The organism is Acidithiobacillus sulfurivorans (assembly GCF_018853815.1).
GTDB lineage: Bacteria > Pseudomonadota > Gammaproteobacteria > Acidithiobacillales > Acidithiobacillaceae > Acidithiobacillus > Acidithiobacillus sulfurivorans.
This window is the reverse complement of the sequence record NZ_JAAOMP010000028.1, coordinates 1-57,671: the sequence shown is the minus strand read 5'-3', so window position 1 is coordinate 57,671 and position 57,671 is coordinate 1. Positions and strand designations below refer to the sequence as shown.

General features: G+C 52.2%; 49 protein-coding genes and 1 pseudogene (1 of these 50 running past the window's edge). 25 read left to right on the top strand and 25 right to left on the bottom strand.

Annotated elements, in window-relative coordinates; genetic code table 11:
- From fabD to rluC, 9 genes are all read right to left on the bottom strand, one after another.
- Positions 1–53, bottom strand: partial view of an ACP S-malonyltransferase gene (fabD, locus tag HAP95_RS01930; RefSeq protein ID WP_215882732.1) — the start only. Its footprint begins 883 nt before the window's first position; 53 of the gene's 936 nt are visible here — the first part of the coding sequence; its start codon is at positions 51–53; its stop codon lies beyond the left edge, outside the window.
- A gap of 54 nt (positions 54–107) precedes the next feature.
- Positions 108–1,052: a beta-ketoacyl-ACP synthase III gene (locus HAP95_RS01925; RefSeq protein WP_368356536.1), complete on the bottom strand. Its 945-nt coding sequence runs from the start codon at positions 1,050–1,052 to the stop codon at positions 108–110.
- Positions 1,049–2,074, bottom strand: coding sequence for a phosphate acyltransferase PlsX (gene plsX / locus HAP95_RS01920; RefSeq protein WP_215882731.1), 1,026 nt, complete (start codon positions 2,072–2,074; stop codon positions 1,049–1,051). Before plsX ends, HAP95_RS01925 begins: the two co-directional genes overlap by 4 nt.
- Positions 2,075–2,111: 37 nt before the next feature.
- A complete protein-coding gene (gene rpmF, locus HAP95_RS01915) occupies positions 2,112–2,297 on the bottom strand; it encodes a 50S ribosomal protein L32 (RefSeq protein ID WP_010639780.1) in 186 nt (61 codons plus the stop codon).
- 14 nt (positions 2,298–2,311) lie between these two features.
- Positions 2,312–2,773, bottom strand: a complete 462-nt coding sequence (locus HAP95_RS01910; protein WP_215882730.1) for a YceD family protein — start codon at positions 2,771–2,773, stop codon at positions 2,312–2,314.
- A gap of 534 nt (positions 2,774–3,307) precedes the next feature.
- Positions 3,308–3,493 (bottom strand): hypothetical protein, encoded by a 186-nt coding sequence (locus HAP95_RS01905; RefSeq protein WP_215882729.1) that lies wholly within the window; start codon positions 3,491–3,493, stop codon positions 3,308–3,310.
- A 154-nt stretch (positions 3,494–3,647) separates the two neighbouring features.
- Entirely contained in the window at positions 3,648–3,833 is a 186-nt protein-coding gene (locus tag HAP95_RS01900; RefSeq protein WP_226832428.1) for a DUF5397 family protein, read from the bottom strand.
- Between the two features lie 86 nt (positions 3,834–3,919).
- Positions 3,920–4,582 carry an HAD family hydrolase gene (locus tag HAP95_RS01895; RefSeq protein ID WP_215882728.1) on the bottom strand — a complete coding sequence of 221 codons (663 nt, stop codon included), beginning with the start codon at positions 4,580–4,582 and terminating at the stop codon, positions 3,920–3,922.
- Entirely contained in the window at positions 4,579–5,532 is a 954-nt protein-coding gene (gene rluC, locus HAP95_RS01890) for a 23S rRNA pseudouridine(955/2504/2580) synthase RluC (RefSeq protein ID WP_215882727.1), read from the bottom strand. Before rluC ends, HAP95_RS01895 begins: the two co-directional genes overlap by 4 nt.
- Positions 5,533–5,730: 198 nt before the next feature.
- Here rluC and HAP95_RS01885 point away from each other — a divergent pair, with 198 nt between their 5' ends.
- Positions 5,731–8,172, top strand: a complete 2,442-nt coding sequence (locus tag HAP95_RS01885) for an Rne/Rng family ribonuclease (protein WP_226832426.1) — start codon at positions 5,731–5,733, stop codon at positions 8,170–8,172.
- Between the two features lie 27 nt (positions 8,173–8,199).
- Here HAP95_RS01885 and cysS read toward each other — a convergent pair whose 3' ends face one another.
- Both cysS and gltX read right to left on the bottom strand, forming a co-directional pair.
- On the bottom strand, positions 8,200–9,600 hold the full coding sequence (cysS, locus tag HAP95_RS01880; RefSeq protein ID WP_215882726.1) for a cysteine--tRNA ligase: 1,401 nt from the start codon (positions 9,598–9,600) through the stop codon (positions 8,200–8,202).
- Positions 9,600–11,102 carry a glutamate--tRNA ligase gene (gltX, locus tag HAP95_RS01875; protein WP_215882725.1) on the bottom strand — a complete coding sequence of 501 codons (1,503 nt, stop codon included), beginning with the start codon at positions 11,100–11,102 and terminating at the stop codon, positions 9,600–9,602. The genes cysS and gltX overlap by 1 nt, the downstream gene beginning before the upstream one ends.
- 95 nt (positions 11,103–11,197) lie before the next feature.
- On the opposite strand from gltX, the gene HAP95_RS01870 reads away from it, so the two are divergent.
- From HAP95_RS01870 to HAP95_RS01835, 8 genes are all read left to right on the top strand, one after another.
- Positions 11,198–13,693: a penicillin-binding protein 1A gene (locus tag HAP95_RS01870; protein ID WP_215882724.1), complete on the top strand. Its 2,496-nt coding sequence runs from the start codon at positions 11,198–11,200 to the stop codon at positions 13,691–13,693.
- Positions 13,694–13,769: 76 nt separating this feature from the next.
- On the top strand, positions 13,770–15,224 hold the full coding sequence (locus HAP95_RS01865; RefSeq protein WP_215882723.1) for a cryptochrome/photolyase family protein: 1,455 nt from the start codon (positions 13,770–13,772) through the stop codon (positions 15,222–15,224).
- A 165-nt stretch (positions 15,225–15,389) separates the two neighbouring features.
- On the top strand, positions 15,390–16,676 hold the full coding sequence (locus HAP95_RS01860) for an NAD(P)/FAD-dependent oxidoreductase (RefSeq protein WP_010638587.1): 1,287 nt from the start codon (positions 15,390–15,392) through the stop codon (positions 16,674–16,676).
- A gap of 62 nt (positions 16,677–16,738) precedes the next feature.
- On the top strand, positions 16,739–17,590 hold the full coding sequence (locus tag HAP95_RS01855; protein ID WP_215882722.1) for a DUF1641 domain-containing protein: 852 nt from the start codon (positions 16,739–16,741) through the stop codon (positions 17,588–17,590).
- 107 nt (positions 17,591–17,697) lie between these two features.
- Complete coding sequence (locus HAP95_RS01850; protein ID WP_215882721.1) at positions 17,698–20,061, top strand: glycoside hydrolase family 15 protein; 2,364 nt, start codon at positions 17,698–17,700, stop codon at positions 20,059–20,061.
- Complete coding sequence (locus tag HAP95_RS01845; RefSeq protein WP_215882720.1) at positions 20,058–20,843, top strand: glucose 1-dehydrogenase; 786 nt, start codon at positions 20,058–20,060, stop codon at positions 20,841–20,843. The genes HAP95_RS01850 and HAP95_RS01845 overlap by 4 nt, the downstream gene beginning before the upstream one ends.
- Before the next feature lie 4 nt (positions 20,844–20,847).
- On the top strand, positions 20,848–22,362 hold the full coding sequence (locus tag HAP95_RS01840) for a GMC oxidoreductase (RefSeq protein ID WP_215882719.1): 1,515 nt from the start codon (positions 20,848–20,850) through the stop codon (positions 22,360–22,362).
- Complete coding sequence (locus HAP95_RS01835; protein ID WP_215882718.1) at positions 22,359–23,492, top strand: MFS transporter; 1,134 nt, start codon at positions 22,359–22,361, stop codon at positions 23,490–23,492. Before HAP95_RS01840 ends, HAP95_RS01835 begins: the two co-directional genes overlap by 4 nt.
- A gap of 12 nt (positions 23,493–23,504) precedes the next feature.
- Here the strand turns inward: HAP95_RS01835 and HAP95_RS01830 are convergent, their stop codons facing one another.
- A complete protein-coding gene (locus tag HAP95_RS01830) occupies positions 23,505–25,127 on the bottom strand; it encodes a cation:proton antiporter (RefSeq protein ID WP_215882717.1) in 1,623 nt (540 codons plus the stop codon).
- A 242-nt stretch (positions 25,128–25,369) separates the two neighbouring features.
- Here HAP95_RS01830 and HAP95_RS01825 point away from each other — a divergent pair, with 242 nt between their 5' ends.
- From HAP95_RS01825 to HAP95_RS01815, 3 genes are read left to right on the top strand one after another with little or no spacing between them, the layout of a single operon-like run.
- Positions 25,370–25,879, top strand: a complete 510-nt coding sequence (locus tag HAP95_RS01825; protein WP_215882716.1) for a hypothetical protein — start codon at positions 25,370–25,372, stop codon at positions 25,877–25,879.
- Positions 25,880–25,910: 31 nt separating this feature from the next.
- Positions 25,911–26,909, top strand: a complete 999-nt coding sequence (locus tag HAP95_RS01820; RefSeq protein ID WP_215882715.1) for an aminoglycoside phosphotransferase family protein — start codon at positions 25,911–25,913, stop codon at positions 26,907–26,909.
- 4 nt (positions 26,910–26,913) lie between these two features.
- The gene (locus HAP95_RS01815; protein ID WP_215882714.1) at positions 26,914–27,654 is read left to right on the top strand and encodes an HAD family hydrolase; all 741 of its coding nucleotides are present in this window, start codon (positions 26,914–26,916) and stop codon (positions 27,652–27,654) included.
- Between the two features lie 5 nt (positions 27,655–27,659).
- On the opposite strand, the gene HAP95_RS01810 is transcribed toward HAP95_RS01815, so the two are convergent.
- Genes HAP95_RS01810 through HAP95_RS01800 form a run of 3 tightly spaced genes read right to left on the bottom strand, consistent with a single transcriptional unit; the run spans position 27,660 to position 29,852 of the window.
- On the bottom strand, positions 27,660–28,403 hold the full coding sequence (locus tag HAP95_RS01810) for a TIGR02186 family protein (RefSeq protein ID WP_215882713.1): 744 nt from the start codon (positions 28,401–28,403) through the stop codon (positions 27,660–27,662).
- On the bottom strand, positions 28,404–29,318 hold the full coding sequence (locus HAP95_RS01805; protein ID WP_215882712.1) for a sulfite exporter TauE/SafE family protein: 915 nt from the start codon (positions 29,316–29,318) through the stop codon (positions 28,404–28,406).
- The gene (locus tag HAP95_RS01800; RefSeq protein ID WP_215882711.1) at positions 29,319–29,852 is read right to left on the bottom strand and encodes a universal stress protein; all 534 of its coding nucleotides are present in this window, start codon (positions 29,850–29,852) and stop codon (positions 29,319–29,321) included. It lies immediately after the preceding gene.
- Between the two features lie 204 nt (positions 29,853–30,056).
- Here HAP95_RS01800 and htpG point away from each other — a divergent pair, with 204 nt between their 5' ends.
- From htpG to HAP95_RS01765, 7 genes are all read left to right on the top strand, one after another.
- Positions 30,057–31,949, top strand: coding sequence for a molecular chaperone HtpG (gene htpG, locus HAP95_RS01795; protein ID WP_215882710.1), 1,893 nt, complete (start codon positions 30,057–30,059; stop codon positions 31,947–31,949).
- 351 nt (positions 31,950–32,300) lie between these two features.
- Positions 32,301–33,812, top strand: a complete 1,512-nt coding sequence (locus tag HAP95_RS01790) for an outer membrane protein assembly factor BamB family protein (RefSeq protein ID WP_215882709.1) — start codon at positions 32,301–32,303, stop codon at positions 33,810–33,812.
- A 12-nt stretch (positions 33,813–33,824) separates the two neighbouring features.
- A complete protein-coding gene (locus tag HAP95_RS01785; protein ID WP_215882708.1) occupies positions 33,825–34,913 on the top strand; it encodes a TQO small subunit DoxD in 1,089 nt (362 codons plus the stop codon).
- A 66-nt stretch (positions 34,914–34,979) separates the two neighbouring features.
- Positions 34,980–35,534 (top strand): DNA-3-methyladenine glycosylase I, encoded by a 555-nt coding sequence (locus tag HAP95_RS01780; protein WP_215882707.1) that lies wholly within the window; start codon positions 34,980–34,982, stop codon positions 35,532–35,534.
- A 149-nt stretch (positions 35,535–35,683) separates the two neighbouring features.
- Complete coding sequence (locus HAP95_RS01775) at positions 35,684–35,899, top strand: hypothetical protein (protein WP_215882706.1); 216 nt, start codon at positions 35,684–35,686, stop codon at positions 35,897–35,899.
- 52 nt (positions 35,900–35,951) lie between these two features.
- On the top strand, positions 35,952–36,221 hold the full coding sequence (locus HAP95_RS01770) for a hypothetical protein (protein WP_215882705.1): 270 nt from the start codon (positions 35,952–35,954) through the stop codon (positions 36,219–36,221).
- A 69-nt stretch (positions 36,222–36,290) separates the two neighbouring features.
- The gene (locus tag HAP95_RS01765; protein WP_215882704.1) at positions 36,291–37,106 is read left to right on the top strand and encodes an outer membrane protein assembly factor BamD; all 816 of its coding nucleotides are present in this window, start codon (positions 36,291–36,293) and stop codon (positions 37,104–37,106) included.
- An 18-nt stretch (positions 37,107–37,124) separates the two neighbouring features.
- On the opposite strand, the gene HAP95_RS01760 is transcribed toward HAP95_RS01765, so the two are convergent.
- Together HAP95_RS01760 and HAP95_RS01755 are read right to left on the bottom strand one after the other, a co-directional pair.
- Positions 37,125–38,600, bottom strand: coding sequence for an MDR family MFS transporter (locus tag HAP95_RS01760; protein ID WP_215882703.1), 1,476 nt, complete (start codon positions 38,598–38,600; stop codon positions 37,125–37,127).
- A 1-nt stretch (position 38,601) separates the two neighbouring features.
- Complete coding sequence (locus HAP95_RS01755; RefSeq protein WP_215882702.1) at positions 38,602–39,696, bottom strand: AI-2E family transporter; 1,095 nt, start codon at positions 39,694–39,696, stop codon at positions 38,602–38,604.
- A gap of 383 nt (positions 39,697–40,079) precedes the next feature.
- On the opposite strand from HAP95_RS01755, the pseudogene HAP95_RS01750 reads away from it, so the two are divergent.
- Positions 40,080–40,545, top strand: a pseudogene (locus HAP95_RS01750) (DDE-type integrase/transposase/recombinase); the annotation flags it as partial.
- Positions 40,546–40,795: 250 nt separating this feature from the next.
- Here the strand turns inward: HAP95_RS01750 and HAP95_RS01745 are convergent.
- The 3 genes from HAP95_RS01745 to HAP95_RS01735 form a co-directional block, all read right to left on the bottom strand.
- Positions 40,796–41,245 carry a DUF2442 domain-containing protein gene (locus HAP95_RS01745; protein WP_215882701.1) on the bottom strand — a complete coding sequence of 150 codons (450 nt, stop codon included), beginning with the start codon at positions 41,243–41,245 and terminating at the stop codon, positions 40,796–40,798.
- Complete coding sequence (locus tag HAP95_RS01740) at positions 41,242–41,568, bottom strand: DUF4160 domain-containing protein (protein WP_226832424.1); 327 nt, start codon at positions 41,566–41,568, stop codon at positions 41,242–41,244. The genes HAP95_RS01745 and HAP95_RS01740 overlap by 4 nt, the downstream gene beginning before the upstream one ends.
- Before the next feature lie 167 nt (positions 41,569–41,735).
- A complete protein-coding gene (locus tag HAP95_RS01735) occupies positions 41,736–42,605 on the bottom strand; it encodes a slipin family protein (RefSeq protein WP_215882700.1) in 870 nt (289 codons plus the stop codon).
- A gap of 378 nt (positions 42,606–42,983) precedes the next feature.
- On the opposite strand from HAP95_RS01735, the gene HAP95_RS01730 reads away from it, so the two are divergent.
- The 4 genes from HAP95_RS01730 (at position 42,984) to HAP95_RS01720 (ending at position 52,652) form a co-directional block, all read left to right on the top strand.
- Positions 42,984–43,313 (top strand): hypothetical protein, encoded by a 330-nt coding sequence (locus tag HAP95_RS01730; RefSeq protein WP_215882699.1) that lies wholly within the window; start codon positions 42,984–42,986, stop codon positions 43,311–43,313.
- Between the two features lie 64 nt (positions 43,314–43,377).
- Positions 43,378–43,506 carry a hypothetical protein gene (locus HAP95_RS17230; protein WP_264318801.1) on the top strand — a complete coding sequence of 43 codons (129 nt, stop codon included), beginning with the start codon at positions 43,378–43,380 and terminating at the stop codon, positions 43,504–43,506.
- A gap of 190 nt (positions 43,507–43,696) precedes the next feature.
- The gene (locus tag HAP95_RS01725) at positions 43,697–52,273 is read left to right on the top strand and encodes a GH36-type glycosyl hydrolase domain-containing protein (protein ID WP_226832422.1); all 8,577 of its coding nucleotides are present in this window, start codon (positions 43,697–43,699) and stop codon (positions 52,271–52,273) included.
- A 43-nt stretch (positions 52,274–52,316) separates the two neighbouring features.
- Positions 52,317–52,652: a hypothetical protein gene (locus tag HAP95_RS01720; protein ID WP_226832421.1), complete on the top strand. Its 336-nt coding sequence runs from the start codon at positions 52,317–52,319 to the stop codon at positions 52,650–52,652.
- 391 nt (positions 52,653–53,043) lie between these two features.
- On the opposite strand, the gene HAP95_RS01715 is transcribed toward HAP95_RS01720, so the two are convergent.
- A complete protein-coding gene (locus tag HAP95_RS01715; RefSeq protein WP_215882795.1) occupies positions 53,044–54,096 on the bottom strand; it encodes a CoB--CoM heterodisulfide reductase iron-sulfur subunit A family protein in 1,053 nt (350 codons plus the stop codon).
- Between the two features lie 316 nt (positions 54,097–54,412).
- On the bottom strand, positions 54,413–54,598 hold the full coding sequence (locus tag HAP95_RS01710; protein WP_215882698.1) for a hypothetical protein: 186 nt from the start codon (positions 54,596–54,598) through the stop codon (positions 54,413–54,415).
- A 227-nt stretch (positions 54,599–54,825) separates the two neighbouring features.
- Here HAP95_RS01710 and HAP95_RS01705 point away from each other — a divergent pair, with 227 nt between their 5' ends.
- On the top strand, positions 54,826–55,383 hold the full coding sequence (locus tag HAP95_RS01705; RefSeq protein ID WP_215882697.1) for an FUSC family protein: 558 nt from the start codon (positions 54,826–54,828) through the stop codon (positions 55,381–55,383).
- Between the two features lie 124 nt (positions 55,384–55,507).
- Here the strand turns inward: HAP95_RS01705 and HAP95_RS01700 are convergent, their stop codons facing one another.
- The 3 genes from HAP95_RS01700 to HAP95_RS01690 form a co-directional block, all read right to left on the bottom strand.
- Positions 55,508–56,230 carry a S1 family peptidase gene (locus HAP95_RS01700; RefSeq protein WP_193649310.1) on the bottom strand — a complete coding sequence of 241 codons (723 nt, stop codon included), beginning with the start codon at positions 56,228–56,230 and terminating at the stop codon, positions 55,508–55,510.
- Positions 56,231–56,238: 8 nt separating this feature from the next.
- Positions 56,239–57,108: a transglutaminase-like domain-containing protein gene (locus HAP95_RS01695; RefSeq protein WP_215882696.1), complete on the bottom strand. Its 870-nt coding sequence runs from the start codon at positions 57,106–57,108 to the stop codon at positions 56,239–56,241.
- A gap of 146 nt (positions 57,109–57,254) precedes the next feature.
- The coding region (locus tag HAP95_RS01690; protein WP_215882695.1) for a DEAD/DEAH box helicase family protein at positions 57,255–57,671 on the bottom strand (417 nt) is incomplete at its 5' end.

Genomic DNA, 57,671 nt, shown 5'->3' with positions numbered 1-57,671 from the left:
TGAATAGACTGGGAACCCTGGCCGGGAAACACAAAGGCGATAGAGCCGTGCAATCGAACCTCCTCCTAAAGCAAACTGTCAGTTGATGCCCGTGGGCAACATAAACTTCAAGCCCAACGCAACAATGCCGAACCCCAGGTAAAACCACCACCAAAGGCTTCCAGCAGAAGATTTTGCCCGGCTTTGAAGCATCCCCGCCTCGCTGCATCATCCAGTGCCAAAGGCACCGATGCTGCAGAAGTATTACCATGATGTTCCACCGTCGTCACTACCCGATCCATGGGCAGCTTCAATTTATCGGCCGTAGCCTGGATGATACGGATATTGGCTTGATGAGGGACCAACCAGTCAATATCCTCTGGACGCATTTGGTTTTCTGCCAGAGTTTCCTGAACAATATCTCCCAGCGCGCGCACGGCCATACGAAAAACGGCATTACCCTGCATGGTTAATTGATTGCGACCTTCCGGAACCTGCAGTAATTCGGCATAGGCCCCATCGGCATGGATATGCGTAGAAATGATGCCGGGTGTAGAATCTGCACGTAAGACCACCGCTCCTGCCCCGTCTCCAAACAAAATGCAGGTCGAACGATCAGTCCAGTCGACAATACGGGACATGCTTTCCACCCCGACTACCAGGGCCGTTTTTACCGTACCGCTGCGAATAAATTGATCAGCCGTAGCCAGAGCATAAATGAAACCGGTACAAACTGCCTGAACGTCAAAGGCCGGCGCGCCGCGATTACCCAGTCGGGCTTGCAACAGACAGGCCGTACTGGGAAAAACCTGATCGGGTGTGGTAGTAGCTACCAGAATGAGATCCAGGTCTTCTGCCTGAATATCCGCATCCCGTAAGGCTTGCCGGGCGGCGTGCTCGGCCATGTCAACGGTTTTTTCGTTTTCTGCGGCAATATGCCGCGAACGAATACCGGTACGCTCAAAAATCCAGGCATCACTGGTATCTACCATCTGTTCGAGATCGGCATTATGCATGACGCGCTCGGGCAGATATCCGCCGGTAGCGATAATACGGCTATAAATGGGGTTCACGCGCTGTTTCGCACCACGGGATTGAGGTTTTCCTGAATGACTTCGGCAATATGCAAGGTCAGACGGTGCTTGGCCTCAGCAATTCCGACTTCCACCGCCCGCGCAAATGCGTAGCGATCGGCATTACCATGACTTTTAATGACAATCCCATTCAGGCCAAGCAAGGTAGCCCCATTATACTGCCGGGAATCCAGACGTTTTCTTAATCGCTGCAAGATGGGCCGATTGACCAGATAAGCCAGCTTTCCATAAATCCCTTGCGTATAGCTGGCGCGCAACTCGTGGCTAATCATGCTGGCCAGTCCTTCTGAGGTTTTCAGTGCGACATTCCCCACAAAACCATCACAAACGACCACATCAGCAACGCCGCGATAAATGTCCGAACCTTCAACATTACCGATGAAGTTGAGTCGTGCTGCACGCAGCAGCAAAGAAGCTTCCTTGACCTGCTCATTGCCCTTGATTTCTTCGGACCCGATATTGAGCAGGCCGACACGAGGCTTGGCCACGCCCATCACCCGTTCGGCAAGAATCGAGCCCATGACCGCGAACTGGAGCAGATGTTCAGGATGGCAATCCACATTGGCACCTAAATCCAGGGCCAAAAAACGCCCTGTGGTAGTAGGCATGAAGGCAGCAATCGCCGGACGATCAATACCCGGAATAGTCCGCAAAAATACTTTGCCCATGGCCATCAAGGCACCGGTGTTGCCCGCACTGACCACCGCATCTGCATGCCCATCGCGAACCAGGGCAATGGCTACGTGCATGGATGAATCGCGCTTGCCCCGCAATGCCTGGGAAGGTGCCTCATCCATACCTATCACCTGACTGGCATGGTGGATTTTCACCTGCTCCGAATCCTGAAGGTGCATGCGTTGCAATTCACTTTTCAGGATATGGCTGTCCCCGACCAGATGAAAAGTGACATCGGGGTAATTCTGCACCAGATCCTTGATGGCAGAAATGACCGTCGACGGGCCATTGTCTCCGCTCATGGCGTCTACCGCTATATGCGGCATGAGAACAACCTCGCGTTGTGCCGGTTCAGCAAGTCACTCAGGCTTCCACAGACTTCTTGACCATTTCACGGCCCTTGTAGAATCCGCACTCGGGGCAAACGTGATGAGGCAACTTGGCTGCGCCACAATTCGCACAGACCGAGCGATTGACGGTTACCAGAAAATCATGGGCACGACGCATATTACGACGTGAATGGGAGGTTTTACTTTGTGGTACGGCCATGTCTCAAATCTCCATTAATCAACAATAATAAATGCTTCCAGTCCGGATACCGGACAAGTGCCAGATTGCCACTCCGCACAACGCGGAATCATGGGCAAAGCCAGCAGAACCTCGTCTTCCAACCACGCCTGCAATGCCACAACACCCTTATCGGCCAACACGATGTCCAGATCCGGATCCAACGTACTGACCATCTCTTCGGTTTCAGCCAAACCGCTATGCACGGGCACATTTAAGGATAAAGGCATGTTTCCCAGGCAACGTTCACAGCGAATTTGTCCAGAAACCTCTATAAATCCATCTGCCAATACGACTGAACCAGTTCGCTGCAAATCCAGATCTGCCTGCACCGATTCCAACTCTGCTATCGCCGCCGCTAGACGGCTCCATGCAGCAAGATCAACCGGACCTTCCAGGCGATCGCCAGGGCCAGTCACTTTGGCAAGATGCAGACTATTGGTTTTAGCGGAAAACATAAGCGCGGCATGTTAGCGATGACTGCGGATTAAGTAAAGTATTTCATGACATGAAGGTCAACCACTCCGTCTTAAATCTGCGTATCGTCCGACACGAATTGATGACGATTTCAAGATATGGGAGCTCAGCGTGCCATTGAGGGGCAGCCCAATGCGAGCGCCATCGAAAACCACGGGCAACCTGTCCTGAGTACCCGCCAAGGATAACCGCAATCCGTCTTTACCAGCCAACAGGGGTTGCGGATCAAGCACCCAGCAAGCGGCGAGCAAGCACGCTTTGCATGTCGCGGCTTCCGTTCGCAATCAGACAAAAGACGTTTTGGCTGTTAATCAGCGCCATTTTTTGCCATACGTCAGCATGACGCTTTTACCACACAACTGCGCTGAAAATTAATTTTTAACCGCTTGATAGATTGAAATAATTTGCGGAATATGAGTCAGGCTAAGCGTAAACCATATTGACGCTTTTTTCTGCTAAAAAATGATAAATTTCAGGCGCTGTTTCACACGTTGGATACGATCTTCCAAATTGTCTTAGCGCACATGCTGCTCGGCGATTGAGCCTGACATTTGCGCCAAGTATTGCATGATCGTTGACGCCGTTGCCTCCAGGGTCGTGACCCGGCTTTTTCCCTCTTTCAGCTCACGCTCGATGCGATCTTGCCCGACCTGAAAGCGTTTCAGGTGTTCCAGTATGATGTTTTCAATTTCTTCTACCATGGTTACTTAAGACTTCCTGACCTGAATGCTGAGCATAGAGCGTCTTAACCGTTGAGTATAGAAGGATACTTCCTGCATCAAGTAGAGGATGCTTTGTGACTTCCTTAACAGTCAGGTTAAAGGCGATGGCGAACACTAGCGTGCCTCTGGATCGTCAAGAGCGTCCTTCAGCGGATATTCCAGCGTTCCCCTGTTTGTGTGGCACCTCAATCTCGACAGACCAGCCCTTCGCGGTATCGTGGCCTTCCCTGAGTATCTGGTAGGGAATACCAAACGGTCCGAACTCGCGGAAGGTTCCGATGCGTTCAGGATGCGGAAATTCTGCGATGTTTGGATGCATGGGTTGCTCTCCTCTTTGATACTCAATATTGTCAAAAAAGCATCAGTTAAGGCAAAGCCAACCGGATGAATAGCATGAACAACGCTTCAAACACCCTCAACAATCAAAAATCTTGGATCAGGCAAGCACAGCGCCGCACCCGCCTGAGTTAATCGTTGGGTATCATGAACGCCGCAAAGCACCCCTAAAGGCAGCACTCCTGCCGCTACCGCCATTTCCATATCATGGACGGTATCCCCGACCATGACGGCGGCTTCAGGTGTCAACGCATAATGATCCAGGAGCTGTTCGAGCATGAGGGGATCGGGCTTGGAGCGGGTTTCGTCCGCGCAACGACTGGCACTGATGCAGCCAGCCAGGTGCGGGTTTTCGCTCAGCACCTTGTCCAGACCACGGCGCGCCTTGCCCGTTGCCACAGCAATTTGAAAACCGGCATCAGCCAGGGCAATGACAGCCTGCTCCACTCCAGGGAAAAGTGGCATATCGACTGCGGGAGTGGCAAAAAAGCAATTCCGATACCCCTCCAGAATGCGGGAACGTAAGTTTTCGTCCGCATCGGGGGCGAGAACCGCCAACGCATCACCAAGGCCCAGGCCAATAATTTCCTTATATTGCTCTTCGCCGCGATCGGCCAGTCCGGCATAGGCGAATGCATGGGTAAGGCATCGGCAAATAGTGGGAATGCTGTCCATCAAAGTGCCATCCCAGTCGAATATGATCAGACGGCGATCCTGGAGTATGGGATTCATGATTTGGGCTCCTGTCGTAATTGCTGAAGTAATCCTTCCAGCTCTGTGGGCAACGGGGCCTGGATATGCATGGGTTGCTGATCGCGAGGATGCGTAAAACGAATGCTGACCGCGTGCAGAAACAGGCGGCGCAAACCCAGACTGCGCATACGCTGATTGAAAGCTGCGTCGCCATATTTTTCGTCACCCGCCACCGGGTGTTCTATGGCCTGTAGATGAACCCGGATCTGGTGAGTACGTCCGGTATCCAGATCGGCCTGCAATAAAGCCGCACCGGGAAAATGCTCTAGCAACAAAAAACGCGTATGCGCGGGTTTACCGTCAACTGGATCCACCCGCACCATGCGTTCTCCGGATTGCAGGGTGTTTTTGCGCAAGGCCAAGCGCACGGAGCGCGTTTTGTCTTTCCAGTCACCCAGGGTTAGGGCCAGATATTGTTTTTCCATCTGCCCCTGGCGCAAGGCCTCGTGCAGCGCGCGCAGTGCCGAGCGTTTTTTGCTGAGCAACAGACAACCGGAAGTGTCGCGATCCAGGCGATGCACCAGTTCCAGCTCGCGGGCTTCGGGCCGCAGTTGGCGCAGGGCTTCAATAATGCCCCAGCTCAAACCGGAGCCCCCATGGACTGCGAGACCACTGGGTTTGTTCAGCACCAGCACATGGCTGTCTTCAAAAAGTACGGCAGATTCCAGTTGTCCGCGCAGGTGGGCAGGCAGAACCGCCGGATCACTGGGCTCAGCAACCCGCACCGGCGGCAGGCGCAACACATCGCCAACGGCAATGTGGTAATGGGGACGCGCCCGGCCTTTATTGACCCGCACTTCGCCACTACGCAGGATTTTGTAGATGTGAGAACGGGGCACGCCTTTCATGACCCGCAGGAGGAAATTGTCGAGACGCTGGCCCGCTTCCGCATCGGTCACCAGCCACTGTCGCACTCCGTTTTCCGCCATATTTTCACCGCCCCTGCATTTTTTCGTTTGCGATTCTATTCTTTTATGGCATATATTGCGACTGAGGACGCTGCGCTAACAGAGTGCGGCCCCCATTTTAGCATCGAAGGGCAAGCCTTTCGGTCCCAATTACAAACGCTGCGCTCCCCGGCCTGCTTTATTGAGCATGCGGGTTGAGCGCCGGAGAAAGAAGAACTTATGAAAAGGATGTTGATTAACGCTACCCATGCAGAGGAGTTGCGGGTGGCTTTGGTAGATGGTCAAAAACTCCTCGACCTGGATATTGAACGCGCCTACAAGGAACAAAAAAAGAGCAACATCTACAAGGGCAAAATCACCCGTGTAGAGCCCAGCCTGGAGGCGGCTTTTGTTGATTATGGCGCCGAACGTCACGGCTTTCTGCCCCTCAAGGAAATTGCCCGTGAATACTTTCAGCAACAGGAATCCGGCCAGGGCCGCAAGCGTATTCAAGAGCTGATTCGCGAAGGTCAGGAAGTCATTGTTCAAGTGGACAAGGAAGAGCGCTCCAGCAAGGGTGCTGCTCTCACCACCTTTGTCAGCCTGGCCGGTCGCTATCTGGTCCTGATGCCCAATAATCCCAGGGCGGGCGGCGTTTCCCGACGCATTGAGGGTGATGATCGCACCCAGATTCGTCAGCATCTTCAACTTCTCGATATTCCGGAAAATATGGGCGTCATTGCCCGTACTGCCGGTATTGGTCAAGAACTCGAGGCGCTGCATCGTGATCTCGAATATCTGAAACAAATCTGGCAAGCCATTGTCGATACGGCCGCACCCCGTGCCGCCCCTTTTCTGATTTACCAGGAAGGGAATGTGGTCGTCCGGGCCCTGCGCGATCACTTTTCGGAAGATTTTGGTGAAGTTCTCATTGATGAGGAAGGGGCCTATAACGCTGCCGTGCAGTTTATGGGCGCCATGATGCCGAAAATGGTGCACCGCCTGAAATATTACGATAACGACGTGCCCCTCTTCAGCCGCTATCAAATTGAACAGCAGATTGAATCGGCATTCAGCCGGGAAGTGCGGCTGGAGTCGGGCGGGGCCATTGTCATTGATCATACCGAGGCGCTGGTTGCCGTGGACGTCAATTCGGGCCGTTCCACCAAGGGTCAGGATATTGCCGAAACCGCTTTCCGCACCAATCTGGAAGCGGCGGAAGAAATTGCCCGCCAAATCCGTCTGCGAGATCTGGGCGGCCTGATTGTGGTGGACTTCATTGATATGGAATCCCCTAAACATCAACGTGAAGTGGAAGGCAAGCTCAAGGAAGCCCTTAAGCTGGATCGGGCGCGGGTACAGCTTGGCCGTATTTCCCGCTTTGGTTTGATGGAAATGTCCCGGCAGCGGCTGGGAGCCAGTCTGGAAGAAGCTTCTTCGGAACCCTGCCCACGTTGTAATGGTACGGGTCAGATTCGCGGCTGTGAGGCGACCAGCATGCATGTGCTGCGCTTGCTGCAGGAAGAATGCATGAAACCCGGGCCTGCTGAAGTGCAGTGTGAAGTACCGGTCGATGTGGCCATTTATCTGCTCAACGAGAAACGTCTGCCGATTCTCGAACTTGAGGCAAAAACAGAAACCCGCATTGTCATTATTCCCAAGCCGGAGTTGGTAACACCGCACTACAACATTGAGCGCACTCGCATGGAGGCGAGCGCCACGCAGGCTTTGCCACAAAACCTGAATAATGCTTTACCCGCACGTCCCAGCCGTCCTGGTACCGAATCTGCGGCGCTGAGTCCGCTGACTGCACCGCCACCGCCCGATGTGCTTCCCCCGCTCCGTGCACAGGCACCGGCAGCCAAAAGCAAAAATACTGGCGACACCAACAAGCCCGCTGTGCCTGAGGAAGGGATTCTCGCCCGCCTGGTACGCGCTTTGGTATCGCGTTATGTTCCTGTGGACGCGGCTACCTTTCTGGCAGAAAGTCAAGGCGGTGAAACGCCGCCTGCTCCCGAAAGTGAAGTAGGCGAAGAAAACTCCGGCGAAGAAAACCGGGGCCGCCGGCGGCGGCGCGGAGGTCGGCGGGCCAGAGCCCGGCGTTCGACCCAGGGTAATTCGGGAGAGAACGAAAACGCTCAGGAAATGGAGACCGAGGAAGCCACTCCGGAAACCACCCATGCAGCGCCTAAGGCAGCGGCCAAAACATCGGCAAAACTTGAACAGCCTGCGCCGCGTGAACTGCTGATCTATCCTGGACCGGTTCCTGCCACGGACGACTGGCATCAAATGCTGGTAGCCACTCCGGTGAGCACAGAAGTGCTTACCGAGAGCATCACTACCGAGCCTGCTGTCATCGCCGCAGTCGAGGAAGCGCCAGCGGAAGCTCAGGAAGAAACCCGGGCGGAAATGTTGGAAGCGGCGGAGATACAGCCTGATTCAGCCCCGGAAACCATGAGCTCCGCAACAGAGTCCGTCCAGACTGTCCTGACTCCTGATTCTGAAGCTGCAGAGCCCTCTGCGGAGCCATTGACCGAGCTGGCGGAACCTTCTGCCACCGAGAGTTCCTCGACAGCAGCTACTGTAACAAGTCCTGAAGACTGGCATTTGCCGCTGTTTACTGAAACGGCAGAAAGTGTTGAAGACCCCGGTCAGCAGTCCCTGCCGCTTAACGACGATTAATTCGTAAAGCGGCTGCCGCTCTGCAATTCAGGCTCCTTGCCGTCGCCAACTGGTGCCGGCAGGGCCATCTTCCAGAATAATTCCTGCAGCAGCTAATTCCGCACGAATGGCATCTGCACCCGCAAAATCTTTTTGCTGGCGGGCGGCAAGACGAGCCGCTATGCGCTCTTCAATCCAGGCATTATCGCTTTCATTGGAACCCCGGAAATAGCTTTCCGGGTCTTCCTGCAATATTCCCAGCATGGCTGCCAGTTCGCGCAGGAGGGTGGCCAAGGGTGCTGCCACCTCGCTTTGCTCACCTCGCAAGCGATTGATTTCCCGGGCAAGGTCAAAAAGGGTGGCGAGCGCCGCCGGAGTATGAAAGTCATCACTCATGGCGCTATGAAAGCGCTCCCGCCATTCACTGCCCAATTCGGGCACAATTTGGCGTGCTGGCATGCCGCGCAGCGCCGTGTATAGGCGCGTCAAACCGGCACGGGCCTGCTCCAACCCTTCTTCACTGTAATGCAAGGGACTGCGATATTGGCTGGAAAGAATAAAAAAGCGCAGCACTTCGCCTGAAAAAAGAGGGAGAAGTTCGCGCACCGTCAAAAAATTATTCAAGGACTTGGACATTTTTTCGTCATTGATGCGCACAAAGCCGTTATGCATCCAGTAGTGGGCAAAGGCGCAACCCGCCCCCTGGGATTGGGCAATTTCATTTTCATGGTGCGGAAACTGCAAATCGGCGCCGCCACCATGAATATCAAAAGTGCAGCCCAAGGCATCTGCCGACATGGCAGAACACTCTATATGCCAGCCGGGCCGACCCTCACCCCAGGGTGAAGCCCAGGAGGGTTCATCGGGCTTGGCCGCTTTCCAGAGGGCAAAATCCAGGGGATCGCGTTTATCTTCGCCCAACTCCACGCGCGCGCCCGAATTGAGTTCATCAATGGATTTGCCCGAAAGCTTTCCATATTCCGGGAAACTCCGCACGGCGTAATACACATCGTCGTTGGCTGCTGCGTAGGCGTGTCCCCGTTCAATCAACTCTGCAATCATGTTTTGCATGGCACCCACATGCTCCGTAGCACGCGGCTCCAGGTCCGGCTTCTGGCAGAGCAAGGCAGCTTCATCGGCGTGCATGGCCTCAATGAAACGCGTGGTCAGCGACTGAATAGACTCGCCCTGCTCCAGAGCACGACGGATAATCTTGTCGTCAATATCGGTAATATTACGCACATAGGTCACTTTCATGCCCCGTGCCCGCAAATAACGCACCACTGTATCAAAAGTGACCATGACCCGGGCGTGACCCAGATGACAGTAGTCATAAACCGTCATACCACAAACATAAATGCCCACCTGCCCCGGCGTTGCCGGTTCCAGAGGGGTCTTGTCACGTTGCAGGGTGTCATAAAGAGTGATGGACGGCAGGAATGGCGACATTACTTTCTCGCTTCAGATAATACGCTGGGGGCAGTACGCAGGCGCTGTTGCGCGCGCTCCATACCAATTAAAGGCAGGAGGGCTGCCAGTTCGGGACCATGACTACGTCCTGTCAAGGCTGCCCGCAGGGGCATAAACAAGGATTTCCCTTTTAATCCACTTTCCTGCTGCAGGGTTTTGGTCCAGATCCGGTAATCTCCGGCTGACTGCTGGAGAAGCATCGCGGCCAACGGCCAGAATTCCGCCGGGGCTTCCGCAAGGGCGGCAAGTGCCGCGTCTTCTTTTTCCAATTCAGCGAATGCCTCATCGGCAAAACAACGCCTTGCCCAATCCACGGCCTCTTCGGGAAACAAAATGTTGGCGCGCACTGCTGCGACAAACTTTATTGGCAGATCTTCATCTTCGCTAACAGCCTTCAACATCTTTTCCACTAATCGATTTTCAATACTAACATTGGGCAAATTGGCGGCAAGCAGCCACTCCCATAGCTGTGCATCGCTCAACTCCTGCAGAGCCAGACGCTGCCAATGCTGAAGCTGAACGACATCAAAATGCCCCGGCGCACGGCTGATTTTATCCACCGAAAAACCAGCAGCCAGAACCTGATCATCCAGCAAGTCACTTTCCGCATAGTGATGACCGAGACGGGCCAGATAATTGCGCACGGCTGCCGGGAGATAACCCTGAAATTGCAGATCACGCAAACTGGCCGCGCCGTGGCGTTTGGACAGGGGCTGACCATCACTACCCAGCAGAAGCGGCAGATGGGCGTATTCGGGTACGGGCAAATTCAACGCCTGCAAAATCAGAATCTGACGCGGGGTATTGCTGAGATGATCCTCTCCACGCAAAACCAGATTCACCCCCATCAGGGCGTCATCCACCGCATTGGCGAAGAAAAAGGCCGGGCTGCCATCACTGCGCCGAATGACAAAATCACCCAGATCGGCCAGAGCGTAGCTGCGCTCACCCCAGACCCGGTCGGGCACGGTCAACATTCCCGAATCGGGCACCCGATAGCGCAACACCGGCTGAATACCCTTGGCTTCAAGATCACGGCGCTGCTCCGCATTCAGATGTCGACAACGCCCGCCATAGCGCGGTGACTTGCTTGAAGCCCGTTGCACCGCTCGTTCTGCGGCCAGATCCTCGGCACTGCAATAACAGGGGTAGGCCTGTCCCGCTGCCAGCAGGGTTTCGTAGTATTGATGATAAATATCCAGGCGTTCCATCTGTCGATAGGGAGCCACCGGGCCACCGATGTCAGGGCCTTCATCCCAGTTCAGACCCAGCCAGCACAAATCTTCCAACAGGGCTTTTTCATAAATTTGCGGTGAGCGGGACTGGTCTGTATCTTCCAGCCGCAGAACGAAACGACCCGCTACAGCTCGTGCTGCCAACCAGGCAAACAAGGCGGTGCGGGCGTTTCCCAGATGAAGATAGCCGGTGGGGCTAGGGGCGAAGCGACTCTTTAGATCCATGGTGGTATAGTATTGCGCCATAAGCCGTCTCGCAATGACAAAACGGCAACAGGATACTTGGTAAAAGGCAGTCTCCTCTCTCTTTTGCCAAGCATTCAGGAAATGGAAGAAACAGCATGGCTCAAACCGGCAGCCCCCGTACGCGTGGCAAGGCACCCAAACGTCCTCGTTATGGACGCTGGATTTTATTGATCATCGCCCTGATCATCATCAATATTTTCATTGGTATCAGCATTTATGTGTATCGTATCTGGGAAACCCTGCCGCCCGTTCATGAACTGAAAGAATGGCATCCCGATGAACCCCTGCGGATTTATGCAGCGGACGGTTCGTTGCTCCAGGAAGTCGGCCCGCAAATGCGCTATGCCTTGCCCATTGACCAGATACCGGTCAAATTGCAGGAATCTTTCATCTCCGCAGAGAACGCCCGTTTTTACAGTAATAATCCACTGTACTATCCGGTCAGTTATCCTGGTATCGTTCGTGCGGCGTTGGTTGACTTGATCCACATGGCTCCTGTGCAGGGGGCCAGCACCATCCCCGAACAGGTAGCCCGTAATTTTTATCTCACTCCACAAAAGACCATCACCCGTAAAATTGCCGAAATTTTACTGGCTTACAAACTGGCGGATCACTTTACTCACAAACAGATTCTGGAACTGTATCTTAATAAAATTTATCTGGGTCAGGGTGCCTATGGCGTTCAAGCCGCCGCTCGCACTTATTACGGCAAGAGTGTCGAACAACTGACACTGGGTGAAATGGCTACTATTGCCGGACTCCCGCCAGCACCCTCGGTATTAAATCCGGTCATGAATCCGGATCTTGCCAAAAAACGCCGCGCTTATGTTCTTAAACGTCTGGTAAATCGCGGTTATATTACCAAGGCTGAAGCAGCCAAAGCCAATGCTGAACCTGTTCTTTCCCGCTTCCATGCCCAGGCTTCAGATAGTGCCCCTTATGTCACCGACTGGATCGCGAGCTGGCTGACCCAGCAATTTGGCAGTGATTTTACCTATCGCTCAGGACTCAAGGTATACACCAGTATCATTCCCAAAGATCAGGTTGCCGCCAACGAAGCGGTAGCCGTAGGACTGGAAAACTACGACATGGGACTTTCGAGCATGGACCCGAAAATCTATCGTGGCCCTGTTGCCCGTTTGAGTGGAGATGCCCTGCAAACTGCCCTTGCCGGAAAGCGCCCGGATGCCCTTCCCCCCCATGACCCGGCCAATATGAGATGGGGGGTAGTCGTTAGCGCCGACAGTAAAACCGCCACCGTTTCGCTGGAGGGCAAGAAAAACATCACCATGACCCTGCGTGATGTGCGCTGGGCCCGACTGCGTTTCAACAGCCCCCTACCGAGTCAGGTCGATAGCGTTTTGCATAGTGGCGACCTGATCTGGCTGCGTCCCTACATGCATGCGATGACCGCTGGAGCCGGGCAGGAATGGGGTGCCAATGTCTGGTCTTCTGCCGGAAAAGATCCGGGCTGGCAGCTTACCCAGATTCCCAAGGTACAGGGCGCGCTAGTCAGTCTCGACAGCCGCAACGGCGCTATTCACGCGATGGTGGGTGGATTCAGCTACGAACTCAGCCACTTTAATCGTGCGGTATTTGCCTATCGGCAACCCGGTTCAGGTTTTAAACCTTTTGTCTATGCAGCGGCCATGGATGCACCGGCACTTCTGGCATCCGGTCAAAGCACTTACATGACGCCCCAGACCCCCATACCGGATACCCCTCTGTCCATCACCCTGCCCGATGGACAGGTTTATGCGCCGACCAACTACAGCAAGCAGTTCTCGAACACGCCGATACCGGTATGGTCCAATCTGGCTTACTCCCACAACGTCCCCAGTGTCCGCATTTTGATGGATATTGGTATCCCCTACGCCGCCCGGTATGTGCAGCGTTTTGGGTTTCCTGCCAAACAGGTTCCAGAGGTGCCTTCCATGGTCCTGGGTGCCGGAGATTACAGCCCTCTGCAAATGGCCAGAGCCTATTCGGTATTTTCCAGCGGTGGTTTTCTACCCAACCCTTACCTCATTACCAAAATTGTTAATGGGCGGGGAACCCAGATTTCCTTGCTGAACTGCCCCATGGGCTATGCCCCCCCACCCCAGCAGACAGCCATACCTCCAGGCGTCGCCTACTTGATGACGCAAATGATGCAGCAGGTCATTAAAATTGGTACGGGTGTGGCAGCGCAAAGCCTCGGACGTAATGATATTGCTGGCAAGACCGGCACCACCAACAATGAAAACAACGCCTGGTTCAATGGCTTCAGCCCCCGCATGACCACCAGCGTCTGGGTGGGTTATGATGACAACCATACCATGGGACGCTGGGCCGCCGGGGCACGAGAAGCCTTGCCGATCTGGATTCACTATATGCGTACCGCCATGGCTGGGAATCCGGCGACGGGCTTTTTCCGTCCGCCTTCGGTCACCGGCCCCACTATCAGTGGCGGCAGCAACATCATTGGAGTCAGTGATTATCTGGCGGGTTACCCCCCCATTGCACCCACTTCTTCCACCGCTTCAACCAGCAGCAGTGCGGGAACAGATACGGGAAGCAAATTGATGGACACCATCAAGAACCTGTTCTGAGCAAACATCGCTTGCAGCAGACGACCATTCATCTGCTGGTTAGCGGCTTGGATTATCTACACTATGGGGCTACAGGATGACCATTACGATTGCCTGGTTGCGCCGGGATCTTCGTCTCGCTGATCATCCGGCCTTGTGGGAAGCCTCCCAGGAAGGGGTAGTAATACCGCTATACATTCTCGATGCTGATGAGCAGGCCGGTGCTGCCGAGCTCTGGTGGCGGCATCATAGCCTGCAACAATTACAGGAAGCCCTTGCCCGGCATGGTTTGCCTTTGCTACTCAGACGTGGGAAACCTCTGCAGATTTTGCAGGAAATCATTGCTGAAAGTTCATCGCGAGCAGTTTTCTGGAATCGCCGCTATGATCCTGCCGGAATAGCTCAGGATACCGCCATCAAGGCCGAGTTGCGCAGCCAGGGCATTGCTGTGCGCTCGTTTATGGGTGATTGCCTGGTTGAACCCTGGTTGCATCATCATGACGAGAAACCCTATAAGGTTTTTACACCTTTCTGGAAAAGTCTCCTGGCGCGCTTCAGTATTGCGCCAGCATTACCAGAACCCGATTTTTCGGCTTTACCGCATGAACTAACCCAAAATCTGGCAACTGAGACTCTGACCGATTGGCATCTGCTTCCCCAAAAACCAAATTGGGCCAAACGCTTTTCGAAATCCTGGGCTCCCGGTGAAACCGGCGCCAAAAACAGACTTCAGCAATTTTTGGATGAATCACTGGCGAACTACAGTGAAGGGCGGAATTTTCCTGCTCAAAATTCCGTATCCCGACTTTCTCCGCACCTGAGTCATGGTGAAATCAGTCCTCGTCAGATATGGCAGGAAACGCGTTTTTACTTGCGTCAACATCCTGAGCTTACGGATGAAGGGGAGCATTTTTTGCGGGAACTGGGCTGGCGTGAGTTTTCCTGGCATTTACTGTTTCATTTTCCGAAGTTACCGGACACGCCACTGCGCCCGGAGTTCGCCAATTTTCCCTGGCAAAAAGATGCGCTTTTGCTGGAGCGTTGGCAGTCTGGACAAACGGGTTATCCGATTGTCGATGCAGGCATGCGCGAACTTTGGCAGAGTGGCTGGATGCATAATCGGGTCCGAATGATTTGCGCAAGTTTTCTCATCAAGGATCTTCTGGTCTCCTGGCAACAGGGAGAAGCCTGGTTTTGGGATACTCTGGTGGATGCGGATCTGGCTAATAACAGCGCCTCCTGGCAATGGGTTGCCGGTTCAGGTGCAGATGCAGCTCCCTATTTCCGGATTTTTAACCCGGTATTACAGGGAGAAAAATTTGATCCCGAAGGAAAATATCTGCGCCGTTGGCTTCCGGAATTATCCGCTCTGCCCGATCGCTTTATTCACCAGCCTTGGGCGGCAGATCAGGACCTTCTTAAAAAGGCAGGTGTTGTTCTGGGAGGCAATTATCCTCAACGGCTTATTGATCATCATGAAGCCAGACAGTGGGCCCTGGATATTTTCGAGAAGCTGAAGAAAAACAATCTGGCAAAACCTGATAATTTATAACCCAATAAAAATATAAAACCGTATTAATATAATGAACCGGATAACCATCCAAAAAAGTTTTTTGTTGAACTTTTGAGATTATCTACTACTCTTAGTAAGGAGACATTCATTCAATTTGGATGTTAATTATTGCAATTTCATGACGAAAAAACGGAGGGAACATCTATGAAGCCCCATGTTGTCGTTCTTGGTGGTAATTTTGCCGGTCTCGCTTCAGCACAAAAAGTACGTGAGCTCTGTGGAGAGTCGGTGCGCATCACCGTTATTGATCGTAAGAATTTCTTGTTGTTTGTGCCTAATGTGCCCGCCGAAGTATTTGAGGGACGCGATCCCAGTAAAACTCTGGCGATGGATATCCCCAGCACTTTGGATGAAGATGATATTGGTTTTATTCAGGCTGAAATCAAAGCCATTGACCCGGACGCCAAACGTGTGGATTTTGTGCCGAATGAACGTCCCGGTGCTGCGCCCGAAAGCATGTCTTATGACTATCTGGTTGTGGCCGTGGGCAATCGTCTGGCCTATGATAAAATCGAAGGATTTGCCGAACATGGTCATACGGTCAGCGATTTTTATTACGGTAACAAATTGCGTCACTTCCTGGCTCATGAATACAAAGGTGGCCCGGTAGCCATTGGTTCTGCCCGCTTCCATCAAGGCGATGGGACCAAAGACATCAAATTGTATGGTGGTCATGCTTTCCCCACTGCCGAAGCAGCCTGTGAAGGCCCGCCCGTGGAAACCATGTTGTCCATGGCTACCTGGTTAGGTCAGCACGGCAAGGGCGGTCCCGATAAAGTCACGGTTTTTACCCCGGCTTCTCTGATTGCTGAAGATGCTGGTGAAAAAGTGGTGGGCAAGCTCCTTGAAATCGCCGGGGGGATGGGTTTCAACTATGTCAATGAAGCCAAAGATATTACCCGCATTACCAAAGACGGTATTGAACTGGCCAGCGGAAAAAACATTGAAGCCGAATTGAAACTGGTTTTCCCGGACTGGGTTCCCCATGATTTCATGAAAGGCTTGCCTATCAGCGATAACGAAGGCTTTGTGGTGACGGATGTGACCATGCGTAATCCCAAGTATCCCAATGTTTTTGCAGCGGGTGACGCGGCCGCCATTACGGTACCGAAACTGGGCGGAATTGGTCATGCCCAAAGCGAGATTGTCGCCAAGCAAATCGCCAAGGACCTGGGGAAAATGGCTCCGGCAGAAGCCGACAAACCTCTGGAGCCAGTAGTCTATTGTATTGGTGACATGGGTAATAATCAGGCCTTTTATATTCGTTCCAACAGCTGGTTTGGTGGTCCCGACCAGGTCCTCAAAATGGGCCATATGCCCTTCTTGCTGAAAATGCAGTACAAAAATCTCTTCTTCAAGACGAAGGGTAAAATGCCGGAATGGGGGCTTGACGCTTCTAAATTACTGGCCGAAAAGCTCTTCGCAGCCTGAAAAACGAGGGCCGTAAGGCCCTTTTTTACTATTGGCATGATATAAATCAAGGGAGATGCATTATGGCAGCACAAGAATCTTTCACCCCTCAACTCACACCGGAACAATGGGCAGGTCTTGCCCGTTTGGGCGATCTTGCCCATGGTAGCGAAAGCTTTATGGGCAGCCCGGCAGGAAACCTGCCCATGGATTTGGCCCTCAAAGCCGGTACCTGGAATGAACGCTATGATCTGGAAGGTAGCATTGAAGAGCTGCTTGATACGCTTAAAGTCCTGCGTGAAAGCGGTCTTTTGTCTCTCGTCCGTGAAAACGCCGCCTTTGTGACCGAGAGCATAGCGTTATTGAAGCCTTTCATCCCCGGTCTGCTGAACAAACTGCATGAAATGCCTTTGGCAGAGTGGTTATCTGCCCTGCAGATGTTTGGAGAAATCATCCCGAAAGTAAATGCCGTTATGGAATTTCTCCAGGGACCTGCGGGTAGTGCTGTGGTGGCCAAAATCAAGGAACTGGGTGATATATGGCAGGAAACCTCGGCCGATACCACCATTGTCGAAGCCTTGCGCCTGCTGAAACAGATGCAGGACGATGGCAACCTGCAGCGCGTTGCAGACCTCAGTCGTCAGATCGGTCTTTTTGCCGAAACCATTGACCTGGAAAGCCTGCTGGGACAATTCGTGCAAAAGAGTCAGGATAGTCCGCTGATGAACTCCGCTGCGAGTCTCATGCAAAGTGGAAAGTTAATGGCTGCTGCCCTTGCGGATGCTGCCGAACATGAGGCCACCGGCAAAGCCGGAGGACTATCCGGTCTGTATCACATGCTCAAAGATCCTGATGTTCAACGGGGTATGCGCGTAGTGGCCGTATTGCCTGTTTATCTTGAAAAAGCGGGCGTTCTGCCCAAGCACAAAGGTTAATCTCTTTATTGTTTCAGGAATGGGTACCGGAGGAACAACGCCTTTTGATCATCGAATAACCCCAGCCGGTGCTTGCAATCCACAGACATTCATTCAGGAGTGATTATATGGAGTCAGCCAGTAAGGCACCGGCAGCACAGTGGCGTCATCCGGTATGGTCTACCGCCCAGAAGTCCTGTGTAGGGACAGCGCTGGGCACCAGCAAGTTGTGGTTCACCACCGGCAGCGGCATCATTACCGAAGTTTTTTACCCACGCATTGATATTCCACAGGTGCGTGATCTCGGATTTATTATTGCCGATGATCAAGGATTTTGGCAGGAACTGAAAACCCTGCCAGAGCCAGCTCTGGAACTGGATGATCCGCAGGTACCGCTACCCATCATCCGCCATCATCACGAGCGTTTTGATTTTACCATCAAGGTCTGTGCTGATCCTGACCGTGATGTGCTGCTCGTCGATTTTCAGCTGGAGGGGGATTCCAGTCTCCGCCCCTATCTGTTGTGTTCAGCGCGACTCGGGGAAGATGCCGAAAACAATCGAGCCTGGGTCGGAAACTGGGAAGGTCGCAAGGTGCTTTGGGCAGAACAGGGTCCGTTCGGACTGGCTCTCGCCTGCCGGAATTCTACCGGTTACGCGGCGCTGGAACGCTGCAGCGTTGGGGAGGTCGGTGCCAGCGACCTGTGGCAGGATTTTCATGACCATGGACGCATGCTCTGGGAATATGGGGAAGCCGGACCCGGTGAGGTGGCCCTGGCCGGTCAAATGCCCCGTCAGGGTACTCTGGCTTTAGGGCTGGGCTCCAGCAAAGAAGCCGCCGCGACCAATGCCTGGAGCGCGCTGGCGAATGGTTTCCAGGCCACGTCATCCAGTTATACGGATTTGTGGCATGCCTGGCACAAAAAGCATCCCCGCCCCCGCAACTTCGCCAGTAAGCTTCCCGATGCGGCAAAAACCCTTTATGCACGCTCCAACAATGTTCTCAAGGTCCACGAGGACCGTACTTTTCCCGGTGCGCTGGTCGCCAGCCTTTCGGTGCCTTGGGGTGAAGCCAGTACCAGTCGCGGCGGCTATCATCTGGTCTGGTCCCGGGATCTGGTCGAAAGTGCTGGAGCGCTGGTCGCCATGGGGGCCACCCGGGAAGCCCGACAGGTGCTGACTTATCTCATCAGCACCCAGCAGGCCGATGGTCATTGGCTGCAAAACCAGTGGCTCGGTGGCAAACCATTTTGGCAAGGTGTCCAACTGGATGAAACCGGGTTTCCCATTTTACTGGCCGCGCTGCTCCGCCAGCATAAAGCCCTGGAAGACATTGCCGTAGCCGATATGGTCCAGCGTGCCTTGCACTTTATTGCCCACGAAGGTCCGGTAACCGGACAGGATCGCTGGGAGGAAGATGGCGGCGTCAATACTTTTACGCTGGCAGTCGCCATTGCGGCGCTGGTGGAGGGTGCCGAATTACTGGGGGGTAAAACCGCGGAATGCGCGCTGATGCTGGCGGACTACTGGAATGCACGGCTGGAAGACTGGACCTTTGTTAAGGATACGGATCTGGCCAAACAGTATCAGGTACCCGGTTATTTTGTGCGCATTACGCCGGAAGATGTTCTGGTCCAGGATGGTGCCAAAGATGAGTGGGTATTGATCAAAAACCGTGCCCATGATCCGCATCTTCCCGCCAGCGAGCAAATAGCCAATGATTTTCTGCAACTGGTGCGTTATGGACTGCGCAGCGCTTCCGATGCCCACATTGTTGCCTCGGTCAAAATCATGGACGCCCTGCTCAAAACCGACACCCCCAGTGGTCCCGTTTGGCATCGTTATAATGGGGATGGCTATGGCGAACATCGGGATGGTAGCCCCTTTGATGGCACCGGAATCGGCCGAGGCTGGCCATTACTGGTTGGAGAGCGAGGCCATTACGCTCTGGCCGCTGGAGAAAGCGCCCTGCCCTACATTGAAGCCATGGCCGCCATGACCGGGAAAGGCGGCTTACTCCCCGAACAAATCTGGGAAGCTGACCCGATTCCGGAAAAAGGTCTGGAACCGGGACACCCCAGTGGTTCTGCCATGCCGCTGGTCTGGGCTCACGGTGAGTACATCAAACTGTGTCACAGCTTCATGAAAGGCGAACCCGTAGATCGCCCTGCAGCCACCTGGAAGCGCTATCAAGGTAAAAAACCGGATATTGACTATCGCCTTTGGCGCTTACGGCAAAGGCCCCGGCAATTGCCGGCAGGTCAGGAGTTACGTCTGCTGCTTCGCGCTCCTTTTACGGTCCATTGGGGTATTAACGGCTGGCAGGATGTGCAGGATCTCCACTCGGAAGACTGGGAACTGGGCCACGTAGCCATTTTGCCCCTGAAACAGTTAAGCGAGGGAGAAAGCGTTCAGTTCACCATCCGTTGGCAGGAAAGCGGAGACTGGATCGGAGAAAATTTTCATCTGGATATTACAGGAGCTTTGTCATGATTCATCTTGATTTGCAGGGACGGCGGGCATTAGTCACGGGTGCCAGTGGTGGATTGGGACGGGCCATTGCTGAAACGCTGGCGGCAGCGGGCGCAGAAGTGGCGGTCCATTATCGCAAGGGCAAGGATGAGGCCGATGCCGTAGTGGACAGCATCAGCAAAGCAGGCGGCAAAGCGCAATCATTCCAGGCAGACATATCTGATCCGGCTGCAGTGGAAAAACTGGTGCAGCAAATTGAGCAGGCTTTTGGGGGGCTGGATATTCTGGTCAACAATGCCGGTATGGACGGGCCGCGCGCCCTGGTGGGAGATGATGACCCACAAATCTGGGAGAAAGTACTAAGCGTTGATCTGCTCGGTCCTTATTATTGTGCCCGGGCAGCCATCCCGCGCATGGAAAAACTCCAGCGCGGCGTCATCATCAATATCACTTCTGTGCACGAATTCATTCCCTGGGAAGGCTATAGTGCCTACACCAGCGCCAAGGCGGGATTATCCATGTTCACCAAAACCCTGGCCCAGGAAACGGCGGACAAGGGCATTCGCGTGGTTGCCCTTGCCCCGGGTGCCATTCAAACGCCCATCAACGAATCTGTGTGGAGCGATCCTCAGTCGTTGAAAGATCTCGACAAAAAAATTTCCATGGGTCGCCTCGGCAAACCCCAGGAAATTGGTAATGTCGTGGCTTTTCTGGCGAGCGATCTCGCCAGTTACATCACCGGCACCACCCTTACTGTAGATGGGGGCATGTTGATTTATCCGGATTTCCGCCACGGAGGATGACACTATGGATGCCGATGTCATTATTATCGGCAGCGGTGCGGGTGGCGGAACACTGGCCCGTGCCCTGGCGGACTCAGGTTTGCAAATTCTGATTCTTGAACGCGGCGATTATTTACCCCGTGAATGGGGAAACTGGGATCCCCAGACGGTTTTCGGCGAACACCGATATCATACCGATGAGCAGTGGCGTGATCAGGACGGCAAAGCCTTCTCACCCGTCACCGGCTATCATGTCGGTGGCAACACCAAGTTTTATGGGGCAGCCGTTTTACGTCGCCGCGCCAAGGATTTTGCGCTTCGCCAGCATCAGGGTGGCAATACTCGCGCCTGGCCCATCACGTATAATGACTTGGCACCATTTTATGATGAAGCCGAATCCTGGTATTTCACGCACGGCGAGGCCGGTGCCGATCCTACCGAAGCCCCCCGCAAAGCTTATCCCTACCCCCCCTTTCCCCATGATGAAGATATCGCTCTTGTGGATAAAGCTCTGCGCGAGATGGGCTATCACCCCTTTCCCCTGCCCCTGGCACTCCACCGTTTGACCGATGAACCTGAACAAAGCCCCTGCGTGCGCTGCCCGACTTGTGATGGCTTTCCCTGTATGCTCCATGCCAAGGGTGATGCGGAAGTGTGCGGTGTCCGCCCCGCATTGCAACACCGTAATGTCCGGATGCTGACCGGCCATCGGGTGCGCCGTTTGATCCACGGTAAAAATGGCAAAACGGTGGAATCTGTCGAGACCGATCAAGGAAGCTTTACGGCCCGGCTGGTGGTTTTGGCTGCAGGAGCTGTCAATAGTGCGGCTATCCTGCTGGCTTCTGCGTCGGAAAAATATCCTTCAGGACTGGCAAACCAGAGTGACCAGGTAGGTCGCAATTATATGTGCCATCTCAATAGCGCCTGCATGGCCATTAAACCGGGTCGGGAAAATCGCAGCATTTTTCAAAAAACCCTGGCTTTGAACGATTTTTACGAAGACTCTGGAGACCCGGATTATCCTTATCCACTGGGTCATATTCAGGGATTGGGAAAAGTCACACCGGCCCTGCTCCATGCTCAGCGACCGCTGATGCCGATTCCCATCAGCGCCTGGACTGCCAGTCATTCCGTAGATTGGTGGCTGACCACCGAAGACCTGCCTGATCCCGACAACCGGGTGACTCTGGATGTCGATGGCAACATTTGTCTGGCCTGGAATCCCAAAAATCGCGAAAGTCATCGCCGCCTTTGCCAGAAATGGCGGGAGATTCTGCAAAAAGCCGGGTTCATGGGCGTATTTTTTCAGTCCATGGATATTTCTGCCACAGCCCATCAGGTTGGAACCTGCCGCTTTGGTGAGGATCCTGCCGACAATGTCCTTGATCCTCATTGCAAGGCGCATGATCTGGACAATCTTTATGTGGTGGATGCCAGCTTTATGCCCTCTATTAGCGCGGTAAACCCCTCACTGACCATCATGGCCAATGCCTTGCGCGTCAGCGCGCATATTATTCAGCATGCCAAAGGCGGCCTATGAAACGCGGGCTCAGTGCAGTGTATATTGCCGGTTTTTTGCAGGGAGCCGCTTTTGTGCTGATTCCCGCATTGGGCACTACCCTGCGCAGCGCGCCCTATGACATGAGTAACGCCACCTATGGAATGTTGTATTTTCCGGAAATCATCGGCGCCATATTGGCGGCGTTGAGTGCGGGAGCCATTCATAAACGCTTGGGCAGCAAGGGACTGTTTCGTCTGGGAGCCATCAGCAATGCAATCGCCATGGCTTTACTTGTAGCGGCTTTTTTCAGTTCCGGGCTGTTTGTTGTTCTGTTGCTGCTGGCTGAAACACTGATGCTCGGCGTCGGGTTCGGCTTGACCAATGCTGCCATCAATCGGGCTGCGTCCCTCCTCTTTGCGGGCGCTGCTGCGGCTGCGGTCACCATTCTGAATGCCGTCATTGGCGGAGCAACTGCCGTATCGCCCATGATTCTGACTGGCGCACAAAGCTGGTTGAGCTGGGTGGCCTGGCCTGCCCTCATTCTTTTGCTTTGGTTCGCTCTACTCTTATTTCCGCTCGCGGAAGATACGGATACGCACGAACTGGGCGGCTTACGTGCCTGGCGACGCTCCATGATGCCCTTCGCTTTTGCAGTAGTGATTTATGCGATCTGTGAAGGCAGCTTTGGTAGCTGGGCCAATGTGCTGGTCAGTGTCGACCACCACCTTCCTGCCGCAACCGGCGCCCTGGCACTATCCCTGTTCTGGGGAGGTATGACCGTTGCCCGCTTCATTTTGGGCAGCATTCCCGACCGCTTTCTTTCCCGACGCTGGGTTTATCGCCTGGCGCCTATAGGGATGGCGGCCTGCTTTGTCATTATCCCCCATCTGGTCAGCGCTACCGCGTTACTGCTGGCATTTGCCTTGGCCGGTGCAGCTTGCGGTATTTATTACCCCTACAGCATGGCTTTTGGCGTAGCTGCGCACGGCAAGGAAGGCACGCAAATGGCTGGGCTATTGGTTGGCGCGCTGATGATTGGAGAAGGCATCGGCTCTACCGGACTGGGTCCACTGCAACATTTCATTTCACTGAATCAGATTTATACTTTTTCTGCCCTATGGGCGATACCCCTGCTTTGGCTAGCCTGGCGCAATAGCCGGCAGCAATAAGCAACTTCATATTCACGTCTCTTGCGATAAGGAGCTGACTTCTTTCACAGCAGACATCCTTGTGAACACCGTTTCCGGTTGAGAAGCTATTTCCAGCAACTGCGTATCAATATCGACAAGTAATTGTTCTGCACTGAATTCATTTAACAGCCCTTCCCTTTGCGCCTGATTTATTTTTTCCTTACGGGCGAGCAGGATACGACGATATAAACGCACAAAATCGCCCTGCATAATCGTGTTGGTGTCTGGCTTGTCCAGTTGCTGCAATTGATCTGCGGCTTCTTTTTGTTCAGCTTCCAGTGAGCGTATCAACGCATCCAAAGCGCGCTGATCCCGCAGCCCCTCGTTTTCCAGTTTTTTGAGTTCAAGCAGATCGGACTTCGCTAGAAAAATCCGTAAGCGCTGTATTTCCGTTTTTTGATCTGCGCCCCCCTTCCCCAGCACCTTCAGCATTCTGGCCAAGGGAGAAATACTTAGTCCCTGCACCAGAATGGTTAATAAGACCACACCAAACACCAGGTTAATCAGTAATTCTCTATGTGGAAGGCCAGCAGGCAGACTGAGTGCCAAAACCATGGAAAGGGCTCCACGAATCCCTCCCCACATTAATACAAAATTCCAGTTTAGAGGGATTTTTGCGCGGGTACGGCTCAATAATGCACCCATACCATAGACAACAGCGGCCCGGGCAATGGTAACAGCGACATAGGCTGCCAGAACAAGCGCCCAGATGTGCATTAAATCCAGCAGATTAATGGTCAAACCGACCAGCAGGAAAATCAGGGAATTTAGCGCAAAACCCAAATATTCCCAGAAGATATTGACGGCCATCCGGACAGATGCCGTCATGCCTTTTTGCGCTCCGTAGTTCCCACATATCAGTCCCGCGACGACTGTGGCAATCACGCCCGAGTAACCCAACTGGGTTGCCAGCAGAAAGCTGCCATAAGCTGCCAAAATGGTGATGGTGATTTCGACCATTCCATCGCCGATGCGCTTGATGATTTCCGAGCTGAGCCAGCCGACGATCAAACCAAGCAGCGCCCCTCCACCAACTTCACTGACAAAATCAATGCCCAGATGGGTAATGGAGATGGATTTCCCTTCGGCAAGAGTCAAAAACAGGCTGAAAAAAACAATGGCGGTTCCATCATTCAAAAGACTTTCACTTTCAATCATGAAAGTCAGCCGCTCTGGTGCCATCAACTTACGGAAAATGGCCACTACAGAGATCGGGTCAGTAGCAGCTACAGCCGCTCCAAACACCAAGGCTACGGCCAGAGGAATCACCGCACCGGAAAGGTGCGGCAAGTATTCCGAAGCCCAGAGAAACACATAGGCAGTAACCACCATGGACAGGAAAACACCGGGTACTGCCAAACCAAAAATTGCCAGACGATCCCGCCACATCGCACTGGCAGAAAGATGGTAGGCTGACTCAAAAATCAAACCGGGCAAAAAAAGGTTGAAAACGAGGTCATGGGTAAGTACCGGGGTATCGAAAAGATGCAACGCCCCCAACGCCAGGCCACCAAGCACCAGGGCCACGGTATAGGGTAAATGTAAACGGTTGGCGATTAACGAAAGTAATGAGGCAACCACGAACAGTAACAAAACGGCAGTTTCTGGAATCATGGTTCTCCACATATTGAGTGTTTTTGGGCGGTTATCGTTCAGAATTAGTGTAACTGGTCTCAATTGCTCAAGCCAGACACAGCAAATACAGGCTTAACACTAAAAACTACAGTTGATCTGGAGATTTCGCAGCGACTTTGGCCCGCACGACGTATTGCCCGGTTTGGTCTCTGGCCGCAACCATGATACAAATCAGTTGATAGCCTGGAACACTCGGGTATTCCGCAAAGGAGTGATGAACATTGGCCCCACGCAAATCTCGCCGTTCCAGGAAAAAACCCTGGATTCTGGTGGTTATTATCGCGCTGATCACTGCCGCTATTGCCATTGGTATTGCCCTCAACATTCCGATATCTCCACAATCCGTCAGCCCGACTTCTGAGAAACCGGTACCCAAGAAAACAAATGTTCCCAAACTGATGAAAAAAACTCTGGATCTGGGTTCTTTTGGGGTGATGGTGCGCAGTGCTAATGGTTCGGAAAAAGCATTAACTATTCACCCTGTTGCCATTCTTCACGGGCACGGATCCTGGCAGCCTCTTCATGACGCCCAAAATCATTTTGAGAGCCTGATTGCCAATCCCTTCATGGCCTTTCCAGACCTGAATCAGGTTGCGCATTCACCGACCGTACAGAAAGATCTGAGTCGTCAGATCATGGACAACATCGCCCCGACCCTGGCGCGACTGGAACCAGGCTGGACCATTGAACGCATAGAGCTCCATCCCGCCCTTCAGGAGCCACCACCATGAACAACGAGGACGACAGAATGGAGCAGATATCGTGAAATATCTCGGGCGGCTGAATCCTCAGGATCCGCTTTTTGCCTATTTACGCGATGATGTTTATCCGCAAATACTGCCGAATGATCAGGTCCGCAATTTTCGGGTATTTCAGTTTCCTGCTTCCAATGAGGTTTTTCTGTATGAAGAAACCCATTCTCAGCAAAAGGTGATTGGGAAATTTTTTCAGCGTCCGGGTAAAGATCCCCAAAATGCCTGGGACAGAGCCTGGAATGAGTGGCAAAACCTGCATTATTTGCGCAACATCGGTCTCAATCATAAGCATTTTCATATTCCTCAGGCTTTTGGCATTGCCCGTCAGATGAATAGTCTGGTCGTGGAAGAATATTGTCCCGGCCAATCATTATCGAGTGTTATGAGTCAGAGTCTTGCTGAACACCATGAAGATTTGCTTTATGCCCGTCTCACCGATCTCGCCTGGTTTCTGGCCAAGTTACATAACCACACGGCCGGCGCTGAGACGGTTCACTTTCATACCCAGTTTGCCTACTTTGACAAAATCATGGCCCGCCTGCAGCGGCGCCATCGCATTACCGAAACACAATTACGGGAAGCCTATGGATTTCGGGAACAATGGCAGCAGTCTCCCTGTATGTGGAGCGATCAGGCGGTCCTGATTCATGGAGATGCCACTCCATCCAATTTTTTGTTTGCGCAACCCCGAACCATTATTGCCATTGATTTCGAGCGCATGAAACGCGCTGATCGGGCCTACGACCTGGGCATGATTGCCGGTGAAATCAAACACCATTTCCTGCGCAACACCCATCATGGTGAGCAGGCCGAGTCCTACATCGGTCATTTTCTCTGGGAGTATAGTACCCATTTTCCCGACCGACAGGCGGCATTTGCAGCCATCACCCAGAGAATTCCCTTTTATATGGGCATGACGCTGTTACGCATCGCCCGTAATTCCTGGCTGGACTGGCGTTACAGTCAAATTCTGGTTCATGCTGCACTTTCTGTTCTAAGGAGGTAGTCTCATGTCTATTCGCGCTGTCTGTTTTGACTTATATGGCACACTGATCAACATAGAAACCAATGAAGACATGGAAGAAATTTATCGAGGAATTTCTCATTATCTGACGTATCACCGGGTATTCATGAATCGTCGGGAAGTACGCGAACGCTATTTCGCTGTCATGAAAGAACACAAGCGCCAATCCACCGAGCGTTATCCAGAAATTGATGTAGAAGCCATCTGGCATACCATTCTGATTCAGGAAAACAGCAAGCCCCTGAATGGCAGAGAAAAATTGGCCAAGGAACTGGCGCGGCTGCATCGCGGCATTTCCAGAACCCGCCTGGAACGTTATGAAGGAGTCAAAAGAACGCTCAAAAGCTTGCAGGAACAATACCAGCTTGCCCTCATTTCCGATGCCCAACGCTGTTTTGCTCTGCCCGAAATGCGCGCATTGAATATCAAAAAGTATTTCGACATTCGCATCATTTCCGGTGATTACGGATATCGCAAGCCTGATTCCCGATTATTTCAAATGGCTGCCGAGCAACTCGAAGTAGCGCCACATCAGGCCATTTATGTGGGAAACGACATGTTTCGGGATATTTATGGCGCGCAACAGGCTGGATTTAAAACTATTTTCATAGACTCCAACCAAGGATCAAAATCCTACAACGATATTCAGCCGGATTATTTCGCCCACGACTTTTATCAGATACTGGATGGCGTCGCTTTTCTGGCGCAAAAACATGCAGACAACTGAATCCATCAGGCTGAACGCCGGCGCATGAGGATGCCCAGAGCAAAGCCCAATCCTGCCAGAATAAAAGTCAGGACAATGCCGTAGATCCAGCTGTTCTCTCTGGCAAAACGGGCAATCCACGCTTGAAAGCCGACCTGGCGGACATCAATCTGCTGCTTGCGGACTGCAACCACCTGTTGCTGTCGGACCAAATAAGTCAGCAATTGATAATGACCCAGAGGTAATGACGCCGGCAGTTTGATTTGCGCCGAAAACAATCCCTGTTTCAGGGTCACCCCAGTGGATTCCACCACGTAATTGCGGTGGCGAAGTTTCTCGTCCAGAAAGGCTTTTTGCCAGGTATCCAAATGATCGGGTTTGGGAGTGAAACGGGCTTTATCTACCAGCGAAGACAGGGTTAATCCCCGTTGCTGCAGGGTATCATCAGGCAGAATGTGACTAACCGGCGCAGAGGAAAGCCGCTGCCAGATTCCCGGAGCCTTGGTCACCGTTACCTTTGCACCATTCAGCCAAATTGGCCCAGTTCGGGTTTTTTGCTGCATGGCTTCCGTACTGTCGGGCGAACGCAGTATGACAATGACCTGCCCCGGACCCGTGATGGCACCGTACACCAGCAGGTTTTCCCCGACAAAATGGCTGGTCACGTTCACCTGATCCGTACTGGTAGCCATCACCAGGGGCGTAGATGCTTCTGCCAGCATGGCAGCACTCATAGTCAGCAACATGAGCATCAGTCGCAGATAAAGCATCTAAACAACCCGCGCCATGCTGAAAATGTGTTCAGGCGTAACAAATAATCCCAAACCCATTTTGATAGCCACGCCCACGACCACCAGGGCCAGCACCAGACGCAACTGTTCCCCCTTCATATGCGCCCCGGCCCGCGCCCCGAATTGCGTGCCGAAAATAGAACCTAAAACCAAAGCCAGAGCCAGATAAGGATCTACGGCATGATTCATTCCCGCCTGCAAAATACCCACTTCAGCCGTGGTAAACAGCAATTGAAACAATGAGGTGCCTACCACCACCTTGGTGGGCATTTTCAACACATAAAGCATGATGGGCACCATCACAAAACCACCTCCAACCCCCATCAGCGCGGTAAGCAAACCCACGCCGAAACCCAGTAAAACCGGGGTCAGGAAAGAAAGGCGCAATCCTGAAACCGGAAAATCCATTTGTCCCGGAAGGCGCTGCAGAATGGACTGATTTTTTGTCCGGTTTTTTTGGGATGCATGCCCATGCCGACCACGCAAAGCCAACAGCGATTCAATCAACATGGAAGTACCAATAACACCCAGCAAAATGACGTACAGAAAAGTCACCACCAGACTGAAGTGGCCACCCGCCTCCAAAATCCGGGCAATGTGTACACCAATCAGCCCCCCCGTCCAGCTCCCTGCCAACAGGACAAAGGCCATGCGCATATCGACATTACCCATGCGCCAGTGTGCGTAACTGCCAATGGCCGAGCCACCGACAATCTGGGCCGCTCCGGTACCCACGGCAACCAGTGGCGGAACCCCAATAAAAATCAGCAGGGGCGTAATCAAAATACCCCCACCCACTCCGGTCAATCCCGACAGGAAACCCACCGCCAAACCAAAGCTCACAATCAGCCAGATATTCACATCCATGTGGGCGATAGGCAGGAACACTTCCACTCAACGATCTCCCTGTGACGGATCGGGACAAAAGACCGCAGAACACAGTTGGTCGATGTTCGTATCAGGCGGCACCAGCAATACCGGAACTGCCAATGCCAGGCTCAATTTTGCACCGAGTCCCCCAAGAAGATGGGGTAACCCTCGCGGTTTACTTTCCGTGCCAAAACCACGCTGTCCTACCACCACCATGATCGTTTCCGGAAGACTCTGGACCAGATGCGGAATTTCCTGTTCTGGATCCCCTTCCAGCAGAAAATATTCTGGCAGCCCAATATCACAATGTTCTTCGATACGTTCGGCGACGGCGCGCAGATTACTCTCCGCTTCAAGACGGGCTTCTGCCAGTAGTCTATCGGTCAGATCACGGGAAAACAGTCCACCGCCAAAACCCAGTGGATCATTGGCCACATGCAGTGAGGTCACCAGCCCAAGACGTGCACCGAGAAGACGTGAAAACCGCGCCGCCACAGCAGCCGCCAGCAAGGCATTTTGTGATCCATCAATAGCCGTCAACAGGACTGGAGCTGACATAAACAACCTACAATGTTGAGAGATTTCATCAATATTAGAGGATGGCCCTATGCCTGTCGAGGCGGCAAGCTCAATGCGCAAAGTCCATTGTCCCAGCAGAACAGTCTATAAGTGCTCTTGATTCTCGGTGAAGCAGGCCCCACTTCCAGTCTGTCTATTGAAATGATAGCTGCTCAGACAACTTGTCTATACGAAGGAGAAATTATGACCACCAACAAGGAAACTCTACAATTTCAGACTGAAATCAATCAGCTGATGCATTTGATGATTCATTCTCTGTATTCAAACAAAGAGATTTTTCTGCGTGAACTGATTTCCAATGCCTCTGATGCCTGTGACAAACTGCGCTTTGAAGCCTTGGCAGATCCCAGCCTGGTTGCGGGAGACAGCGAACTAAAAGTGGAGGTAGATTTTGATGCCGAACAAGGCACCTTGACGGTCCGCGACAATGGTATCGGGATGAACCGCGACGAAGTCATTGCCAACATTGGAACCATTGCCAAGTCGGGAACCAAAGAATTTTTTGAGAGACTGAGTGGCGATCAAAGCAAGGATGCCAAACTGATTGGTCAATTTGGCGTCGGTTTTTATTCTGCCTTTATTGTCGCCGACCGCGTAACGCTGAGTACCCGTCGAGCCGGCATGGAAGTAGAACATGGTGTGCGCTGGGAGTCCGATGGGACAGGCGCCTACACGCTCGAAACCGTCGAATTACCAGAGCGTGGCACGGAGATAGTGCTGCACATACGCGAAGATGAACGCCAGGACCTGCTGAATCTCTGGCGCTTACGCGGCATTATCAACAAATACTCGGACCATATTCCCCTACCCATTCTGATGCGTAAAGCGGGCGAAGATGGTAAGCCCGGCGATAGCTGGGAAACCGTCAATAAAGCCTCTGCTCTTTGGCAACGTTCCAAGTCTGAAATCAGTGATGCGGAATACAAGGAATTTTATCAGTACGTCAGCCATGACTATGCTGATCCACTGGCCTGGGGGCATAATCGGGTGGAAGGCCGCCTCGAATATACTTCTCTGCTCTACATTCCTGGCAAGGCACCTTTCGATCTTTGGGAACCCAATCAAACGCACGGCATCAAGCTTTACGTGCAGCGCGTCTTCATCATGGACGATACCGAACATCATATTCTGCCCCGTTATTTGCGCTTTGTACGCGGCGTCATTGATTCCAGCGACCTCCCCCTTAATGTTTCCCGCGAAATTCTCCAGGGCAACCGCGTCATTGACCAGATGCGCTCGGGTTCCATCAAACGGGTACTCGGCCTTTTGGAAGAAATGGCTGAAAAAGAACCCGAAAAATATCAAAACTTCTGGAATGAATTTGGACGGGCACTGAAAGAAGGTCCTGGTGAAGATTTTGCCAATCGCGAACAAATCGCGAAATTATTACGTTTTGCCAGTACCCACACAGATACCGAATCTCAGAATGTTTCTCTGGCTGATTATATTGGCCGTATGCGCGAAGGTCAGGACAAAATATATTACATTACTGCAGATACTTTTATTGCTGCCAAAAATAGCCCGCAACTGGAACTGCTCCGTAAAAAGGGTATTGAAGTATTACTGCTCAGCGACCGTGTGGATGAATGGTTGACCAACCACCTGCATGAATTTGAGGGCAAGGCACTGAGCTCTGTGGCCAAAGGCACGCTCGATCTGGGTAGCATTGAAACCGAAGAAGAACGGAAATCTCAGGAAGAAATCGAAAAAACTGCAGAAGGTCTGGTGGAGCGTATCAAAAATGCGCTGGGTGATCGGGTTGAAGTGGTACGGGTTTCCCACCGGCTGACCAGCTCACCGGCTTGCATGGTCCTGGGCGAACGGGACATGGCCCTGTATATGCAGCAATTATTGAAGCAGGCTGGGCACGAAGTACCCAGTACCAAGCCCACCCTGGAAATCAATCCTACTCATCCTATGTTGACCCGCATAGAAAGTGAAAAAGATGCATCACGCTTTGCTGAGTGGTCATCCCTGTTACTGGATCAGGCGATTCTGAGCGAGGGCGGACAACTGGAGGATCCTGCTGGTTTTGTGTCCCGTCTCAACCAGTTAATGCTCGCCCTGGCAGGCTGATAAACCCACTGATCCTTTTGTTCAATGGTCATGGCATCACCTTCTGATCAGCAGAAGGTGATGCCTTTTTTATCTGCATATTTTATTAAAAAATAATACCCTTTCTTTTAATTCACAATAAATATCATGCTTGAAATTATTTTTAAGATATTAAGTGTAATCATATGTAACCATGTTTCAATTTTTTACATTTATATTATTGATATCTCATATCGAGAGGTTTAGGGTTCAGTAACTCAATGATGATACTGAATTATTCATTAACAAATTAGAATTTTCTAATTATTCAGCACGCCTCATGAGAGAATTTCAACGATGTTGTTTCACATTTTCAATGCACGAGGAGAAGTGATGAAATTCCGCAAGATAGTCATATTGTCAGCAGTCAGCATCTTGATTTCCGGGACCGCCTGGGCGCAGACCAATCAGGTACCTCAAGATCCCATCAACAATACCCTGGACCCCCAAAGTCCCTTTGCGACGCTATATTTACCGCAAAATGCGCCACAGGCAAATGATCAGGTCGGTCCTTCGGAGTGGACCCACGCCTATGGAAATCCTCAGCACAATGCCGGATTCCCTGTTGCTCACAACGCGCCCCGTTGGATTCGTGATGGCGTCCGCTGGAATTTCCCTGAAGCCCGGGCCTGGCCGCTCAATGATAACCATCCCTACGGCGAAAAAGTGGATGGCATCAAGGAAGCGCTCCCGGTACAAACCCAGTTTTATGGAAATGCCCTGGGCGTTTCGGTTGTCAAAGGGGTCGTGTATGCGGAAAGCGATGATATGTTCGCTTACGCTGTCAATGCCCAAACTGGCAAGCTGATTTGGCGTAGCAGCCCGGTAGCCAATACCCTCATGGGTAATCCTTTGGTCGTCGGCAAAAAGGTCTATCTATCTGCGGGTAGCGTGTCTTTCAATTTTGCCAATGTCATGGAGTATTCCAAACATCCCAAGCAGGCCGGGCGCGGCAAGGATATTAGTTACAACGGCATTTTCTGCCTGGATCGCAAAGATGGCAAGCTGCTCTGGAGCTTCAAGACCCAGGGAGATGCCATGCCCACCCCGGCCTATGCGGACCACTCCCTTTTCATCAGCACCGGCGACGGCAATATTTACCGGATTCGCTCTACGGACGGAAAGGCTATCTGGAAAACCCATGTAGGAGGCATAGCCAACATGTCCAGCCCCGTAGTCTGGAAAAACCACGTTTACGTCTCCATGTCCGTCATCCCCGGTCTTTATGCACTGAATGTCAACAACGGCAAGGTGTTGTGGAAAGGTGAAATTCCCGGTGCCGTCAATACCGGCATGGGCGATGTCTCTCCTGTTGTGGACAACGGTATTGTCGTCATGGACACCGTGGCCAACCCCAAAATGGTGGATGGCAAACCCTCCATGGAAACCTTGGTTCGGGCTTTTAACGCCAATACCGGACAAGTTCTGTGGACAAACAATATGGGACGTGGCCCCAAGATTCCGGCCTTTAAGGGTGGGGTTCCCATGATTCATGATGGGATGGTTTATGTCGGCTCCCCCGTCACCTCGACCTATGAGGCAATGAATCTGCATACCGGTAAAGTGGCATGGACCTGGCACGTACCCAATCCTGGTCCTGCCGGAGCAGGACGTGGCGCACCGACGTACTATGAAAATATGCTCTATATTTCTACTGGACCGGACATTTATGCCATTCAGCCTAAAACGGGTCAGATGGTTCACGAATATCATGTCGGAGGTCGCTTTGGCATCGTGAATCCCACCATTGTCGGGGGCACTATGTACCTAGGTAATTCGTGGGACTGGATCAACGCCGTACCGGTCAAGGACGTCAACCCGCAATTCAACGCCAACAAGGCTTAACAGGAGTCAAGAATGGCAACAACCATGAAATCTGCAGCAACCGATCAAGCCTCGCAACATTCGTGGCGCATACTGGCCATTGGCATGCTCGCCGTGCGTTTTGTCCAGGGCTGGATTTACTGGGGTGGTGGCTCCCGCCGCTTCATTTATGGCCCCCAGAAAATCAATCCGGCCGGACACTGGATGGCTTACAAGTTTCAAACCGCCATGCCGGGAGCGATTCTTGGCTTGAATCATCTGGTGGCTTTTTTACTGCACCATTTTGTCCTGCTTTATGCGGGAGTCATCATTTTCAGCGCGGTTGAACTCATTTCCGGATTGATGCTGTTGTCCGGCTTCATGACCCGACTCGCGGCTTTTTTAACCCTGGGTCTTTCTTTTACGCTGATGCTGTTGTTTGGCTGGCAAGGGGCCACCTGTATTGATGAATGGACTATGGCCGCATCCAACTTCGGCATGGGAATCACCCTGCTCCTCGTTGGTGGTGGCGCATACTCCATTGACAACTGGATGATGAAACGTAATCCGGCTTTAGCCCAGAAAGGCTGGTTTCGCTGGCTGGGAGGCAGTTTACCCCTACCCCTGTCCGACGGTGCTTTCAAAAAGCTGGCCCTAACCCTGTTCTGGATTGCGGTCATTTTCATTGTCGCCACCTATTCTTACTATCGTGGCTCAGTGATCACCCCCTTCCACGGCGATCCTACCGGCGTAAAAGCCCACCATGTCAAAATGACCGATGTGCAAGTTCTGCCCGATGGTCGCGTGGATGTGCATATGTATATTGATGCAGGAACGGCTTCCGTACCGGCGCATATTATTGCCATCCGCCTGCTGGATTATAATGGCAAAGTCGTGGAGTCCTGGGATGGCAAGCAGCTTTCCCGTCTTAATCCCAAAGACATTCACAATGATTTTGCCTACCAGCAAATTGCTCCAGATAAAATTCTGGGCCTTAAGGCAGGTCTGGGTGCAGAAGCCATGTTGCACCTACCGGTCAGCAGTACTGGCTTTATCAACACCAGTTCCGGTCCTTACCAGTTGCAAGTACTGAACATCAATGGTCAGAAAGCGGAAGTAAGCGCACAAATCGCCGCTCATTAAGGGCATTTGACGCGAACCGTTCGGCGGGAGACGATGCTGTTTGTTTCTCACCGGACGGATTTTTGTATGCAACGCTGTGCGTGGGTACCTCTCGACAAAGCAGATTATGTGCAATATCACGATCTGGAATGGGGTGTTCCCGTCCATGATGACCGGCAACTTTTTGAAATGCTCATTCTGGAAGGCAGCCAAGCCGGGCTGAATTGGTACACTATCCTCAAAAAGCGAGCAGCCTATCGTCAGGCTTTTCACCACTTTGACCCTGAAGCGGTGGCCAGGATGCCCGACACAGAGCTGGAAACGCTTTTAAACAACCCGGAAATTATCCGCAACCGCCTGAAAGTCTATGCAGCACGGGATAACGCTCGCATTTTCCTGACTATTCAAAAAGAATTCGGCTCTTTTGATGCGTATGTCTGGCGATTTGTCGATGGTCAGCCCCTGGTCAACCGTCCCGGCAGTATTCTTGAAGTACCCGCCCGTAACGAAATATCGGATGCCCTATCCAAAGATCTCAAAAAACGCGGCATGCGCTTCGTAGGCCCGACCATCATGTATGCCTATATGCAAGCTGTCGGCATGGTCAATGACCACAGCACCGACTGCTTCAAAAGTTTTTAGTCCACAACCTTGAAAGCAGTCGTTGGCCGGGAGGCTTTGCCGCGCCTTTGGCCAGCGCCGTTGTTGTTCATGGCGTCATCAGAAAGACTTGCATTTTCCTTTTTATCGGGTTACTGTATTTATATACAGTAACCGTAAGGAGGCTTATCATGATTACGCATCATTCTACTCTGCAGCTCTGGACCAAAACTATGGGAATCATTGTCTTTGGGGCATTCATCGGCGTCTGGCTCGGCCACCAGGATAAACACTATCAGCCCGGCCCAAGCTCAGCCATGGAAACTGTCGCAGTCCAGCAAGTGCAGTATTTACCGGCCAGCGCGCAAGATCCCGTCACGCCCCAGGATCAGCGTCCACAAATTTGAGATCGTGCTAAACTGCTGCGCGACTACCATCCACCATATGCAGAGGAAAACATTGGAACTTGATCACAAGGCCCGTGAGGCCATTGAAGACATCATCAACCGCCGGGAGGGTATCAATTCCATTCAGGCACAGTTGAAAGAAGACATGAAGGCCATTGCCGAATATCTGGCCGTCAAACCTGCTCAGGTGGCGCGTCTGATTAATCTGGTAGAACGGGAACGCGCCAAGGGAGACGTGCTCGAAACCGAACGTGGCGTCATTGATGCCGCTGAATCCATGGTTCCGGTAACCGCTTCTGCCCAAGAGCCTGCATCCATTTAAGGCAGCCGGGGAACTTCTGGCAGATTGTCGGCGTCATACTGGTTGATCCTGAATAATAGTGAACCAGAGATGCCGCCGCTTACCATTCGTACTTACAAAACCGCCTTACCTTCATTTCTTTTTATTTCTGCGCTGATGACCTTGTCTTTGTCCGGTTGCGCCAGTACACCCGATAAAAAGGGCGAGCACATCCACGTAGCACCAGTTGCGCAAATGTTCAGACCGGCCCAGGAAGCTCTGCATCGGGGCGATTACGATCAAGCCATCCGGCAATTTGAAAATTTACAGACAGAATATCCCTACGGCCCCTATTCAGAGCAGTCCCAACTGGATACTGCCTACGCTTATTACCGGTCTGGTGATTCCAAAGCGGCAGCGGCGGCAGCCTCGGCTTTTATCAAGGCACATCCCGCAAATCCACATGTTGTTTATGCTTATTATCTGAAGGCTCTTGCCGAATATGAAGGCATTGAGGGTCCGGAATATACCCCTACTCCCGACTATCAAGCATTAAACACGTTCACCTATCTGGCCAAAACCTTTCCCAAGACACCATACGCAGTCAGTGCCCGACTACACATTGCCAAAATTATCGACATTCTCGGCCAGCGTAATCTTAATATCTGCAAGTTTTATTATATTCGCGATGCTTATGTGGCTTCCGCCAATCGCTGCAGCAGGGTCATCACTGATTATCAACTCAGTCCGGCCCGTGAAGAAGCGCTGTATTATTTAAGTAAATCCTACCTGCATTTGAATTTGAACCAGCAAGCGCGTACCACAGCGGCCATACTCCATGCCAACTATCCGCAGGGACGATTCACCAAAAGGCTGCGCTCACTTTGGGAACATGCACCCAAAGCCAGCACAGCCTACGTCGGTTAACATTTGTTACCTGCAGCGTTAGCTCTCTCCATTCGAGAGGGCCTCCAGATCCTGACGTTTTTTTAAAAGAATTTGCATATCTTCCAGAAACCAGGCACCGACAAATGCAGCCAGACTAAAACTGGCAGCTATCAAAAAATCCGTACGCAAGGTCTGAACAATCATGGCAGCGTGTTCGGCAGATGACGCAACACCGGCCATTAATCCAGAAAAAACGGCACCAAAAGCAGCCACTCCCAAGGTTCCGCCCATGGAGCGAAACAAGGTAACCGTCGAAGTAGCCACGCCGAGATTTTTATGCGGAATCGCCAATTGTGCTGACAACACTAATACCTGCATGGTCATGCCAAGACCAAGGCCCAACAACACCAAGGCACCGTCGATATGCCACATCGGGGTCTGCTCACCGAGCCTGGAAAGCCAACCCAAAGAAACCGTGATCAGCAGTGCACCGATAATGGGAAATTCCCGATAGCGCTGTTTATGGCTGATCCGCCGCCCAGCCATAATGGACATGGACAACATTCCGACCAAAAGATATAACAATTCGAGTCCCGACATGGTGGGTGAAAAATGGCGAACATCCTGGAGGTAGATGGGTAAAAAACTGATGGAACCCAACATAGCCAAGCCCACAAAAAAAGACAGGATGACACTCAGAGTAAACGTCCGGAAGTTAAAAAAAGACAGTGGTAGCAATGGTTGAGGATGGTGTTTTTCAAAGATGAAAAATCCGGCGAAACTACCCAATCCCAGCGCCAGCATCAACCATAATTCGGGAGAATTCCAGGCCAATATTGGACCTGCCACGCTGGCAAATAAGACCAAAGCACTGAGTCCCGTAATCAGCAAAACGGTCCCCCAGACATCCATAATCCATTCAGCCGTACGGAGAGGTTTGGGAAAGGCGGTGCCAATAACCAGCAAGGCAAATATGCCAATGGGCACATTAATATAAAAAATCCAGCGCCAGCTCAACGTCTCCACAATAAACCCACCCAGAAAAGGGCCAATTAAAGTAGCCAAACCAAAAGCAGCACCGACCAGCCCCTGATAGCGGCCTCTTTGGGTTACCGGAATAAAATCCGAAATAGAGGCAATGGCTGTTACCAGTAAACCGCCACCACCAATACCCTGTAAGGCACGAAACAGAATGAGTTCATCAATATTTTGAGCCAATCCCGAAAGGGCTGACCCAGCCAGAAATAATAATACAGCGGATTGCAGCAAATATTTGCGGCCCAGCAAGTCACCGAGTTTGCCATATACCGGCAAACAGACCGTTGAGGTCAGCAGATAAGCCGTGACAATCCAGGGCAATTTAGCCAACCCATTCAGATCACGAGCAATAGTCGGCAAGGCTGTCGAAACAACCGTCTGATCCATCGCCGCGAGAAAAATAGAGGACAGAATAGCTACAAACATCAGTCGCGCCGACCAATCTAGCTGAAAATTCTTCTCGTTCTCGATAGTGACCGATTTTATGTCCTGCATATCAGCTCGATTGCTCCGCGTCACCACTCTTCCACCCCTGCCACCAGGCCATCAACATACCCATCAGCATCGGACCCACAAAAATGCCCAGCACCGAAAGCCCCCCAATGAGTCCCATAAAAATCAGCATGAAAGGCATTCTTGAACGACCACCGATGAGTAACGGTTTCAACAAATTATCTGCCAATGTGGTGATAATATTACCGGCAATAAATATCACCAATGCCAGCAGCGGTTCAGATGCTGCCAACCAGACCCATAAGGTCACGCCGGTAAATACTGCTGAAGCACCAAAGGGAATCACCGAAAACACCCCGGATACCGTCCCCCAGATCAAGGCATGCGGTACTCCGCAGGCTGCATATAAGGCCCAAAACAACAGGGCTTCAAACAAACCGGTAATCACGACACTCCAGAAAGTGCCTCGCAAAATATCGAGACCACGGGCAACCACCTTCCATACCTCAGCACCAGCCAGCCCGGTAACACGTTCTGCCAGTCCCTGAGCCAACGTTTCACCATGCAACAGAAAGAAAAACAGGAGCAGCAACGCCAGACTGGCATTTAAAGCAGTATCTTCGGCACCGCCAAGAACATTCAGCACCATTTGCCCATGCGCCAGCAACGCATCCGAGCCCCCGAGAACCTGCAATCCCGTAAAATGCGGGGCCAAGAGGACGCTTTTTGCACTGATTCCTGGTAAAAATGCGCCAAGCCAACCCGTGGCAACGCGCCACAAATGTCGCAACGGATCCAGTAAAATGAGTGGCAAATGCTGACTCATCCAAGTGGGTAAAGCCCAGTGCGATAATTCCTCCCGGGAAACCCATGGCCCGAGCAAATGCAGGCCGCGCAGCATTTCTAAAATCACAAAGGCCAGCGGCAAAAGAATCAAACTGGCCGCAGTCAGGGCAAAAAACAATGCTCCCAAAGGTCGCCATCGCCCCGGAATGCGCGCCACAAAAGGCCAGAACACCACAGACAGCACCGCCGACCAGGCCAAGGCTGACCAAAAATCCTGCAATATCCAAATCAATGCAAAAGCAATCAGTAAAATGGGTAACCAACGCTGCACGGATTGAGTACGATCCGTCAAAATGCTGCCCTCGTCTGAAATAGCTTTTCTATTATGCCTGAAACTGCATTTTGGAGCGTCATAAAACCGCGCCGACAGTGTGTGAGGCCGAGCGCCAGGAGGCGAAGGAAAGTAACCGCCTTGAACTGGGAATATTGATGAACCGCCCCGGGTTCTATGGAGGCTCTACAACGTGACAGAATGGAGCCAATACGATGACAACGAAGACTCACAACAAGATGAACAAATTTTCTATAGAAGTGCGTGAACGGGCCGTGCGGTTGGTTCATGATCACCGGGGAGAATACCCCTCATTGGCAGCGGCACTGGCCTCTATTGCACCCAAGATTGGATGTTCAGCCAAGACCCTGGGGGGGGTATGGGTTCGACGCGTTGAGATCGCTGTTGAACATTTAATGCGCCGACAAGGGTGGCAAGGCGTAAGGCGTGGCAAGTCGCAGCGCACTACGAACCGGATCATCAAGCGCCTCGTCCTCAGGATTTGGTGCAGCGCAATTTTCAGGCAGAGCGGCCGGATCAGCTCTGGGTGGCTGATTTTACCTATGTATCAACATGGGAAGGGTGGATTTATGTGACTTTTATCATTGATGTTTACGCCCGGCGCATCGTGGGCTGGCAGACCAGCACCTCCATGCGCACGGAGTTTGTACTGGATGCTTTAGAACAGCGGAAGTTATTCACCATCTTGGGCCTTGGAAAAACCGGTCAGCGGTAGAAATGGCCACGTTGGAATGGGTTTATTGGTATAACCACCAACGCCTTTTCGGTCCATTGGGGTATATCCCTCCCGCAGAAGCTGAGGCAAACTATTATGCGCAGTTATTGGAACAGCCCAATAGGACCGCTTGATGGGCTAGTAAATACCCTCCACCGAACCCAGGGCAGCTCACTCCTAGATAAAACTGGGCGGCGTCAATTTGATGCGCAAAACTGATTCACATGACGGGCAATACGCGGAACTACTCACAGATCCCAAGCCTCTTCATAGAGGCACTCAGGCCCCGCATCCTAGAATGACCGAAGGTGGCCTATAGTAGCTCTTCCCATGCCGCCTGTGAAGGACCGCTCTCGCTGCAAAATCGCCCATTATTCAACTTATTCAAGCTGCGTGGCGTTCAAGCACCTCATAACCGATACAGGCCAGCCAAACGGTCTTTGGTATCGGGCGGGAGCCATTTTTGTAGTAGGCTATCATGCGCCGAGTCATACCGATGGCTTCCGCCGCACGGCTTAGGCTGAGATTGTTCCGCTCCATCCACTCGATGAAATCCTCACGCGTCGGTAATCCTGCCTGCTTCCTACCCACGGCATAAAGACGGTCTGCGCCCAGGTCTAGTCCGCCGGGCCAACTCAGGCCATCGCCCCAGTCATCTGCATGCCCCTGAGCGAAGAAGGCTGGATCATGAAGCGCGCAAAAGGGATCCTCCGCCTGTGGCGGGCCAACAAGATCCTTGATATCCGTGGTGAACACTTCGCCAGTGGACCAATGGATTTCTATCTGGAACAGGCCAGTAATCGTCGCCGTTTCAATTTTGGGTGCGTGATTCATGGATTCAACCTCCGATATTCCGTCAATAGGGCATCCCGATGCGCCTCAATCCAGGTCCGAACCGGTTCCAATCGCTTCCGGGGCGAGACATGGCCGACTAGAAGCGCGCCTGTCTCAATGGCCAGCGACACACGAGATCCGTCACGAAACTGCACATGGACGTGCGGAAGCGGATGCTGCTCCCGACCATTGATGCGTATGCGCCAGTCATCCCCTACGGAGTAGTTGGTCATGGCTTCATGATAGGGAAACCATTGCACCATATCAAGGTTGACATCAATTTCGCTACACTTCGGTTTGTTCGGCCATTTCCAAAGCACCATACTCCCTACTTAAGCCAACTCCGCCACAGTCAGAGTCAAGGGCAGCACTATTTTCCAGCGTACAGCAACCTGGCACTTTGCTGAATTATCCTTCTCAACCCACTTTCGATCCCTAGGTCTATGTTTTGCCTATTTCAAAGGCGATATCTGACACCGAGCAAGTCGGATTATTCCATAGAAGGAACCTGAACTGGTGTAGCTTCGGATTCTGCTATGGGCGGTGCAGCTTTCGGGGCAATCACGGGTGGAGTAGCTGTATTCTTCTCCATTAGTTCAAGAAAGGGCTTTACGAGATCAATTGGCATCGGGAAAATGACGGTTGAATTTTTTTCTGCGCCAATCTCAGTCAGCGTCTGCAAATAGCGAAGCTGCATCGCCGCTGGAATGCTTGACAAAATTTGCGCCGCGTTCACTAAAGTCTGGGATGCTTGAAACTCGGCTTCCGCGTGAATAATCTTGGCTCTGCGATCACGTTCGGCTTCTGCCTGCTTGGCAATCGCACGGATCATATCATCGGTCAACTCAATCGTTCTAATTTCGACATTGCTGACTTTAATTCCCCAAGTGTTGGTCTGTGTATCCAGAATTTCTTGAAGATCATCGCTGAGTTTCTTTCGGTCCGACAACATCTCGTCAAGGGTATGCTGCCCCAATACTGCACGCAGCGTAGTTTGGGCAAGCATCATGGTCGCAGGTACAAATGATTCCACCTTAATAATCGCATGTTCAGGATCTATCACATTGAAATAGAGGATGGCATCAACCTTCATCGAGACATTGTCACGAGAAATAAGATCCTGAGCTGGAATTTCGACGACATGTATTCGTAAGTCTACCCGCACGATCTCCTGAACAAAAGGAATTATAAAGACTAACCCAGGTCCTTTTACGTACTGAAACCTACCAAAAGTGAAAATCACGGCTCGTTCATATTGGCGTAGAATTTTTACCGATGCCTTAATGAAAATAACTAGAATTACGAGTACAACTATGGGCGCAATAAAGTTCGCGGCAACATCGTGCAGTATATCAGACATGTAGCACCTCTTGGATCCGTGAATTCAATGTAAGGATAATTAAAATTACCAAATTAGGCGCAAAGAAAACCGCTCTTCTCACAATGGACCCATGAGTCAAGACTGTCAAACAGCAGGGATATGGGTTGATCAAAACCTGATCTTGATGGCTAACGAATGCTGCATTTTGACCTTTTTTATCTTTTTGATCCCGATTGCCTTGTCATCCACCTTGTGAATATCAGCAAATTCAACATTAGTGGCTCGGATTACCGATTAGAAATTAAACGTGTCAATGAAATTGACGAATTTTTTACCGTACGCTGCGACCAGGAATAAGTTATACTGCGTTATGCATGGCGGGTGGTTTGTCATACATCGCTACACAGGAGCATGTTCATGAATCACTGGATGACAAACATTATTGGCATTCTACTTATCGGCAGCGTCGCTGCCGGAGCCCAGGCAAGTACAGACAGGGCATCGACCCCTTATCCGCTCACGCATAACAGGACCATCGCTCAGATGCGCGAGCACCTCCACCATGAAGAGATCGCACAGCACCGATTGGAAGAAAGGATTGTCAGGCTGAAGGCCCAACATGATCTGGCAGGCGTCATTCGCACAACGCAGCAACTGAGAGCCAAGTCGGCCGATATAGTAGGGCTCAAGTCAGAGCTGCATGATGCTATGAACAATGGTAAAGAGTACCAGGGCGAGACGCACTGAAGCCCGACAACCAGTTATTCCAGATTGACCATATATTCCATGCAGTTGCACAGGGAAAACCATCATGAGCAAAGCACAGAAAAGCAATAAAGAAACCCGGAAGCAGCCAGCGATGACACCCAAAGAGAAAAAACAGGCCAAACAGGTCAAGAAACATTCCAGCAATATGGGTACCACCATCGTTCCCCGCTGAAATCAGCGGCGCCCAGCCAAAATAAGGTGGGGGCGTTCCGTCACGAGAACATGTTGCATTACATATGAAGTCGAAGAGGAATAGATGATGCCTTGACGTATCGCTAAATTCCTCCGAGGAGAACGTCATATCTACAAAAAAATTAGCGTTCTCATCCTGCGTAAAAAACGCCCTGAACAATGCGTCGGATATGGACTTGTTACGCTCGGATCTGTTCAGCGTTGAACAACTGAAACAACATGCGGTAATGTTGGCTGGTCAACATGCTATTGATCCATACCCTAGGCCAGATCGCCTGCTACCACGCTTGGCCGACAATGCCGATGTTCTACGTGCAGCTTATGACGTGCTCACCGTAGGGACCGCGCAGGCTGTGCAGCGGACACTGTCTGGCGAGATCTGGCTGCTTGATAATTTCTACCTCATTGAGCAGCAAATCATTCTGGCCCGAAGGCATTTGCCTGTCGGTTATGGCAAGCAACTGCCACGCCTGCAATCCGGCAGCTTGGCGGGGTTCCCCCGTGTCTACGACCTCGCCTCTGAATTGATTGCGCATCAGGATGCCCGCGTCGACGGAGATAACGTCAGCGCCTATATCCATGCTTATCAGACCATTACGGCATTAACGCTGGGCGAATTATGGGCCTTCCCGATTATGCTGCAATTGGCGTTACTGGAAAACCTGCGTCGCGCTAGTCTGAACGTTGCTTGTCGGCGGGAGGAACGCAATGCCGCGATGGTCTGGGCGGATCGCATGCTCGCCGCCGCAGAAAAAGAGCCGAAACTGCTGATTCAGCTACTTGCCGAATTTGCGCACGCAGATATGCCCTTGACGGCGCCGTTTGTGGAGGAGTTTTACGCCAGATTGCAAGCCTACGGTCCCGCTATGGCATTCGTGCAAACGTGGGTCGAACATAAATTACTTGAACAGGGCATAACCGCGACCCAGTTGTCTGAAGTATCCGCCAGAAAGTCCGCCGCCAACCAGATATCCATGGCAAACAGCATTGGAAGCCTGAATTTTCTCGCGGCTATGGACTGGCGAATTCATGTCGAAGCGTACAGTGTTGTCGAACAAAGCCTGCGCCAGGACCCGATGGGCATATACGACGGACAGGATTTCGCAACACGCGATCGATATCGCCACGCTATTGAAGATATTGCACGCAGCAGTGGGCGTGATGAGCTGGCGGTAGCGGAGAAAGCGATTGCACTTGCCCAGGCGGCATCGCAGCAAGCAGGCAGAGAAGATCGATCTGCACATGTCGGCTATTACCTGCTGGATCGGGGTCGGCAGCGTCTTGATCTGGCGATGGGCTGCCATTTTGAATGGCGGTCAGCGGCCAGACGAATGGGCGATCATCTCCGCCTTTCCTTGTATATCAGCGCCATACTTCTGTTGACGGTGCTGATCAGCTTGATTTTGCGTGTCCCTCTTGAGAGCCTCAGCCCCACCGACTGGCGTATCTGGTGGCTAGGTATGGTCGGGGTTGTGAGTATTTCGGCTTTGGCGGTTTCTCTGGTACATCGCCTGATCACTCTTTTTATGGCGCCCGGCGCCTTGCCACAGATGGATTTTTCGCAGGGTGTTCCTGATGCGCACCGCTGCATGGTCGTTATCCCGACACTGCTGAGTTCGCCACAGGAAATTGACGCGTTGCTGGAGGCCCAGGAAATCCGCTACCTTGGAAACCGCGATTCCAATATTTACTTTGCGTTACTGACGGATTTTCGGGATGCGGGAGAGCAGACCAGACCGGAAGATGCTTTATTGATCGACTACGCACGTGTCGCTATTCAGACCCTCAACGCTCGCTATATTGATGATCGCCCCGGCCTGTTTTATTGGTTTCACCGGCCCCGAGTCTGGAACCCATTTGAACAGGTGTGGATGGGCTACGAACGCAAACGCGGCAAACTGGAACAATTTAATGCGCTGCTGAGAGGGGCCGCAGAGGCGGCAGCATTCTCAGAGCAGGTCGGCGACTTGTCCATCCTCGGCAGCATCCGTTATGTCATCACCCTCGATACCGACACCCAATTGCCCCGTGACACGGCGCGGGCACTCATCGGTCATATGGCGCATCCACTCAACCAAGCCGTATATGACGTCGATAAGGGCCGCATCGTCGATGGCTACGCGATCATTCAGCCCCGTGTAGCGATCGACCTGACCAGCGCCGGTCAATCGCTATTTACTAAACTCATGGCTGGGGATTCTGGGATTGACCCCTATACGCGCGAGGTGTCCGATGTCTATCAGGATATTTTCAGCGAAGGCTCATTTATCGGCAAGGGCATCTACGCTGTAGATGCCTTCCGCCAGGCGGTTGATGGCCGTTTTCCAGAAAACCTTATCCTCAGTCACGATTTGCTGGAAGGCGGGTATGCCCGTGCGGCACTGGCGACCAACGTCGTTCTGATTGAAGAATTGCCTGGCAGTTATACCGCAGAAGTCTCCCGTCGACACCGATGGATTCGGGGTGACTGGCAGATTATCGGCTGGCTATTGCCGTCGGTACCCGGTGCTCCAACCACCAACGGTATGCGGGCGCAGCGTCTGACCAATCCGCTATCCGGCTTGTCGATATGGAAAATTTTTGACAATCTTCGCCGCAGCCTGGTGTCATCCGCACTGTTGCTGCTGCTGGCGGGGGGCTGGCTTCTGGATCCAGCCTTCTCCTGGTTATGGACTACCTTGGTTACCGGGATCATCCTCGTGCCAGCCCTGCTTTCGCCGCTCATCGACCTCTTTCGCAAGCCTCAAGACCTCGACTGGGCGGCACATCTCTCCTTGACCAGGGCTTCGGCAAGTCGCCCGCTATTCTCAGCACTGCTGACGGTCGCACTGCTGCCCTATGACGCAGTGATGAGTCTGGATGCCATTCTGCGCTCAGGCATACGAATGCCTTTCACCCGTCGGGGATTGTTGCTTTGGCAACTGCCTTCGTACCGCAGCCGTAACGCCTGTCATACCCCCGGAGATTTTTTCAGGGAGCTCTGGAGTGCACCACTGCTCGCCATCCTCCTCGGAATAGCCTTGGTGACTGCCACCAGCCTGGGGATCAGTTCACCCTCGACGTTACTGTTCAGTATGCCCATTTTAGGGTTGTGGCTGTTTTCACCAGTTATCGCATGGTGGATCAGTCAGCCGTTGCGGACCGGTGTCACCGATCTGAATGATATACAGCGACGCTTTCTGCGGCTATCAGCACGACGTACCTGGCGTTTTTTTGATGACTTTGTCGGCCCTGCGGAGCACTGGTTACCGCCCGATAATTTTCAGGAGTATCCAACGACGGCCATTGCCTCGCGAACCTCACCGACCAACATGGGCATGTCGCTGCTGGCCAGTCTGGCTGCCTATGATTTTGGTTATATTACTATCGGCAAGCTCCTCCAATTGACTGAAAACACCGTGACAACCATGGAGCAATTGGAACGCTATCACGGTCACTTCTATAATTGGTATGACACGCGCACCCTGCAAATACTGAGTCCGCAATATATCTCAGCAGTGGACAGCGGTAATCTCGGCGGCTGCCTGCTCACCCTGCAAGCAGGGTTGAACGCGCTCAAAACTCATCCGGTGTTGCCGGACAACGCCTTTGCGGGCCTGCAGGATACGCTGTATCTGTTGGCAACATGCATCCACGACATCCCCATGACAGATCTGGCCAACAAAGTCCTTGCACTGCAAGATGTGTTGTCTGCCATGACGCTCAACGGATGCCCCCCATCCCTGGAGGATGCCCATCACCAGCTTGCCGCTATTCAAAGGATCAGCGGCGATCTCGTGAACGGACTCCCCGCCGATGTTCCGGCAGATAGCGACTGTGCTTACTGGGCGCAGGCATTTTATCAACAATGTCAGGCTTTGGCGCTGGATCTCAAAATCCTCGTCCCTGATGCGCGGGATGTGAACAATACCCTGACACTGACCGAATTAGCCCATGGTATTGCCACGGGGACGGCAGATGCCCAGGCAGCTGCCGCAGAACGGATAAGAGTCATCGATCAGTTGGTGGAGCGCTGCCGCGCGTTGGCGGCGATGGATTTTGAATTTCTTTACGACCCTGCGCGCGACCTGCTGGCCATTGGCTATGATGTCGGGGAACGGCGCCGTGATCCATCCTGCTACGACCTGCTGGCATCAGAAGCACGCCTGGCCAGTTTTCTGCTTATTGCACAAGGACAAGCACCTCAGAAGCATTGGTTTTCGCTGGGGCGCCTGTTGACGAGCCACGGCGGTGAACTATGCTTGATTTCATGGAGTGGCTCGATGTTTGAGTATCTCATGCCGCAATTGATCATGCCGGATTTCCCCAACACACTGCTCTACCAGACCTGCAAAGCGGCCGTCTCCCGCCAAATAGAATATGGGCGCCAACGCAGCGTACCTTGGGGAATATCGGAATCCTGTTTCAACGCCGTGGACATGCATCAAGTCTATCAATACCGGGCCTTTGGGGTTCCCGGTCTTGGTTTCAAACGCGGGCTCGGCGATGATTTGGTGATTGCACCTTATGCCAGCGCGCTGGCACTGACTGTGATGCCGTGGGAGGCCTGCACCAACTTGCAGAATCTTGCGGCGCAGGGGTTTCTCGGCGCCTATGGATTTTACGAAGCCATCGATTACACGCCATCCCGGGTGCCACCGGGCGAGAGTCATGCCATTGTCCGAACCTTTATGGCTCATCATCAAGGCATGAGTCTCCTGGCTTTTGCCCATGTGCTTCTCAATCAGCCAATGCAGCGCCGGTTTTTATCTGATCCCGGCATGCAGGCCACTCAGTTATTGTTGCAAGAGCGTCTGCCCAGGCAAGAGGCTACGTTTCATCCCCATGCAGCTGAAGTTAGCGCTGCAGCAAACGTGTCCAGCGTCGAAATCACCGCAATAATGCGCGTATACAGCAATCCGGACACGTCCATGCCAGAAGTCCACCTTTTATCGAATGGCCGCTACCACATCATGATCAACCACGCCGGCAGCGGTTACAGCCATCTTGACGGTCTCGCCGTGAACCGCTGGCGCGAGGATACCGCCACAGATGCCTGGGGAACCTTCATTTATCTGCGTGACCGTCATTCCGGACACTTTTGGTCGACGACCCATCAACCCACCCGAATCAAAGCCGATCACTATGAGGCGATTTTCGTCCAAGCACGGGCGGAATACCGTCGTCGTGATCAAATGATAGAGAGCTATATGGAGGTCAGCGTTGCGCCGGAGGACAATGTAGAGATCCGCCGTGTGACGCTCACCAATGTCTCCCCGCGCATTCGTCAGATAGAGTTAACAAGTTATACCGAGATTGTCCTCGCACCGTTGAATGCCGACCTTGCTCACCGTGCATTCAGCAATCTATTCGTTCAGACCGAAATTCTGTCAAAGCACAATGCGATTCTCTGTACCCGACGTCGTCGCTCGCCGGACGAGCAAGTGCCTTGGATGTTTCATCTCTTTGCTGCGCCCGGAGTTGCAGTCAGCGCAGCGTCTTACGAAACTGATCGCGCACAGTTCATCGGCCGTGGTCGTACCGCCGAGCATCCGCGCGTCTTCGACAGCCTACAACAGGCTACATTATCAAATAGCGAGGGTCCTGTATTAGACCCCGTTGTGGCCATCCGTCGTACGCTGACGCTTGGCGTAGACGAGTCCGCGACGGTACAGATCATTTCCGGAATGGCCGACACGCGTGAGGCCGCTATTGCCCTGCTGGAGAAGTATGGTGATCGTCACCTGGTGGAACGTGCTTTTGAAATGGCCTGGTTCCAGAGTCAGGAAGTGCTCCGTCATCTGAGCGCCAGTGAAGCCGATGCCCAGGTGTTTGGACGCCTAGCCAATTCCGTGGTGTACGCCAGTGCCCTGCGGCGGGCCGCGCCCAGTGTGATTGCCCGTAATCAGTTAGGACAATCCGGCCTGTGGCGCTTTGGGATATCAGGCGATTTACCGATTGTCCTGCTGCGCGTCAGCCAATTAAACCGCATCAATTTAGTAAAACAAATGCTGCAGGCCCATGCATATTGGCGACTGAAAGGACTGACGACCGATCTGGTGATCGTCAACGAAGATTTCACCAGCTACCGGGCCACGCTGCAAGATCAGATAATGGGCTTGATTCACGCGGGTCCGGAAGCACAAGTCATCGACAAACCTGGTGGCGTCTTCTTACGCCGCGCCGAAGAACTTTCTGAAGAGGATCGCGTGCTGTTTCAGACCGCCGCGCGTATTATCCTCACCGACAGCGCCGGCTCACTCATAGAGCAGGTGGAACGGCGGGTACCAGGGGATCACTTCCCTGCTCCGCTGAATCCGCAGTCACCCCCAGCCGTCGAAACAATACAACCGCTGCTTCCGCGTGAACGCATTTTTTTCAACGGGTTGGGTGGATTCACGGCCGATGGACGTGAATACGTTATCAGTATGGAGCCGGGCCAAAATACACCCGCTCCTTGGGCTAATGTGATCGCCAGCCCGCACATCGGCACGGTCATCAGCGAGAGCGGTGGCGCCTATACCTGGGTCGAAAACGCTCATGAATTCCGTCTGACCACATGGCACAACGATCCGCTCAGTGACAGTAGTGGCGAAGCTCTGTATATCCGCGACGAGGACACAGGAGTATTTTGGTCACCCTCTCCACTGCCCGCCAGCGGTCAGTCCGGATATGTGTGCCGCCACGGATTTGGATACACTATTTTTGAACATTATGAGTCGGGGATCTCTTCAGAAATGACCACTTACGTCGCGATGGACGCGCCAGTGAAATTCGTAGTGGTCAAACTGCACAACCATTCCAAGCGCCCGCGAAGGCTTTCGCTGACGGCATACTGGGAACTGGTGCTCGGCGAGTGGCGTCATGCCAATATGATGCATATCGTCACCGAAAGCGATCCGCACAACGGTGCACTGTATGCCCATAATGAATATGGGCGCGAGTGCGGACATCGGGTCGTTTTCGTTCAGACCAGTGAACGGGAGCGTACGATCACGGGCAACCGCAGCGAGTTTATCGGCCGTAACGGTACGCTTGCCAAAGCTGCGGCACTGTACCGCAGCCGTCTGTCAGATAAAACAGGGGCGGGTTTTGATCCCTGTGCCGCCATACAAACGCCGATTCACCTGGCTGAAGGCGCGGAGCGCGAAATCGTGTTTGTTTTTGGTACTGCGGCCAGCACCGACGAAGCGCAGCAATATTCAGACCGCTTCGCCAATAGAGAGTATGCGCGGCAAGCTTTGGCCGGGGTACAGGAATACTGGAGCCGGACCTTAGGTACGATCTATGTGGAAACCCCGGATCCTGCACTGAACGTATTAGCAAACGGGTGGCTGCTCTACCAAACCATCTCCAGCAGACTCTGGGGCCGCAGCGGCTACTACCAGTCGGGCGGGGCCTACGGTTTTCGTGATCAACTACAAGATAGCATGGCGCTGATCCACACGACCCCCGAACTGGCCCGAGAGCAACTGATCCGTTGTGCAGAGCGCCAATTCTGTCAAGGAGATGTCCAACACTGGTGGCACCCGCCCCACGGCCAAGGGGTGCGCACCCATATTTCCGATGACTATCTCTGGTTACCCTATGCCACCTGTCGCTTTGTGATGGCTACCGGCGATTCTGGCATTCTTGACGAACCCATTCATTTTCTCGAAGGCCGCGAACTGAATTCCGAGGAAGAGTCCTACTACGATCAACCCCAGCGCTCTGCTGAATCTGCCAGCCTCTATGATCATTGCGTTCGGGCGCTCAAAAACGGTTTACGATTAGGTGTCCATGGCTTACCTCTGATGGGCTGTGGCGACTGGAATGACGGGATGAATCTGGTCGGTCACGAGGGTCGGGGTGAGAGTGTCTGGCTGGCGTGGTTCCTGATTCAGAATCTACAGCAGTTTTCTGGTCTCGCGCGCAGCCGGGGTGACAGCACCATGGTTGATCTTTGCGTGCAACAGGCTGCCGTATTACAGGAGAACATAGAAAAAAATGCCTGGGACGGTGCTTGGTATCGGCGGGCTTATTTTGATGATGGAACGCCCCTTGGCTCTGCTACGAATGACGAATGCCAAATTGATTCCATCAGTCAGAGTTGGTCCATCCTCTCTAGCGCAGGTGATCCCTTGCGGGCACGACAGGCTATGGCCGCATTGGACAAACATTTGGTTCGTCGCGATGCGCAGCTTATCCAGTTACTCAATCCACCCTTCGACCGGTCGGCACTCGAACCCGGTTACATTAAAGGCTATGTACCTGGTGTGCGCGAAAACGGTGGACAATATACCCACGCTGCCATTTGGGCCGCCATGGCTTTTGCCCAAATGGGAGACAAAGTACGGGCCTGGGAGTTGTTTGACATGCTCAACCCAGTCCTTCATGGAAGTAGCGCTGAATCTATGGCCTGCTATAGAGTAGAACCCTATGTGATGTGCGCCGATATTTATGGCGCCACACCGCACATTGGGCGTGGTGGCTGGACTTGGTACACCGGCGCAGCGGGCTGGATGTATCGGTTAACGATTGAAACCTTGCTGGGTCTGTCGCTCGAAGTTGATCACCTGCATATCAAGCCCTGCATTCCAGCAGATTGGAAATCCTACAAAGTCCACTACCGCTACCGTGACACAATGTACCATATTACCGTCCATGGAATGAGCACTTCGTCCGTACAGGTGGTGCGCATTACTTTGGATGGTACTGAATTACCCCAGGACATGATTCCGCTCATGGATGATCGCCGCGAGCATACGGCTGATGTTTACCTAGATTAAACCATGATCAAATACAGTGAAGCTCCCAAGCAAGGAAAAGAAGTTGAAACCATTCTTTGAAAAACTAATTGCTATCAGCTTCATAGCTACAGCCTGCCTGATTTTTCTAACAGCATGGTCGCTAATGGCTTGGTCCATATGGAATTTATGGAATGCTTTGAGATTCGACAAATCGCTATCAGAAACTCTACTGAGTACAATCAGTTCAGTGGTTATAGCAATGGCAGTTGTCGAGGTCGTTCGTTACATTATCAAGGAAGAGATTTATCTTCCGAGAACTCAAATTACGCCAGGCCAGAAGGAAATAACAGGTGGTGTGGTAAAAATTTATGCGATTATTATCATTTCTGTAGGCATCGATGGGCTGGTTTTTTATTAAAGGCCGGTTTAGAAAACATTTCATTACCACCCTATCCCGCTGTCATTATTCTGGCATCTGTTTTAGCATTGGTCGGACTCGGAATATATCAAAAAATGACGAAATAATAGATGTCTTATTCTAATTTTCCGTAGAAATAAAGTTAATTATGTATTCTCATCCCGCGATGGATTCCACACAGGTATGGTCTTCCTCAAGGGCACATAGGCCGACAACAAGTTGGTCTTCCAGTGCTATATCATAAAGATGTGTTGTTGTATGGTATTCACGCAAAGAAACTTTTTCTATCACTATGGCCCTCAGGGACACCCGGTAAAAGCACCTTTTCGAACTTGAGGAGCAGCGTAGCAGGACGATATATACTTCGTTCCTGCCTTTGCCTTTATGGATATCAGCTGACCATTTCTTGCTGACGGTATAGATCACCAACCGCACGTGAGCCAGCAGACTGGCCTTGTGTAATGGAATCATCAATGGTTTCTGGCCCAGTGGCCGCACCGCAGACATAGATGCCTTTACGGGTTGTACCCTGGCTATTGGTATATTGTTCGGCACGATCAATAAAACCATGTTTTTCGAGATCAATACCAAAAGTCTTGGCAATTTCCGCATTTAGAACGTTAGGGTCCATACCGATAGCGTGAACCACGATATCCATGGGAATCACGATAGGTCGCTTCACTAGCGTATCCTCACCTTTAACCAGAAGACGTCCATCTGGAGATCGGGTGACTTCAGCAATACGAGCTTTGATGTACTTGGTTTTGAATTCTTCCTGACTTTTCCAATAGAACTCTTCATAGAGCCCAAATGTACGTATGTCCATGTAATAGATGAACACATCCGTACTCGGTGAGATCTCCTTGATTTCCATCGCCAGATTAATGGAAACCGTGCAACAAATCTTCGAGCACCATTCACGGCCAATCTGGCGATCGCGCGAACCGACGCAAAGCAAAATCGCTATACGCTCCGGCACGCGACCATCCGAAGGACAACGAATCTGGCCGGTGCCGACCATTTGTTCCAACTGGGTAGTGGTCAGCACGTCTTCATAGGTACCAAAACCCCATTCCGGTTTATTGATTGAATCAAAGTGGGTGAAACCTGTTCCCAGCACAATGGACCCGGCCTCGACCTTTTCACCATTGCTCAGAGTCGCCGTAAAATTGCCGGCTTCACCTTCAAGCATGGTCACCTTGGTCGATTTGTGGATGGCCACATTGCCATCCCTTTCTACCCGACTGACCATACGGCCAATAGCGTCTTTGGCCCACTCACCGGAAGGCACGAGTTTGGCGTAACCAGAAATAATAGGGGCACCGCCGAGAATGTCTTCCTTCTCGACAATGACGGCCTTCGTACCCATTGATGCGATGGTAGCAGCGGCTGATAAGCCAGATGGGCCAGCACCTACGACTAATACTGTATCCTGTGCACTCACTGATTTTTCTCCTTCTTGGCCGAAGGGCCAGATATTGCGAATGAATATTATTAACTGTTTATATACTTGACCATTATGCTCCACAATAATCCCTTTGCCCACGACAAATTTATTTTCAGCCATCCTCCCATGTGGGACTCTGAATTTTTATCTGCACACTATGAAGTTTGCTTCCTAACATTTTGTAAAAATTTATTAATTACAACTTTCATCTATTCTTTGGTCAAACAACCTTGTTGACGCTGCTCCCTGATGAAAATTGACTAATCATAAGGTCTGATTGAAAACCCCACCGAGTCTCGAGATATAGTCCGGCTTATCCACTTCGTAACAGGCGCATGCGGAAATGCAGCATCCGCACTTCGTATTTTTGCTTCACTGGCGGCCACTGGCCGGCGGTATACACCAGAGACAACACCCAAACCGTAGCCGCATCGATCACATGGTCCCCCTGATAGCTTTCATGCGGCATCAGCTCACGGGTGCTGGAAATCTTGCCCACCGAACAAAATCCTTACTTGTTCAGCTTGTTATGGCGAGGCAGGTCCCCGATGAATCGGCTGCCTTTGCCTTGCGGTAACCAACCCACGCATGTCAGACTGGTTGACTGTGTTCGGGATAGCCTATACCTAAGACAGACTCCATCGCCCCCGTTGGTCAGGAAGAGATCCGGAATCTGTTGGTAGCTGAAAATGTGCTTATCCCACCGTAAAATCGGAGCGTGACAACATGTTATCTGAATTTATCCGCCGCAAAGTCCTTGAGACTGAACAGCGTCTGGATCATTGGGATGCTTATGTTCGGAGTGTCTACGTGACGATTCTGGTAATCACGGCCTACCTGCTGGGATACGAGTTTGACATGATTGGCCCCATTCATGGCGGTGTTGCCGTAGTGGGGGCCTTGTGGGCGGCAGCTACCGTGTTGAGTGTGTATAAAGATAATCGCGTGGCCACCCGTGAAAGCTTCTTTTCTACCATGGGGTCCACTTTCCTGGGAGTGGCAGTGGCCTTGGTGTATCTGTTCTGGTTTCCACCCCATATGTGGGATCTGGCACTGATCATCGTTTTGGCTATGCTCATCAGTCAGGCGCTCGGATTGGCAGATCGGGGCAGACAGGTCGTCTCAGCCCTTTTGATCATTGTGATCTTTTCCCATTTGAACGCAGCGAATCCATGGATAAATGCCGCCATGCGGACGGTAGAAGTGTTCATTGGTGCAGGAGTAGGTCTACTGGGTGGCTACTTCGGCGAGAACCTGCCGGGATTGGATACAAAGAAACCATAGACCTTTGCCCTAATGATGCGCACCATCTCTTTCTGGACGCAATTATCTGTGCATGACGAAAAACTCAGTATCTGCAGCATGCGGAGTGGGATGCGAACCAATTTACAGCCACATATGCGCATTCTTAATTGGCTGTCAGGGTCATCAGAATATCGGCGTACCAAGTGCAATTAAGGCCCAGCGATTCATCTACCTCTACATCTCTTCCGCCCATATCAATACGTGCTGAGTGCACCCCCAGCAGTTTCCACGGTAAATTCTGGTCCCTGTTCGCAGAGCGAAGGACCACTGGGGCACCACTGCTGCCCCGATGTGTCCGGGCATCCGTTAGAAAATACCCCTGACCCTGAAAACGTAAACCGAAAGAAGAGGCAATAACGGCTTGCCGTACTACCGGTAAATGGTGCAGCGTATCATGGAACCCCAGCGGAAAGCCCACAACCAATAAAAAACTACCCACTTCAATTTCTTGGAACGCACTCTGCAAATGTGCGGGTGTAAAACACTGGATCACCACGGACTCCGGTAAGTCGTTACGATTGATTTCAATCACTGCTACATCAATTTCACCGCCGCTATCTTTACCCTGACGCCATAGACTCTTACCATCATGGTATAGATCAATAGATAATGCGGTTGCACAGGTCAAATTTTCAGCATCGGTATGCAGTTCAATCTCAATGCGGTTGGGGAAATGTTTGCTGGGCTTATCAGTCAATACATGCCGGCTGGTCACAAAAAAAAGGTGGTCGCCTCGGGCGAAAAAAAAACCACTGGCGCGCGTGAGTAGGCGCGTATTATCGAACGTCGACACGCGAACCGTGGTTAAGAGCAATGGTTCAATCATGGGAATCCTTAGTGCCAGTCATCCGTCGACAGAGCGGAGGGCACCCTCTGCGGCAAGACAAGAGAACCATTGGCATCGGCAATAGTCTCAATACCTATCCATGGTGGGGAAGATACCACCTCTCCAAAAATCGTCGCGAAAGCTACATCAGCGGCATCACGGCCCGTACCCAATCGTAACAGCCCCATAGGAATCGCGATGCCAGAAGGGTCGAATAAATACCAGCCTCCAACCAAATAAACCTCTACATAAGCATGGAAGTCGAAAGTGTCATAGGTCAGATTTATGCCATAATTAACACCTGTCGCAAACCGTGCGGGAATATTGCTGGCACGGCAAAGCGCAATCATCAAATGCGCGAAGTCGCGACAAACCCCCGCCGTTTCTATAAGTGTGTCAATAGCAGAGCTGTTGGAGTCAGAAGTGTTTTTTACATAGGTAATACGCCCCGCCACCCAGTCACAAATTGCCTGCACACGGCTATATCCTGTTTGACAGTGGCCGAACTCTCGCATGGCGAGCAGATAGAGACGATCTGATTGACAGTATCTACTTGGGTATAAATACCTCAGCACCTGAAATGGCAATTGCGCCACTGGAATCTCGTCTACCTGTTCCGGTTCAGCTATGTGATGGCTGAGTTCGACAGACGCCGTGTACCTTACCTGCAGGAGCCCCGTTGCCGCGCTTAGGCGTAGAAAGCGGTTACCCGTTGAAGGATCGTCTTCGACGTTCCACGGTACATTTTGGTTGATGATTAAAGATTCATGAACCACTTTCTGCCGCCTCGTTTGCGCGGCATGAATGTTGAAAATGAAATCGCTTCCGGGCGCATTCACCTCATAACTCAGCGCCAAGGATAGTCGCAGATGAATCATAGCCAAGGCATCCCTCTGCACAATAACTGGGCGGTTCTGGTTTCAAGTCTAGCCCTATTGTATATCTCTTTGTCATGCTGAGCCAGCTTTGTTGCTGCAACTATTTGAAAAATATAATTTATACGATTTATTTGAAAAGAGCTTCTTCAAAATCTGAGGCAACAGCCATAGTGACGAGTTTTGAGAACATGCTGGTCAGTCCGCTGAATGACTGCTTCCACTGCAAAGCGACCTTTCGCAAGGAGATAAGTAGTATTCCCCAACCCCATGTCGTCAGCCAGGCAAGCACCGAAGCCAGCCTCGGCCAGACGCATCGCCCAGAGATACCCTTCTTCCTGATAGGGGCGCAAAGTGGCCTGCAGATCAGTGGGGAGTTCCGACCGAAGGCCTTGTGCCGCCTGCAACTGTTTTATCCGGTCCCGAAAGCCACCATCCATTTCTGCTGAAGTGCCTGTCAGGAGATCGTCGAGCCAGGATGCCGCCAGAGGCGGTACGCGTAGCCCGCCTTTTTTTTCGGGCTCCGCCACTGCCGCGAGATCATTCAGTCGCTCTCGCAACTCACG

What these genes read in the sequence shown, in the direction of transcription:
- plsX (WP_215882731.1), bottom strand. Translation starts at nt 2,074, where the DNA reads ATGCCGCATATAGCGGTAGACGCCATGAGCGGAGACAATGGCCCGTCG.
- rpmF (WP_010639780.1), bottom strand. Translation starts at nt 2,297, where the DNA reads ATGGCCGTACCACAAAGTAAAACCTCCCATTCACGTCGTAATATGCGT.
- HAP95_RS01910 (WP_215882730.1), bottom strand. Translation starts at nt 2,773, where the DNA reads ATGTTTTCCGCTAAAACCAATAGTCTGCATCTTGCCAAAGTGACTGGC.
- HAP95_RS01905 (WP_215882729.1), bottom strand. Translation starts at nt 3,493, where the DNA reads ATGGTAGAAGAAATTGAAAACATCATACTGGAACACCTGAAACGCTTT.
- HAP95_RS01900 (WP_226832428.1), bottom strand. Translation starts at nt 3,833, where the DNA reads ATGCATCCAAACATCGCAGAATTTCCGCATCCTGAACGCATCGGAACC.
- HAP95_RS01895 (WP_215882728.1), bottom strand. Translation starts at nt 4,582, where the DNA reads ATGAATCCCATACTCCAGGATCGCCGTCTGATCATATTCGACTGGGAT.
- rluC (WP_215882727.1), bottom strand. Translation starts at nt 5,532, where the DNA reads ATGGCGGAAAACGGAGTGCGACAGTGGCTGGTGACCGATGCGGAAGCG.
- HAP95_RS01885 (WP_226832426.1), top strand. Translation starts at nt 5,731, where the DNA reads ATGAAAAGGATGTTGATTAACGCTACCCATGCAGAGGAGTTGCGGGTG.
- cysS (WP_215882726.1), bottom strand. Translation starts at nt 9,600, where the DNA reads ATGTCGCCATTCCTGCCGTCCATCACTCTTTATGACACCCTGCAACGT.
- gltX (WP_215882725.1), bottom strand. Translation starts at nt 11,102, where the DNA reads ATGGCGCAATACTATACCACCATGGATCTAAAGAGTCGCTTCGCCCCT.
- HAP95_RS01870 (WP_215882724.1), top strand. Translation starts at nt 11,198, where the DNA reads ATGGCTCAAACCGGCAGCCCCCGTACGCGTGGCAAGGCACCCAAACGT.
- HAP95_RS01865 (WP_215882723.1), top strand. Translation starts at nt 13,770, where the DNA reads ATGACCATTACGATTGCCTGGTTGCGCCGGGATCTTCGTCTCGCTGAT.
- HAP95_RS01860 (WP_010638587.1), top strand. Translation starts at nt 15,390, where the DNA reads ATGAAGCCCCATGTTGTCGTTCTTGGTGGTAATTTTGCCGGTCTCGCT.
- HAP95_RS01855 (WP_215882722.1), top strand. Translation starts at nt 16,739, where the DNA reads ATGGCAGCACAAGAATCTTTCACCCCTCAACTCACACCGGAACAATGG.
- HAP95_RS01850 (WP_215882721.1), top strand. Translation starts at nt 17,698, where the DNA reads ATGGAGTCAGCCAGTAAGGCACCGGCAGCACAGTGGCGTCATCCGGTA.
- HAP95_RS01845 (WP_215882720.1), top strand. Translation starts at nt 20,058, where the DNA reads ATGATTCATCTTGATTTGCAGGGACGGCGGGCATTAGTCACGGGTGCC.
- HAP95_RS01840 (WP_215882719.1), top strand. Translation starts at nt 20,848, where the DNA reads ATGGATGCCGATGTCATTATTATCGGCAGCGGTGCGGGTGGCGGAACA.
- HAP95_RS01835 (WP_215882718.1), top strand. Translation starts at nt 22,359, where the DNA reads ATGAAACGCGGGCTCAGTGCAGTGTATATTGCCGGTTTTTTGCAGGGA.
- HAP95_RS01830 (WP_215882717.1), bottom strand. Translation starts at nt 25,127, where the DNA reads ATGATTCCAGAAACTGCCGTTTTGTTACTGTTCGTGGTTGCCTCATTA.
- HAP95_RS01815 (WP_215882714.1), top strand. Translation starts at nt 26,914, where the DNA reads ATGTCTATTCGCGCTGTCTGTTTTGACTTATATGGCACACTGATCAAC.
- HAP95_RS01810 (WP_215882713.1), bottom strand. Translation starts at nt 28,403, where the DNA reads ATGCTTTATCTGCGACTGATGCTCATGTTGCTGACTATGAGTGCTGCC.
- HAP95_RS01800 (WP_215882711.1), bottom strand. Translation starts at nt 29,852, where the DNA reads ATGTCAGCTCCAGTCCTGTTGACGGCTATTGATGGATCACAAAATGCC.
- htpG (WP_215882710.1), top strand. Translation starts at nt 30,057, where the DNA reads ATGACCACCAACAAGGAAACTCTACAATTTCAGACTGAAATCAATCAG.
- HAP95_RS01790 (WP_215882709.1), top strand. Translation starts at nt 32,301, where the DNA reads ATGAAATTCCGCAAGATAGTCATATTGTCAGCAGTCAGCATCTTGATT.
- HAP95_RS01785 (WP_215882708.1), top strand. Translation starts at nt 33,825, where the DNA reads ATGGCAACAACCATGAAATCTGCAGCAACCGATCAAGCCTCGCAACAT.
- HAP95_RS01780 (WP_215882707.1), top strand. Translation starts at nt 34,980, where the DNA reads ATGCAACGCTGTGCGTGGGTACCTCTCGACAAAGCAGATTATGTGCAA.
- HAP95_RS01775 (WP_215882706.1), top strand. Translation starts at nt 35,684, where the DNA reads ATGATTACGCATCATTCTACTCTGCAGCTCTGGACCAAAACTATGGGA.
- HAP95_RS01765 (WP_215882704.1), top strand. Translation starts at nt 36,291, where the DNA reads ATGCCGCCGCTTACCATTCGTACTTACAAAACCGCCTTACCTTCATTT.
- HAP95_RS01760 (WP_215882703.1), bottom strand. Translation starts at nt 38,600, where the DNA reads ATGCAGGACATAAAATCGGTCACTATCGAGAACGAGAAGAATTTTCAG.
- HAP95_RS01745 (WP_215882701.1), bottom strand. Translation starts at nt 41,245, where the DNA reads ATGAATCACGCACCCAAAATTGAAACGGCGACGATTACTGGCCTGTTC.
- HAP95_RS01740 (WP_226832424.1), bottom strand. Translation starts at nt 41,568, where the DNA reads ATGGTGCTTTGGAAATGGCCGAACAAACCGAAGTGTAGCGAAATTGAT.
- HAP95_RS01735 (WP_215882700.1), bottom strand. Translation starts at nt 42,605, where the DNA reads ATGTCTGATATACTGCACGATGTTGCCGCGAACTTTATTGCGCCCATA.
- HAP95_RS01730 (WP_215882699.1), top strand. Translation starts at nt 42,984, where the DNA reads ATGAATCACTGGATGACAAACATTATTGGCATTCTACTTATCGGCAGC.
- HAP95_RS17230 (WP_264318801.1), top strand. Translation starts at nt 43,378, where the DNA reads ATGAGCAAAGCACAGAAAAGCAATAAAGAAACCCGGAAGCAGCCAGCG.
- HAP95_RS01725 (WP_226832422.1), top strand. Translation starts at nt 43,697, where the DNA reads ATGGACTTGTTACGCTCGGATCTGTTCAGCGTTGAACAACTGAAACAA.
- HAP95_RS01705 (WP_215882697.1), top strand. Translation starts at nt 54,826, where the DNA reads ATGTTATCTGAATTTATCCGCCGCAAAGTCCTTGAGACTGAACAGCGT.
- HAP95_RS01700 (WP_193649310.1), bottom strand. Translation starts at nt 56,230, where the DNA reads ATGATTGAACCATTGCTCTTAACCACGGTTCGCGTGTCGACGTTCGAT.
- HAP95_RS01695 (WP_215882696.1), bottom strand. Translation starts at nt 57,108, where the DNA reads ATGATTCATCTGCGACTATCCTTGGCGCTGAGTTATGAGGTGAATGCG.